We start from the raw sequence: 56,382 nt of genomic DNA, 5'->3' as shown, positions 1-56,382 counted from the left end.
TAACGTCCGGCCATGGCCTTCACCGTCATACGGTTCAACCTCGTCGCCCCTTCGGCGACCCCCGAGTCACTCTCCGACCGCTACCGCGCGGCGCTGGAGATGGCGACGTACGCCGACGACCGGGGCGTGGACACCATCCAGACCGAGGAGCACCATGGGGCGGCCGACAACTGGCTGCCCTCCCCCCTCACCTTCGCCGGCGCAGTGCTCGGCGCCACACGGCGGATCGCGGTCACCGTGTCGGCCGTCATCGGCCCGCTGCACGACCCGCTGCGCCTCGCCGAGGACATCGCCGTGCTCGACCTGCTCAGCCGGGGGCGGCTGGTCACGGTCGCCGGTATCGGCTACCGACCCGAGGAGTACGCGGCCCACGGCGTCGACTGGCAGCGCCGGGGCGCCCTCCAGGACGAGCTCCTGGACACCCTGCTGGCGGCGTGGTCAGGGGAGGAGTTCGACCACCGGGGGCGTACCGTGCGGGTCACCCCACGGCCGTACACACAGCCGCATCCGATGCTGCTGGTGGGCGGCTCGTCCCGGCCCGCGGCCCGGCGCGCCGCGCGACTCGGGCTGCCGTTCTTCCCGAGCGCGCACCTGCCCGAACTGGAGGCGTACTACCACCGGATGCGCGAGGAGTACGGCACGGACGGGTTCTGCATGATGCCCGCGACGCGGACGCCGCTGCTGCATGTCTCCGACGACCCGGACCGGACCTGGGCATGCCACGGCGAGCACTTTCTGCACGAGGCGAGGATCTATGCCTCCTGGCAGTCCCGGGACATCCACTCCGCGGTGCGTTCGGCGGCGGCGACGGTCGACGAACTGAGAGCGGAGGGTGTGTACCGGGTGATGACGCCCGACGAGTGCCTGGCCATGGGCGGCGACAGCCTGGTACTTCACCCGCTGTGCGGCGGGATGCCGGTGGACGAGGGCTGGCGCAGCGTCCATCTGTTCTGTGAACAGGTGCTGCCCCGGCTCAAGGGCTGAGCCGGGACAGCACCGCGGTCCGAGGAGAGGGGCAGCGGGGATTAGCCCATCTCCTCCAACGCCTTGCCCTTCGTCTCCGGCACCCATTTGAGGATGAACGGGATCGAGAGCAGAGCGAAGAACGTGTAGATCACGTAGGCGCCGGCGAGGTCCCAGTCCGAGAGCGTCGGGAACGTCACGGTGATCAGCCAGTTGGCGATCCACTGGGCCGAAGCGGCGACACCCAGCGCCGCGGCGCGGATCCGGCCGGGGAACATCTCCCCCAGCAGCACCCACACCACCACGCCCCAGGACAGGGCGAAGAAGAGCACGAAGAAGTTGGCGGCGATCAGCGCGACCGTGCCGTGGAAGCTCGGAAGCGAGACATCGACACCGGTCCCGGTCTTGTACGAGAAGGCCCAGGCGGCGCAGCCGAGCGAGATCGCCATTCCGGCGGACCCGATCAGAGCGAGCGGCTTGCGGCCGATCCGGTCGACGAAGATCATCGCGATCACGGTGCCGATGATGTTCACGATGGAGGTCTCGAAGGAGTAGAGGAACGAGCTCTCCGGGTTGATGCCCACCGACTGCCACAGCGACGAGCTGTAGTAGAAGATCACGTTGATGCCGACGAGCTGCGAGAAGACGGACAGGCCGATACCGATCCAGACGATCGGCAGGAAGCCGAAGCGCCCGCCGAGCAGGTCCTTGAACGTCGGCTTGCGCTCGTGCCGCATGTTCCGCTCGATCTCGGCGACCCGGATGTCCAGGTCCACTTCCTTGCCCTCGACGTCGCGGAGCACTTGGCGGGCCTTCTCCTTGCGGCCGACCGAGATCAGGAAGCGCGGCGACTCGGGGATGACCAGCGACAGCATCCCGTAGAGCACCGACGGGACCACCATCACGCCGAGCATCCACTGCCAGGCTTCCAGTCCGGCGATCTCGCCTCGCTGCTCGCCGCCGGCGTAGCTCAGGATGGCCCAGTTGACGAGCTGTGAGATGGCGATACCGATGACGATGGCGGCCTGCTGGAACGAGGTGAGCCGGCCTCGGTAGGCGGGCGGGGAGACTTCGGCGATGTACGCGGGACCGATGACCGACGCCATGCCGATGGCGACACCGCCGAGCACCCGCCACATCGCGAGGTCCCAGAGAGCGAACGGGAGGGCGGAGCCGATCGCGCTGATGGTGAACAGGGCCGCGGCGATCTGCATCACCCGGATACGGCCGACCCGGTCGGCGATCCGGCCTGCGGTCGCGGCGCCGATGGCACAGCCGATCAGCGCGGCGGCGATGACCTGGGCGAGAACCTCGGAGCCGACATCGAAGCGACCCCGGATGGCGACGACCGCGCCGTTGATCACCGAGCTGTCGTAGCCGAAGAGGAAGCCGCCCATCGCGGCCGCTGCCGCGATGAAGATGACATGGCCGAGATGCTCAGGCCGGGCCTTACGGCCTTCGGGCGACTGCGCCTGCGATGTGCTGGTCACATGAACTCCTGGGGCCGCCCGGCGGCGTCGCCGGACGTGGGGGGACGAGCACTTCAAGTGGCGCACAAGTTCACACCGCCCACCACTTGAAGGTAAAAACAACTCCATAGAGACTATGTCTTCAAGTTTCGAAGTCAAGGCTAGCAAACTGAACCATTGCGCCAGAAGACGAGGTGCCTTGAGTTCAAGTTTTGAAAATTGAGTGAAGCGTGGGAGACCGCGAACGGATCCGAAAATGACAAAAGCAGCAAAAGCCACATAAAAGGACGCGCGAGGTGTGCGGGTGGTGTCCCGCGCCCCCCACGCACCACTCAGCGAAGGCGCTGGCTGATGACCTTGGAGACTCCGTCACCCTGCATGGAGACGCCGTAGAGCGCGTCGGCGACCTCCATCGTGCGCTTCTGGTGGGTGATCACGATCAGCTGGGAGCTCTCCTGGAGCTCCTGCATGATGCGGATGAGCCGCTGGAGATTGGTATCGTCCAGCGCCGCCTCGACCTCGTCCATCACGTAGAACGGGCTCGGTCTGGCCTTGAAGATGGACACCAGCATCGCCACCGCGGTCAGCGAACGCTCTCCGCCGGAGAGCAGCGAGAGGCGCTTGACCTTCTTGCCCGGCGGGCGTGCCTCCACATCGACGCCGGTGGTCAGCATGTCGTCCGGGTCGGTCAGCACAAGGCGCCCCTCACCGCCCGGGAAGAGCCGCGAGAACACACCTTCGAATTCACGCGCGGTGTCCCGGTACGCCTCCGTGAACACCTGCTCGACACGCTCATCGACCTCCTTGACGACCTGGAGCAGATCGGCCCGGGTCTTCTTCAGGTCTTCGAGCTGCTCGGACAGGAACTTGTGCCGCTCCTCCAGCGCCGCGAACTCCTCAAGGGCGAGCGGATTCACCTTTCCGAGCTGCTGATACGCCCGTTCGGCTGACTTGAGCCGCTTCTCCTGTTCCGCGCGTACGAACGGCCTCGGCTGATTGCGCGGATGCTCCGGGTCATCAGGCAGTTCCTCGCCCTCGGCGGGCGGCGACGCGGGCACGAACTGGTCAGGTCCGTACTCCGCGACAAGCCCGCCGGGCTCGACCCCGAGCTCTTCCAGGGCCTTCGCCTCCAGTTGCTCGATACGCAGCCGCTTCTCGGCGCCGAGCACCTCACCCCGGTGCACGGAGTCGGTGAGCTTGTCGAGCTCGCCCTTCAGCTCCCTGCCTTCGCCACGAGCGGCCGTCAGCTCCTGCTCGCGGGCGGACTTGGCGGCCTCGGCCGCCGCCCGCTCCCGCTCGGCCCGCACGACGGAGACCTCGACATGCGCGAGCAGCTGACGAGCACCACGCGAGACGGCCTCGGCGACGGCCGCCTCATGGCGGAGCCGCGCGCGCCGCTGCTCGGCGCGAGCCCGCGCCTCGCGTTCGGCGCGGGCGCCGCGGTCGAGGGCTTCGGCGCGGCCCGCGAGCCCCTTCACCCGCTCCTCGTGCGTACGGACCTGGAGGCGGGCTTCCATCTCGGTCTGCCTGGCGTTGGCGCCGTCGGCCGCCAGCCGGTCCCGTACGGAGGTGTCGGGCTCCTCGTCGACCGGAGCCTCCTCGGCCACCGCCAGTCGTTCGGCCAGCTCCTCCGCCTCGTAGAGCGCCTTCTCCAACGCCTCCTCGGCGCGGGACGCCGCGGCGGCCGTGCGCTCGGCCTCGCCGGCAGCACCCCGGGCCTGACCGGCGAGCCGCCCGAGCTGCTGGGCGACCCCCGACTTCTCCTTGTCGGCCGCGCGCCGCCGCTCCCCCAGTTCCTCGACCCGCCGGACGCATTCCCCGCGCCGACCGGACGCGTCCCGTTGCCGCCCGCCCAGCTCCTCGCACAGCACGGCGAGTTCCTCGAGCTCGGCCGCGGCTTCGTCCACGGCTGCCTGGACTTCGAGCAGACTCGGAGCCCCCGCCGAGCCGCCGTACGCGAAGTGCGCCCCCAGCACATCGCCTTCGACTGTCACCGCGATCAGTCCTGGGCGGTCCGTGAGCAGGTCCTCCGCCTCGTCCAGCGTCCCTACGACGACCATGTCCCGTACGAGGCGCTCGACCGCGGGCAGCAGCTCGGCAGGCCCGCGAACCAGATCGGCCACCCGAGGGGCGGAGCCTGCCGACTGAGCGGGAATCAGCCTTTCGGTATCGGGTTCTCCGCCCACCGAGGTACGGGGCGCCACCAAGCGCTGCGCGTCGGCCTGCGTCCCGGTGGCCCGTGCCTCCCACCGCTGCCCCATGACCGCCGTCGGCAACGACCCGCTTCCGGGCGAGCCACCCGACTCCGCCGCCCCGCGCGCCGCGGCGATCTCCACCACCGCGGACCCCTGCGCCGGAACCGAGAGCAGCAGGGCCGCCCGACCCGCGTCCTGTTTGCGCAGCAGCCGAATAGCCTCGGCGGCGGTGGCGGGGTCCCGTACCGCGATCGCGTCGGCTGCCACGCCGAGCGCAGCCGCGACGGCTACCTCGTAGCCCGGTGTGACCGTGAGAAGTTCCGCGGCGGGGCCGAGCAGCCCGGTGAGACTGTCACCGGCCGAAAGCAGGGCGCCCGTGCCGTCCTTGCGGCGCAGACCCTGAGCGAGTGCCTCATGGCGAGCGGCCAGGGCAGCCCGCCGGCGCTCGGCCGCCGTGGCGGCCTCGCGGGCCGCCGACAAGGCGGCCTCCGCCGCCGCCAGTTCCTGCTTGGCCTCGTCGTGGGCGCCGGCCAAGGCCGAATCGTCCGCCTCCAGGCCGTCGACCTCGGCCCGGAGCTGCTCGTACTCCTCCTGGGCGGCGGTCGCCCGCTCCCGCGCCTCGTCGCGGGCCGCGGCCAGCCGGTCGATCTCCGCCTGCGCCGACGCCGCGCGCGAACGGGCCGCGTTGACCTGTCCGTTCGATCGTGCGAGGCCTTCGCGCCGGTCGGCGATCGCCCGCGCGACATCCTTCAGCCTGCGGTCCTCGACCGCGAGTTCACGCTCCAGTTCGGCGCGGTGTGCCACGGTGTCCTCAAGCGCGCGCTCGGCCGCCTCCAGTGCGGCCTCCAGCTCCTCCTCCTGGGCTCGGATCCGGGCGGCCTCGCGCTCCATGTCCTCGGGGTCGCGTCCACGCCGCTCGTCCGCGGGCACGGAGGTCGCGCTCTTCACCCGGGCGTCGGACAGTGACACGGTGCCCCGCACCCGCTCCGCCAGCTGCGAGAGCTCGTACCAGGTCTGCTGGGCGCGCTGGAGACGCGGCGCCAGCCGCCGCACCTCGTCCTCAAGAGCAGCCTCACGGGTCTGGGCGGCTCTCAGCTCCCGCTCCGCGGTCTCTTTGCGCTGCTTGAGCGCGGCCTCGTCCGCGACCTCCGATTTCAGCGCCTCACGCATCCGTACGAGATCGTCGGCGAGCAGCCGCAGCCGAGCGTCACGCAGATCGGCCTGGATGACCGCGGCCCGCCGTGCCACCGCCGCCTGCCGTCCGAGCGGCTTGAGTTGGCGCCGCAGTTCATCCGTCAGATCCTGGACGCGTGCGAGGTTGGCCCGCATCGCGTCGAGCTTCCGCAGTGCCTTCTCTTTGCGCTTGCGGTGCTTGAGTACACCGGCGGCTTCCTCGATGAACGCACGCCGCCCCATCGGGTCGGCGTGCAGCACGGAGTCGAGCCGGCCCTGCCCGACGATGACATGCATCTCGCGTCCGATACCGGAGTCCGAGAGCAGTTCCTGGATATCGAGCAGCCGACACGTGTCCCCGTTGATCTGGTACTCGCTGCCGCCATTGCGGAACATGATCCGAGTAATGGTGACCTCGGCGTATTCGATCGGCAGCGCTCCGTCGGAGTTGTCGATCGTCAGGGAGACCTCGGCGCGGCCGAGCGGCGGGCGCCCGGTCGTCCCGGCGAAGATGACATCTTCCATCTTGCCGCCGCGCAGCGATTTGGCACCCTGCTCACCCATGACCCAGGAGAGTGCGTCCACCACGTTCGACTTGCCTGAGCCGTTCGGGCCCACGACGCAGGTGATGCCCGGCTCAAAACGCAGTGTCGTGGCGGACGCAAAGGATTTGAACCCGCGCAGGGTCAGGGCCTTGAGGTGCACGCCCGGGGACTCTACCTTTCGGTCGCGGTTTCACCTATGAAGGTGCAGGGCAGATCAGACGGTAAAGCGGGGTGAACGCGGACCGGCAAGGATCTGACGACGGGGAGACGCAGGGCGCCGCGGGAAGCGGCGCGTGCGGCGAGTGCCTACGGGCATGCAGGAGTCCGGCAGCGATGTAGGGCCACGGGAATACACGGCTACGGGGAGGCAAAAAGAAGGGACGCCGAAGCGTCCCTTGCAATACCTACCAGCGAGAGTTTCTCACCTGATCTCGATCTCGACGGGGGCTGTCATCAGGTGAGCGCCGGCTCGCCCTTGGGTACGTTGACGTCGATGCCTTCAAGCAGCGTCTCGCCACGTGCGGCGGCAGCACTCAGCACGTCGTTCTCGGACTGGATCCGTACGAGCTCGGACTCCAGATCCTGGACGCGCTGCTGAAGCCGTCGCATCTCGGCGAGAAGTCGCGGGTCGGAACCGCCGACGTAACCGAGAAGCGCCTTTGCCATGATGGATGGTCCTCCACACTGAGTGACCGACCGATGCGGTGTGGGTCGTGAGGGATTTTCGCACCCGCGATGCTTGGCAGCGCTTGTCATGACTGCGGTTCGTACCGCCAAACAACTAAGGTGCGCGGGGCTTCCAGCGTCTCACCAAAAAGTTTGACGGTCAACACGATCACACCCCGTATCGATGGACATCCCGGGGGCAGGTGGGCGCGGGCTTCGCGACCAAGGCTCTCCAGCGGGGCCTGGGGTGAGGAGATCATCCTTAGGGCGGCAGCCTGGCACGTGAAGGCCATCCTTGGCAACCACCAGGTCGTCTTCATCGAACACATGCACTGTCAGCGCCGATATGAACGCACGGTGCAGCCGTACGCCCGCCACGCTTCACCCCCTCCTCAGCGAATCGCGAACCCGTCGTATCCACCTCGGGGAGCACCCCAGATCTCGGTGACGCCGTCGACGTTCCCGGGCGTGTCGGACGAGCGGAGCCACTCCAGGAGGCGGTGGCAATTCTCACGCGGCCCTTCCGCCACGACCTGCACACGCCCGTCGTCGAGGTTGAGCGCGAAGCCCTTGAGGCAGCCGATCTCCAGCGCGTTTTCCCTGGTGAACCACCGAAAGCCGACACGTTGCACGCGGCCGCGCACCCAGACCGTGATGCGCGCATGTTCATTCATGCCCCGCAAGCTAGCCGGTCGATGGTGCGTGCATCACATCGCCGACGTCCGTATTGGCGTACATTGCCACGCATTGACCTCACTCGTACGGGTGAAATCACTCGCCAACAGAAAGGGCGACCGGATGGGACGCCACCGCCGGAAGAACCGGGCCGCGGTGCCCGTGCGCACCGGGCTGCTCGCAGCCGTCGCCGCTGTGGCGGTGGCCACCGTGGCTGCGGCCACCGGCGTAGTGCCGGGAGGCAAGGAGTTCCTGCTGGGCGAGAACAGCTCCAGCAGCCGGGAACTCCAGGTCCGGGAATCCGGGACCGCCAAGACCGGTGACACGGCCGGGGAGACCGGCATGTCTTCGACCCGCGGCAAGTCGTCGGCGACACCAGCCCCGACCAGGTCGCAGCAGCCGCACCCGAAGGCGTCCGCGCCGGAGGCGAAGCCCACGGCTCCGGCGAAGAGCGCCGCCGCACCATCGGGTTCCCGGACCGTCCCGCCGGAGAAGCCGAAGGCAACAGCGGAGGCGGAGCAGGAGCAGCGGCGCGAGGGGAGGGCCCCGCAGCAGCAGACCCCGCGGGCTGCCGGACCGCACAAGACCGTCACAAAGCCGACCGGCCCCGAGCGCACCCTCGCCCCCGAGCCCTCGCGCTCGCCCGAATCCCCTTCACCGACCGCCACGGCATCGGCATCGGCATCGACCGATGCCTCTTCGGCGGCGACGAGCGAAGCCGCGACCGAGGCCGAGGTGCTCACGCTCGTCAACCAGGAACGCGCCCGAGTGGGATGCAGCCCGCTGCGCGCCGACGGATCACTCGCCGCGCTCGCCGACCGGTTCAGCGAGGACATGGCGGCACGCGGCTTCTTCGGCCATGTCGACCCGGACGGTGACGACCCGTGGAAGCGGGCCGCCGAGATGGGCGTCGGCAACCTGGGGGCGGAGAACATAGCCCGCGGCCCCGGCGACGCCGAAACGGTGGTGCGCCACTGGATGAACGACGGCGTCCAGCGTGCGAACCTGCTGAACTGCGCCTACCAGACCATGGGAGTCGGCGTGTCCTTCGCGGACGGCGGCCCCTTGTGGACGCAGGAACTCGGCCTCTGAGCCTGCCGGGTCCGACCGAGCTGCCGGTCCGACGCCGCTGTGCTCACCGTAGGCGCTGTCCTGCGGTGAGCACCTGCTGCGCGGGAAGCGCGGGCGTAGGGTGAGTGCTGTGGCTGACGACCTTGAAGACCTCCCCGAAGACCTCGCATTCGATGTGTTCAGCCGGGGGTGCCCCTCCCGTGGCGCGCTGGAGCATGTGACCGGCCGATGGGGCAGTCTGACGCTGGGCGCTCTCCACGAGTCGGGCTGCCGGTTCAACGAGCTGCGTCGCAGGGTCGACGGCGTCAGCGAGAAGATGCTCTCCCAGACCCTTCAGGCGCTGGAGCGGGACGGCCTGGTGCACCGCGAGGCGCAGCCGACCAATCCGCCGCGGGTCGACTACGAGCTCACCCCGCTCGGCCGACAGGTCGCCGAGCAGCTCGTCGGCCTGATCGAACTGGTGGAGAGCCGGATGCCCGAGGTGCTCACCGCGCGCGAGTACTACGACGAGACGCGCGGCGGGCGCTGACAGCGCGGGCAGAAGTAGCTGGAGCGATTCATCCAAGGACGCCGACGCATGGGAGTCCCGCAACGCCGGCAGGGTTCGCCCGCGCGGCCGTAGGCGTCGAGGGATCGGTCGAAGTAGCCGGACTCGCCGTTCACATTGACGTAGAGGCTGTCGAAGCTGGTACCGCCGACGGCGAGGGCAGCGTTCATGACGTCCCGAATGTGCCCGAGGAGTTCGAGTGAGCGGGCACGGTTCAGGCTCATCGTCGGACGGTCGTAGTGGAGTCTGGCGCGCCACAGGGCTTCGTCGGCGTAGATGTTGCCGACCCCGCTGATCAGTGACTGGTCGAGCAGCGCCCGCTTGATGGTGGTACGTCTGCGGCGCAGGGCGGTGACGAAGGCAAAGTCGTCGAACTCCCGATCGAGCGGGTCCCGGGCGATGTGAGCGATGACATCCGGGAGCCCTTCAGGGCTGGTGTCATGCAGCGAAAGACCGCCGAAGGTTCGCTGGTCGACGAAGCGGAGCTCGGTGCCGAGGGCGTCGTCGAAGCGGATGCGGATCCGCAGATGCTTCTCGTCGGCCACCGCCTCGGGCTGAACCAGCAGCTGCCCGCTCATCCCGAGATGCCCGAGCATCGCCGCGCCGCTGCCCTCAAGCGGCAGCCAGAGGTACTTCCCGCGCCGTCGTACGACACCGATCCGATGTCCCTTGAGTCGGGCCGCGAAGTCCCCGGCCCCGCCGAAGTGGCGTCGAACGGCCCGGGGGTGGAGCACCTCGGTCTCGGACACGACCCGCCCTGAGACCCAGGCCTCCAGCCCACGCCTGACCACTTCGACCTCGGGCAATTCGGGCACGGGGCGCTCCTCCTTGGGAGGTCTGGGGGCTATGACGCCCGCAGCGTACCTCCGGCGGGGTACGGCGGGTCTCCCGGGCTCCCGCCATGGGAGCCTGGAGCGGCTGCGGGGGTACGAGATCCGGATGGAAATCCGAAGGCCTCTGCTGCACCGGGGTGCAGCAGAGGCCTTCGGGCCGCAGATCAGGCCGTGGCCTGCCGGGAAGGAGTGCCGACCCCTTCGGAGGCGGGTTCATCGGATTCAGCGGTGGCGGACTGCTCGGCAGCCGCCTTCTCCGCGGCGGCCCGCTCGTCAGCCGCGGCGCGGATCGCCCGCCAGGCGGACTCGGCCGCCTGCTGCTCCGCTTCCTTCTTGCTACGGCCGGTGCCGGTGCCGTACGAGACACCACCGACGCGGGCAGCAGCAGTGAACGTCTTCTCGTGGTCCGGACCGGTCTCGGTGACCAGGTACTCGGGCACGCCGAGGCCCTCGGCCGCGGTGAGCTCCTGGAGACTGGTCTTCCAGTCCAGACCGGCACCGAGGTTGGAGGACTTCTCGATCAGCGGGTCGAAGAGCCGATGCACCAGCTCGGACGCCGCGTCGAGCCCCTGATCGAGGTAGACCGCGCCGATCACGGCTTCAAGCGTGTCGGCAAGGATGGACGCCTTGTCCCGGCCGCCCGTGCCCTCTTCGCCCCGGCCTAGCCGGATGAAGGAACCCAGGTCCAGGCCACGCCCGACCTCCGCCAACGCGCGCGAGTTGACCACCGCGGCCCGCAGCTTGGCCAGCTGGCCTTCGGGCAGATCCGGGTGGGTGCGGTAGAGCGTGTCCGTGACCACCAGTCCGAGCACCGAGTCCCCGAGGAACTCAAGCCGCTCGTTGGTGGGCAGACCGCCGTTCTCGTACGCGTACGAACGGTGGGTCAGCGCACGCACCAGAAGGGCGGACTCGAGTGGATACCCGAGCCGCCCTTCCAGAAGCGTGTGGGGCGAGGCTGCGCTTGCGTTGTCTGCCTGCTTACCGGCGTCAGACATGGAGCCTCTCACCAGCCGCTCAGACCTCGAGGACCTGGCGCTTGTTGTAGGTGCCGCAGCTCGGGCACGCGATGTGCTGCTGCTTCGGCTCCTGGCAACGCTCGCACGAAACCAGGGTGGGGACCGCAGCCTTCCACTGCGACCGGCGGTGGCGCGTGTTGCTGCGCGACATCTTCCGCTTCGGAACAGCCACGGCTACTTCTCCTGCTTCTCGGCGGCGCGAGGTGATCGAGGCGCGTCGCCGCTCATCTTGTCCTTCTCACCGGTTCCCAGTGAATCGGCGAGTCCCTGCAAAGCCGCCCAACGGATGTCGACGGCGTCGTGTTGGTGCTCCGGTTCGTCATTGAGGCTGACCCCGCACTGGGGGCACAGTCCCGCACAGTCCTCCCGGCACACCGGCTGCATCGGCAGTGCGAGCACCACCGCATCACGCAGCACGGGCTCGAGGTCGAACAGGCCGTCCTCGAGGAAGAGAGTGCCCTCGTCCTCGGCGTCGTCGCCCGGTTCCGCAGCGCGGCTGCGACCCCGGTCGTCGGCGTCAGGGTACGAGAACATCTCCTGGAAGTCCGCCGCCACCTCTTGGCGCAGCGACTCCAGACACCTTACGCACTCCCCCTCGGCCGTGGCACGGGCGGTGCCCGTGACGAGCACACCCTCCATGACGGATTCGAGGCGGAGCTCAAGCTCCACCGGAGCGCCCGCAGGCACCCCGATCACCTCTTCGATACCGAAGACCGGCGTACCGGGCGCGTCGACCGTGCGGGTCAGCCGCTGGAGCGCACCAGGACGGCGTCCCAGCTCGTGTGTGTCGAACACGAGAGGGTTGCGATGGTCGAGGCGGGCGTTCAGGGCGCTTCCTGCTTTCGAGTCGTGCGACGGGATCGAGAGGAGTCACGGTTTCCGCGCAGCACCGAGCTGCACGCACGCGCGACCGAAGAGCCAGGATACTGGACCGTTCGCCGTTGGCCCAATCGGGTCCCGCGGTCACGCCGGTCCCCGGCGGATCAGCGGCCCTGCTCGTAGCGGCGCAGCTGCTCCATGTCGATCATGCTCGTGTCGAAGAAGCTCGTCTCGTCCAGCTGCTGCGTCGCGGGCGGCTGCTGCGGCTGCTGGTACTGCTGCGGCTGCTGCTGGTACTGCTCGTAGCCGTACTGCTGCTGGGCATAGCCCTGGTCGTACTGCTGCGTGTAGCCCTGCTGGGCGCCGTAGGCGCCGGTGGCGTACGGATCCTGCTGGTAGGCGTACGGCTCCTGGGGCTGACCGCCGTAACCGGCGTCCGCGGGATACGGTCCGGCCTGTGCCTGTGCCGGGATGTGGACGGGCTGTTCCGGCTGCACCTGCGGATACGGCTGCTGGCGCTGCGACTGCTGCGGCTCGGGGTCGGCCAGTTCCGCGAGCCCCGCGAGGTAGTCGGCGTCACTGGTCGTCGTCTGCTGCGTGCCCGCCGCGTCCTGGGCGGCCACATGGGCTCCGAGCTCGTCGGTGGCGATGCGGCCGTGCAGCTTCTGCCGACCGCGTCCGACCGCCTCCAGGGTCTTGCTGAGCACCGCCTCGAAGGCGCCGAGCTTGGCATCGACGTACTCGTCGGCCCGCCCGATCAGGGTCTGCGGATCCGCGCTGTACTCGGGCGCGTCGTCGTCGCCCGGGTCGCCGTAACCCTGGTCACCGAGCGCCGGGGCGCGGCCCAGCAGTTTCTCGCGCCCGCGGTCGACGGATCCGATGGTCTTGTTGAGCACGACCTCGAAGTTGGCGAGCTTGGAGTCGACGTACTCGTCGGCCTCCGCGCGGATCTCCGCGGCTTCACGGCGGGCATCGGCGAGGATGCGGTCGGCCTCCTCCTGCGACTGCAGGGCGATCTGGGTGCCGGAGACCATGGAGCCGCGCTCGGAATGCGCGGCCTCGATGATCCGCGCGGCCTCCTGGCGGGCATCGGCGACCATCTGCTCGCGGTCGCCGATCAGCTCCTGGGCCCGGGCGAGCGAGCCGGGCAGAGCCTCACGCACCTCTTCGAGCATGGCGAGCAGCTCGGCGCGGTTGACCACGCACGAGGCCGACATGGGCATGGACCGGGCGTTCCCGACCGCCTCGACGATCTCATCGAGCTTCTTCTGCACGTCCACCGTGTGCTCGCCACTCTCTACACAGTCGCAACAGCCGATTGCCGGTTCGGAGAGCCGGACGGGACGACTGTACGGGCAGTCGGCCCGGGTCCGACACCTGGTGACGTTCAGTCAGGACCCGGGGCCCTGCGTCACTTCCGCGGAAGGCGCTCGGTCAGCGAGGCCAGCACCACCGGGGGCACCAGGTGGGACACATCGCCGCCCCAAGCCGCGACCTCCTTGACCAGGGAGGACGACAGGAAGCTGTAGGTCGGGCTGGTGGGGACGAACAGCGTCTCGACGCCTGAGAGTCCGTTGTTCATCTGGGCCATCTGGAGCTCGTAGTCGAAGTCGCTGACAGCGCGCAGGCCCTTGACGATGGCGGGGATGTCCCGCTCCTTGCAGTAGTCGACGAGCAGGCCGTGGTACGCCTCCACCTCGACGTTCCCGTACTCGGCTGTGACCTCGCGGATCAGCTCGATCCGCTCGTCCACGGTGAACAGGCCCTTCTTGGCCTGGTTGATCATCACCACGACGTGTACGACGTCGTACAGCTTGGAGGCGCGGGCGATGATGTCGAGATGTCCATTGGTGATGGGGTCGAACGACCCCGGACAGACGGCGCGGCGCAACTGAAGTCCCTCGCTCTCCGGTCCGGTCATGGTGCGTCTTCGCACGTAGCGGCGGCGCGACCGTACCAAAGCGTTCCTTCGCCGTAGCGACGGGCCCTCAACGGTTCGATGCCGTCCGGCCAGTCGAACTCGCCGCCCCTGGTGCTGCGCTCCACGGTGACGACGGCGTCGTCCGCGAGCCAGCCCCCGGCGCGGAGTGTGAGGAGGATCTCTCGAAGATCGTCATCGGTCACGGCGTACGGGGGGTCGAGGAACACGATGTCGTACGCGTCACCCGGCACCGGTCCCTGGACGATCTGCTCCGCCCGGCCGCTGCGCACCTCGGCGCCCGGCAGGGCGAGCGCGCGCACGTTCTCCCTGACCGTGCGGACGGCGCGGTTGTCGGCCTCCACGAGCAGGGCGTGGGACGCGCCCCGGGACAGGGCTTCGAGCCCGACGGCACCCGAGCCGGCGTAGAGATCGGCGACCCGCAGACCGCGCAGGGTGCCGAACAGCGACTCCCAGGTGGAGAAAAGGCCCTCGCGCGCCCGGTCGGAAGTCGGGCGGGTGCCGTTGCCCGGCGGCACGGCCAGGCGGCGTCCACCGGCCGCACCGGCGATCACGCGGGTCATCTGGGTCCTTCTCAGCGCTTGTCTCGGTCCGGTCAGCCCCCACGATATGGGCTCCGCCGCGTGCCCGGGTCCGTGGCCCGCCGCCTAGTGCCGCGTCAGCCCTTGTCCAGGTACTGCTCGCGGTCCGCGTCGAGCAGTGCGTCGAGCGCGGTACGCAACTCCGGGAACCGCTCCAGGTCAGGATCGGCCGCGACCACCGCCACGGCCTCCTCCCGGGCGGCGGCGATCACCTCCTCGTCCTCGATGACGGCGAGCACCCGCAGCGACGATCGGGCGCCGGACTGCGCCTGACCCAGCACATCGCCTTCGCGGCGCTGCTCGAGATCGATACGGGACAGTTCGAAGCCGTCCAGCGTGGCCGCCACCGCGCCGAGCCTGGCACGTGCCGGGCTCGCTTCCGGCATCTCGGTGACCAGCAGGCAGAGGCCTGGAGCCGAGCCGCGACCGACCCGGCCGCGCAACTGGTGCAGTTGCGAGACACCGAAGCGGTCCGCGTCCATGATCACCATGGCGGTCGCGTTGGGTACGTTCACCCCGACCTCGATGACGGTCGTGGCCACCAGCACGTCCAGCTCGCCGGCGGCGAAGCGGCGCATGACGCCGTCCTTGTCGTCGGGCGCCATGCGACCGTGCAGCACCTCCACGCGCAGTCCGCTCAGCGGGCCGCCGGCCAGCTGCTCCGCCATGTCCAGCACGGCGAGCGGGGGACGCTTCTCGGCCTCGTCATCCGCGGGCTTCCGCCGGGCCTCCGCGGACTGGGGCTGGGACTCGTCGACGGCATCCCCGATCCGCGGGCAGACCACATAGGCCTGGTGGCCGCCCTCGACCTCCTCGCGCACCCGCTCCCAGGCCCGCGCCAGGAAGTGGGGTTTGTCGGCGGCCGGGACCACATGCGACGCGATGGGCGAGCGCCCGGCGGGCAACTGGTCGAGCACGGAGGTCTCCAGATCCCCGAAGACCGTCATGGCGACCGTGCGGGGAATCGGGGTGGCGGTCATGACCAGCAAATGGGGCGGCTGCTTCCCCTTGCCGCGCAGTGCGTCCCGCTGCTCCACGCCGAAGCGGTGCTGCTCGTCCACGACGACCAGTCCAAGATCGTGGAACTGGACCTTGTCCTCGATCAGCGCGTGCGTGCCGATGACGATCCCGGCCTCTCCGGTCGCCAGGTCGAGCAGGGCGTGCCTGCGGGCGGCTGCGCCCATGGAACCGGTGAGCAGCACCACCTTGGTGGCGTGCTCGGCACCGCCGAGCATGCCACCTTCGGCGAGGTCGCCCATCATCTCCGCGATCGAACGGTGGTGCTGCTGCGCGAGGACTTCGGTGGGGGCGAGCATCGCCGCCTGACCGCCCGCGTCCACGACGGCGAGCATCGCGCGCAGCGCGACCATCGTCTTGCCGGAGCCCACTTCTCCCTGGAGCAGCCGGTGCATGGGGTGTTCGGTGGCCAGATCGCCGAAGATCTCGGCGGAGACCTTCCGCTGGCCGTCGGTGAGAGTGAACGGCAGCCGGGCGTCGAAGGCGCTCAGCAGCCCGTCGGGGGTGGGCCTGCGGGCCACGGCGGGAAGCTGGGCGTCCGCGTGGCGCCGCCGAGCGAGGGCGACCTGGAGCACGAAGGCCTCGTCCCACTTCAGCCGCGCCCTGGCCTCCTCCACATCCGCCTTGCCAGCGGGCCGGTGGATCTTGAGCAGGGCCTCGGGAAGTGACACGAAGCCGCGCCCCTCACGCAGCGCGGGCGGTAGCGGATCGAGCGCCTCGTGTACCCGGGGCAGCACCGCGTCCACGGCCTTGGCGATCTTCCAGGACTCCAGGCCCTTGCACGCGGGATAGATCGGGATGAGCTTCCCGGCGAACGCGCTGACCGCCCCTTCACCGCTGTCCGTGCCGTCGGATGGCAGCCGCTCGTAGCTGGGGTGGGCGAGCTGGAGCTTGCGGTTGAACATGGACACCTTGCCGGCGAACATCGCGCGGCTGCCCGGTGGGAGGTCCTTGTGGGGCTTGTGGACGCCCCGTCCGAAGAACACCAGCTGCAGCCGCCCGCTGCCGTCGGTGATGGTGATCTCCAGGCGCTGCCCCCGGCCGCCGTTGAACGTGTGCACGCGTGCGTCCGCGACCTGGGCGACGACCGTGACGTGCTCGTCCAGCGGAAGCTCTGCGAGGCGGGTGAGCTGCCCGCGTTCCTCGTAGCGCCGGGGATAGTGGTGCAGAAGATCGCCCACGGTGCGCAGGCCGAGGCTCTCCGCCATGACCTTGGCCGTCGCGGGGCCGAGGCTGGTCTTCAGGGGTTCATCCAGTGCGAGCAGTGCGGACACGCGGTCCATTGCACACCACGGCACCGACAGCCGTCGCCCGACGGCGCCTCACGGCCCTGGATGAGCCCCCGCGCGTGCCCGTGCCGGTGGGCCCCGCGAACGGCATGGCGGACTGCTCGGTCCGGGCGTTCAGCGGAGCCCGAAGCCTTCGGCCCAGGTGCCCACGTCGGCTGTGGTCGCGTTGCCTCCGCAGACGACCAGACCGAGCCTGGCGTTCCCCCCGACGCGCTCCAGGACGCGGCGTGCGGCCGGCAGCAGGCATCCGGCGGCCGGTTCGGCCCAGACCTTCGCGTGATCGGCCAGATCCAGGGTGCCCCGCACGGCCTCGGCGTCGCTGACCGTGAGCACGTCGGTGACCAGGGCCGCCACATGCTCGTAGGTGAGCTGTGAGGCGCTGGGGGCGCTCAGTGTGGACACGACCGAGGACAACGCGACCGGCACCGGTCCGCCGGCGGCCAGGGCCGCCGACATGGCGTCGGCGCCCTCGGTCTCCACGCCCCAGATCCGCACTCCGGGGCGGTACGCGCGCAGCGCGGTGGCGACACCCGAGACGAGCCCCCCGCCACCGATGCTGACGAGTACATCGGTCAGCTCCCCGGCATCCTGCGCGAACTCCAGACCGACCGTGCCCTGGGCGGCGAGCACGAGGGGGTCGTCGAAGGGATGGACCATGGTGAGTCCGGTGGCCCTGAGCTCGTCCACGAGGGCGAACGCCTCGGCCATGGAGTCGGCGACCTGCACGCTCGCGCCGGCGGCCTCGGCGGTGGCGACCGCGTGGGCGGGCGCTGAGCTCGGCATCACCACGGTCGCCTTGATGTCCAGTGCGCCGGCCATGACCGCCAGTGCGATGCCGTGGTTCCCACCGCTGACCGCCACGACTCCGGCGGCACGCTCCGCCTGGTCGAGCGTGAGCAGTTTGGCAGTCGCGCCTCGGGCCTTGAACGAGCCGGTGCGCTGGAGCAGTTCCAGTTTCGCGGTGGTCGGCGCGCCCAGCAGCGCGGACAGGCCGTGACTCGGCACCGTCGGTGTCCGTACGACATACCCGGCGATCCGCTCGGCCGCGGCTTCCACGTCCGCGACAGTGATCAGCACACCCGTCTCCCTCACACGACACGATTCGCACAGCACGGCCTTCGCGGCCGCCATCGCAGTACGGTGCCGTGCCCGCGCGGGGTTGTCGAGGGAGCGGCCCCAGGGCGAAGGGCCAAGGGCTGTCCCGTGATCCGCGGTGGATCAGAGCGCGGCGTCAGGTGTATGGGGTCTCCCCCGGCCCCTGGGGCCGAGGCGTATGGGGTCTCCCCCGGCCCCTGGGGCCGAGGTGTATGGGGTCTCCCCCGGCCCCTGGGGCCGAGGGGTATGGGGTCTCCCCCGGCCCCTGGGGCCGAGGTGTATGGGGTCTCCCCCGGCCCCTGGGGCCGAGGTGTATGGGGTCTCCCCCGGCCCCTGGGGCCGAGGTGTATGGGGTCTCCCCCGGCCCCTGGGGCCGAGGGGACGCAACGCAAGGCGGAGGGTCGCCCTCATACCGGGTATATTCGGGCGATTCGACGGCGCAGCGTGGGGGCACCTCCCGGCGAAGACAGGGGGAGTGCCGTAGCTGTCGTCGCGCGCCCGCCGGGGACTAACGGGACAGCCCTTACTCCACTCCGATCATCAGGGGCGCGCCCGCCCCGTCGTGGACCACCGTGTCGACTGCCAGGTGCCCTCTGCGGACATGGCTCTCCAGGCGGTCCGCCAAGCCGGGTGGCGCCTCGTCCGGGACGACGAGGGTGACGAGTTCACCGCCGGCGGAGAGCATGCGGTCGAGCACCGTCTCCGCCGTCGACGCGAGATCCTTGCCGATGACCGCCACATCGCCGTCGATCAGGCCCAGTACGTCCCCGGCCTGGCAGACACCCGCGGAGGTGAAGGACTGCCGCTCGGCCACGGCCAGTTCGCCGTAGCGGGTGGCACCGGCCGCCGATGTCATCGCGACGACGTCCTCGTCGAAGCGGCGGTCGGGCTCGTGGACCGCGAGGGCCGCGATGCCCTGGACCGGCGAGCGGGTGGGGATGAGGGCGACCCGGACGCCTTCGGTACGGGCCTGTTCCGCGGCCGCCGCCGCGGTGTGGCGCAGCTCGGGGGCGTTCGGCAGCAGTACGACCTCGCGCGCGTGCGCCCTGCGGATGGCGGCGACGAGCTCGCCACTGGCCGGGAGCTCACCGGGCCGTGCCAGCACCGTGGTCGCACCGGCCGTCTCGCAGAGCACCGCGAGCCCTTCGCCGGGTACCACGGCCACGACGGCGCGCTGGACCGGTTCGCGTGACTCGGCGGGTGGGGCGGTGTCGAAGTGGGTGATCCGGATCCGGTAGGGGCGGCCGGCCTCGACACCCGCCTCCACGGCCGCGCCGGCGTCGTCCACATGCACATGGACGTTCCACAGTCCGTCACCGCCCACGACGACGAGTGAGTCCCCGAGGCCGTCGAGGCGCTCCTTGAGGCGGACCACCGCCGGGTCGTCCGCCTCCAGGAGGTAGATCACCTCGAAGGCGGGTCCGCCCTGGGCGCACGGTTCCCGCGGCTCCCTCTGTGACTCCTCCTGCGACTGCGCGGCCGGCTCCGCCGGGTGGGCCCGTGGCACCGGCCGCCGCCGTACCGGGGCCTCCCCCGTCACGGCTTCCAGCAGTGCTCCCAGCACCGCGAGCAGTCCTTGGCCGCCGGCGTCAACGACACCGGCCCGCCCCAGTACGTCGAGTTGCCCGGGGGTCTCGTCCAGCGCCGTGCGCGCGCCCGCGTAGGCGGCCAGCAGCGCGGCAGCGTCGTCGTCGTCGGGCACCGCGGCGCTCCCCGCCGCTGTCGCCACGCTCAGGATCGTGCCCTCCACGGGGTGCGCGACGGCCTCGCGCGCGGAGCTCGCGGCCCGGCGCAGCGCTGCGGCCACCCCGCCGTCCTGCTCCACCAGCACCTCTGCCATGCCCCGCAGCAGCTGGGCCAGGATGGTCCCGGAGTTCCCGCGCGCCCCGATCAGCGCCCCGTGGGCCATGGCCCGTACGGCGTCCTCGAGATCGGGCTCCACGGCGACCGACGGCTCGTACGCGGCGAAGACCGCTTCCACCGACCGGGCCGCGGACTCGACGGTGAGATACAGGTTGGTGCCGGTGTCGCCGTCCGCGACCGGGTAGACGTTGATCGCGTCGAGCTCCTCGCGCTCGCGTCCCAGCGCTTCCAGTGCCAGCGCGCACCATGCGCGCACCACCCGGGCGTCGATCGTCCGCCCGTCTCCCGCCACCGTCCTTGTGCGCGGCCCCGCGGGCTCCTCGCGAAGCCCGTCCTGTTTCGGCAACTGTCGTCCTCCTTGAGCGGCCGGCTGCACCGCAGGGTAGACCCGGGCCGGACCGGGGCCGGGCTGGGGGCGAGGGATGCCATGGTAGTTTCGTTGTACGGGAGCAGGCGTTGTATGCTGCTCCGGTTGCCCGATGAAAGTCGGGCTATTCCCCCGGCAAGCCACTTCAGACACCTGATTCCGGCACGCCGGATTTCACTGTAAGTGCATCTGAAGTCTTTGGAGTGACCCGTGGCTGCCAACTGCGACGTCTGCGGCAAGGGGCCGGGCTTCGGCAACAACATTTCGCACTCGCACCGCCGTACGTCCCGTCGCTGGAACCCGAACATCCAGCGCGTGCGTGCCGTGGTCGGTCGGACGCCGAAGCGGCTCAACGTCTGCACCTCGTGCATCAAGGCCGGCAAGGTCTCGCGCTAACCGCGACGTTTGTCGTAGCGCAGCCCGCCGGTTGCCTTGGAAAGCCGGTCCACTGATGTGGACCGGCTTTTTGCCGTGCCCGCGCGGGCTTCCAGCCGGCGGTTGCCGGGCCGGCCCTCAGCGGAAGCGCCAGCCGTGGTCGACCGGCCCGATCCCGCCGCCCAGCGGGTAGCCCGCGACGATGGCGCCGGTGACGTACTCCTTCGCCGCGTACACGGCCTCCGGCACGGCGAGCCCCTTGGCGAGCCCCGACGCCACGGCCGAGGCCAGTGTGCAGCCGGTGCCATGGGTGTGCCGGTTGTCGTGACGCGGCGAGCGCAGCCAGTGCTCGTCGGTGCCGTCGGTGAGCAGGTCCACGGCGTCCCCCGCGAGATGCCCGCCCTTGATCAGTGCCCAGCGCGGGCCGAAGCGCAACACCGCGTCCGCCGCGCGCCGCAGTTCGGACTCGTCCGCCACTCGCACACCGGTGAGCTGCTCGACCTCGTCCACGTTCGGGGTGGCCACGGTGGCGATCGGCAGCAGCTTCCCGCGCACGGATTCCAGCGCGGACTCGGCGATCAGCGGATCGCCGTGCTTGGAGACGCCGACCGGATCGACCACCACCGGCGCCTCCGCGGCGGCCAGCAGCTCCGCGACGGTCTCCACGAGTTCGGCCGACGCCAGCATGCCGGTCTTGACCGCGTCGACGCCGATGTCGTCGACGGCGCTGCGGTACTGGGCGCGCACCGCTTCGGCCGGTAGCTCCCAGGCACCCTGCACACCGAGCGAGTTCTGGGCCGTCACGGCAGTGATCACGCTCATTCCATGGACGCCGAGCGCCAGCATGGTCTTCAAGTCCGCCTGGATGCCGGCACCGCCACCGGAGTCGGATCCGGCGACGGTGAGCACCCGAGGCGGCGCCTGGGCCGGGGGCTCCGGGCTCATGCCCCCTCCCCGAAGTGGTCCCAGCCGCCCTTGTTGGTCCAGGGGGCGCCGTCCACCGTCACCTGAGGCAGCGCCGAGGGGTTGAGCACCTCGCCGATCACCTTCCAGCGGGCGGGCAGTTTCGCGTCAGGGGGGAAGGTCGCGACGATCGCGTGGTCCTCACCGCCGCTGAGCACCCATTGCAGAGGGTCGACGCCGACGGCCTGGCCGATGTCGTTCATCTGCGTGGGAATGTCGATGAGTCCGGAGCGCAGGTCGATCCGGACCTTGCTGGCCTCCGCGATATGCCCGAGGTCCGCGACCAGACCGTCGCTGACGTCGGTCATCGCGGTGGCGCCGAGTCCGGCCGCCGCGGGCCCGGCGTGGTATGGCGGCTCCGGTCGGCGGTGGGCCTCCACGAAGGCGCGGGGCGAGCGGAAGCCGCGCGAGAGGACCGCGTGCCCGGCGGCGGACCAGCCCAACCAGCCCGTGTACGCGACGACATCGCCGGGCTGGGCACCCGCCCGGGTCACCGGGTCGTGGTTGCGCAGATCGCCGAGTGCGGTGATCGCGACGGTGATGGTGTCGCCGCGTACGACGTCTCCGCCGACCACCGCCGCCCCGGCGACCTGGCACTCGTCGCGGATGCCGTCCATCAGCTCGGTGGCCCAGGTGACAGGAAGGTCGGCAGGCACGACCAGACCGAGCAGCAGTGCGGTGGGCACCGCGCCCATGGCCGCGATATCGGCCAGGTTCTGGGCTGCGGCCTTGCGGCCCACGTCGTAAGCGGTCGACCAGTCGCGCCGGAAGTGCCGTCCCTCGAGCAGGAGATCGGTGCTGGCCACCACCCTGCGATCGGGAGCGGCCACCACTGCGGCGTCATCGCCGGGCCCGAGCCGTACGGCGGGGGTGGTGGTGAGCCGGGAGGTGAGCTCCCTGATGAGCCCGAACTCCCCGAGCTCGCCCACAGTGCCCTTCATTCCTGTGCTCCTTCTGCCCCAGTGCGCTTGCGGTCGCGAGCTGTCACTGCTGTCGGTACGGTCGAGTAGGCCGAGCTGGCGGTCGACTTCTGCGCTGTCCGCGCCACGCTGCGCGCGCCTTTGGAGCGCGCGGGTCTCCCCGCGGCCCGCGGCGACGCGATACCGTGGCGTCCCTTCTCCCCACATGATCCTCGTGGCCGCCCTGGAGGTTCCGTGGTACAGGCGTACATCCTTATTCAGACCGAGGTGGGCAAGGCGTCGACCGTCGCCGAGACCATCGCCAAGATCCCGGGGGTGACCCAGGCAGAGGACGTGACGGGTCCGTATGACGTGATCGTGCGCGCCCAGGCCGATACGGTGGACGAGCTCGGTCGCATGGTGGTCGCCAAGGTCCAGCAGGTGGACGGCATCACGCGAACGCTGACCTGCCCGGTCGTGCACCTGTAGCCCCCGTCTACGCTGGGCCGGTGTTGTCCTTCCACCGACATGCCTCCCTGCCCGCCACGGCCGCGGTGCTACTGGCCGTCTCGGGCTGCGCCACGGATGCTCCCGTGGTCGCGGTGCCCTCGCCCCCTCAGCAGGAGTCGGCGCTGTGCCGCGCCCTGCACGAGGCGCTACCGGATTCCGTGGCCGGAATGGAGCGCCAGGACCCCGAGCCGCGTTCCGAGCTGACCGCCGGGTGGGGGGACGCCGCGATCGTACTGCGCTGCGGTGTCCCCCGGCCCCCGGGGATGAGTGATCCGCAGGGGCAGGCGGTCGAGGTCGACGGCGTCGGCTGGCTGGTGGAGGAGCGCGACGGCGACGGCCCCCGCCTCACCACCGCGTCCCGCAAGACCTATGTGGAGGTCACGCTGGGGAAGCAGTACGCCCATGACCTCGGGCCGCTGACGGATCTGGCGGAGCCCGTCTCCAAGACCGTCCCGGCACTCTTCGCCGACGAACACGGCGAACACTGAACGGCTGCCGTGCGAAACGGTTTTGCAGAACCGTTTCGCACGGTACGCGTCAGCGCAGTCCGGTGGAGCGCCGCAGCGCCGCCTGGATCAGTCGGTCGACGAGCTCCGGGTATCCGACCCCGCTCTCCTGCCACATCCGCGGGTACATCGAGATCGGCGTGAACCCGGGCATGGTGTTGATCTCGTTGATCACGAAATCGCCGTCCTCGGTGAGGAAGAAGTCCGCCCGGACCAGCCCCTCGCAGGACGCCGCCTCGAACGCAGCGACCGCGAGCCGCCGCACCTCGGCGGTCTGCTCATCGGTGAGCGGCGCGGGCACCAGACCGTCGGCCGAGTCGATGTATTTCGCCTCGAAGTCATAGAAGTCGTGCGCGGAGACCGGCGGGATCTCGGCGGGCACGCTGGCGCGCGGGCCGTCCTCGAACTCCAGCACCCCGCACTCGATCTCACGGCCCCGCAGCAACGCCTCGACGAGGATCTTGGGGTCGTGCCGCTGGGCCTCCTCGATCGCCTCGTCGAGTCCCGGGAGGTCGTCGACCTTGGTGATGCCGATCGAGGACCCCGCGCGGGCGGGCTTCACGAAGAGCGGCCAGCCGTGCTCGCCGGCGAAGTCGATGATCTTCTTGCGCGCGGCGGAAGGATCGTTCACCCACTCACGGGGCCTGATGACCACATAGGGGCCGACCGGCAGGCCGAAGGACATGAAGACCCGCTTCATGTACTCCTTGTCCTGGCCGACTGCCGAGGCCAGCACACCCGAACCGACATACGGGATACCGGAGAGCTCCAGCAGTCCCTGGAGAGTGCCGTCCTCACCGTAGGGACCGTGCAGCATCGGAAAGACGACGTCGACCTCACCGAGCACCTTGGGCACCGAGCCAGGCTCGCTGTAGACCACCTCGCGGTTGGCCGGGTCGACGGGCAGGACCACGCCGCCCTCGGTGGACTCGGCGAGCTCGGCGACGGACGGCAGCCTGCGGTCGGCGATGGCCATCCGCTCCGGATCGTCGGCGGTCAGCGCCCAGCGGCCGTCGCCGGTGATGCCGATGGGCAGTACGTCGTACTTGGCACGGTCGATGGCGCGCAGCACGGCGCCGGCCGTCACGACGGAGATCGCGTGCTCGGAGCTACGGCCACCGAAGACGACCGCTACACGCGGCTTGCGGGGCGCCTCGCCCTGCGCAGGGGCGAGGTCGGGGCTGTGGAACGGGTTCTCGCTCATATCGCGACGAGACTACCTTGCGCTTTCGCCGCCACGGCAGGCCCGCGCCGCACCCCCGCCTCGGGCCCCCCGCCCGGTGGCTCGGCGGCTTACGCGACGGCTTCCCGCGGGCCCGTGGCCGCTGCGTCCGGGTGCCCCGCCCGCGGCACCCCGGACGCCCCGGCCTGTCAAAAGCGCAGCCAGGCCTGCGGCTACCGCGCAAGGAGCGCGGCACACCGCGTGTTCCCGCAGTCTGGGTCACCGCACCACCGGGTGCGGGGGGCACTCGCCGGGTGCGGGGGGCACTCGCCGGGTGCGGGGGGCACTCGCCGGCCCACCCGGCGCAAGACGTCAATGGCGCTCGGGCTTCGCGCTGCGCGACATCAGTTCCTTCAGGGCGACCACCGGCGGCTTGCCCTCGTGCACGATCGACACCACCGTCTCCGTGATCGGCATGTCGACGCCGTGCCGCCTGGCCAGATCCAGCACGGACTCGCAGGACTTGACGCCCTCGGCCGTCTGTTTGGTGGCGGCGATGGTCTCCTGGAGCGTCATCCCCCGCCCGAGATTGGTGCCGAAGGTGTGGTTCCTGGACAGCGGGGACGAGCAGGTGGCGACGAGGTCGCCGAGCCCCGCGAGGCCCGAGAAGGTCATGGGGTCGGCGCCCATGACGAGGCCGAGACGGGTCGTCTCGGCGAGGCCGCGGGTGATGAGGGTGGCTTTGGAGTTGTCGCCGAGTCCCATGCCGTCCGCGATGCCGACGGCCAGGCCGATGACGTTCTTGACGGCGCCTCCCAGCTCGCAGCCGACGACGTCGGTGTTGGTGTAGGCGCGGAAGTACGGGGTCATGCAGGCGGACTGGAGCCGTTGGGCGACCGACTCGTCCTCGCAGGCCACCACGGCGGCGGCGGGCTGCCGGGCGGCGATCTCCTTCGCCAGGTTGGGCCCGGTGAGGACCGCGACCCTGCGCCGAACGGCGTCGGCGGCTCCCCCACCCGGTGCCCCGGCGACCACTTCGGTGATGACCTCGCTCATCCGCTTGGCGGTGCCGAGTTCGACGCCCTTCATCAGGGAGACGAGGACGGTGTCGGGGGCCAGCTTCGGCGCCCATTCGGTGAGGTTGGCCCGCAGGGTCTGGGAGGGAACGACGAGCACCGTGAAGTCGGCTCCGTCAGCGGCCTCGGCGGCGTCATTGGTGGCCCGTACCGCCTCGGGGAGCGGGGCTCCCGGGAGGTAGTCGGGGTTGCAGCGGGTGGCGTTGATGACATCGACCTGCTCGGCCCGGCGAGCCCAGAGGGTCACATCGCAGCCTGCGTCGGCGAGGATCACCGAGAAGGCGGTGCCCCAGGATCCGGCGCCGAAGACGGCGGCCTTGACGGGACGGGTCACTTCATCCCCTCCTCGGCGGCCCTGCGTCGCTGTTCCGTACGGGCCGACTGGTGGTCGTAGGTCCGGCCGGGCGCCGTCTCTCCGCGCACCTCCTCGAGGATCGCGGTGATCGCGGCCATGATGACCTCGGTCGCCTCACGCAGCACCTCGGGCGTGGGCTCCTGCCCGTAGAACCGGTCGAGGTCGACAGGCGGTCCCGCCTGCACGATCAGGGTCTTGCGCGGGAACAGCCGCAGCTTGTTCTCCTTGGCGTACGGCGGCATCGCCATGTTGGCGCCCCACTGCGCGACCGGGATGACCGGCGCCTTGGTGAGCAGAGCGACCCGGGCGGCACCGGTCTTGCCCGCCATGGGCCACATCTCCGGGTCGCGGGTGAGCGTTCCCTCGGGGTAGAACGCCACGCACTCGCCGCGCTGGATGGCGTCCACGGCCGCCCGGAAGGCGTCCATCGCGTTGGTCGTCTCGCGGTAGACGGGGATCTGGCCCGTGCCGCGCAGGATCGTGCCGACGAACCTGCCCTTGAAGAGGGCGGCCTTCGCCAGGAAGCGGGGCACTCGTCCGGTGTTGTACTGGTAGTGCGCGTAGGACAGCGGGTCCAGGTACGAGTTGTGGTTCACGGCGGTGATGAATCCGCCGTCGGCCGGGATGTGCTCCGTTCCCCGCCAGTCCCGCTTGAAGAGAACCACCAGCGGCGGTTTCGCGATGACCGCCGCCAGGCGGTACCAGAAGCCGATTCTGCGGCGGGACACTCGGACACCTTCCTCTATGACCTGGCGGCTGCTTGCTGCGGCCCGGCTGCCGGGGGCCAAGTGTCGCCTCGCGCCCCCGGTCTGTCGAGAACACCGTACGCCCCGCCCGGCGGCGCGGCCGTACGGGTCGCCGCACGGGAAGGTCACGATTGCCGCCGTTGACGAGGCACACGGCCGCCGCGGCACCGGCTGATCGCGGCGCCGTCGCCGGGCGGGTCACAATGAGGCCGTGCACTGGTCACTCGTCGTTCCGCTGAAGCCCCTCGCCCTGGCCAAGAGCAGGCTGGCGGAGGCCGTCGGGGCGATGCTCAGGCCCCGCCTGGCGCTGGCCTTCGCCCAGGACACGGTGGCCGCGGCCCTGGCGTGCCCCGCGGTGGCGGATGTGGCGGTCGTCACGGACGATCCGTTGGCGGCTGCCGAGCTGTCCGCCATCGGCGCCAGGATCGTGCCCGACACCCCGGCGGCTGGGCTCAACGCCGCGTTGGCGCACGGCGCCGATGTGGTGCGCGCCGGCCGGCCGGGCGCTCCGGTTGCCGCGCTCAACGCCGATCTGCCGGCGCTGCGAGCAGCGGAATTGGCACTGGTGCTCGCGGCGGGCGCACAATTTCCGCGGGCTTTCCTCCCGGACTCGGCGGGAATTGGCACGACTTTTCTCGCGGCCGGTGCGGGCTGGGAATTGCGTCCGGCATTCGGCGGTCCTTCCCGAAACCGGCATTTGCGGTCCGGGGCGGTGGAAATTGCGCCGGCCGGCACCGACTCGGTGCGCCGGGACGTCGACACAGCCGATGACCTGCTGGCCGCGCTGACCCTCGGGGTGGGCCCCCGCACCACGGCGCACTGCGCCGGGCTGCCGCTGCTGCGGGGGCATCTCGCGGGCGACGGCCGGGCGGTCGGTCAGGGCGGGTCCGGATAGGCTCTGGGCATGCAGGCGACCGCGTACACGTATGACTCAGAGACCCGGAGCGGCAGTGTGCTGCTCGATGACGGGACTCCGGTGGACTTCGACACCGCGGCGTTCGACGCCGGCGGGCTGCGGTTGCTGCGGCCCGGGCAGCGGGTGCGTATCGAGACCGAGAGGCAGGGCGATGCCCTGCGGATCACCTTGGTGACACTTCAGACGCTGTGAGCGAGCCCCGCCTTCGGGCGGGTGGGCCTCTGCGGGACAGCCGGAACAGCACGTTCGACGCCTTCTACGCGTTCCACGAAGGCAGCGGGAGCAGTCAGCACGGTCGGGACGCGGTCGGGACACCGCTCCGGCATGCCGCGGGCCGGGCTCCCGCCGAGGGAGTCCGGCCCGTCGCGTGAGTGGCCCTCGTGTGCCGCGCCGCTTACTTCTTGCGGGCAGCGGTTTTCTTGGCGGTGGTCTTGCGCGCTGTGGCCTTCTTGGCCGGGGCGGTCTTCTTGGCCGTGGCCTTCTTCGCGGTGGTCTTCTTCGCCGCGGTCTTCTTCACCGCGGCGGTCTTCGCGGTGGTGGTCTTCTTCGCCGCGGTCTTCTTCGCCGCGGCGGTGGTCTTCTTCGCCGCGGTCTTCTTCACCGCGGCCTTCTTGGCGGTCGCCTTCTTCGCGGCGGCCTTCTTGGCGGCGGTGCCGACCTGGAGGCTGCCCTTGGGCGCCTTCTTGACGGCGACTTCGCCACCCCTGGGGAGCTTCTTCGTCCCGCTGACCAGGTCCTTGAAGCCCTGGCCCGCGCGGAATCGCGGCACCGAGGTCTTCTTGACCCGCACGCGCTCACCCGTCTGAGGGTTGCGGGCGTAGCGGGCGGGGCGGTCGACCTTCTCGAACGAACCGAAGCCGGTGACCGAGACCCGGTCCCCTCCGACAACCGCGCGGACGATCGCGTCGAGGACCGCGTCGACCGCGTCGGCGGCCTGCTGACGGCCGCCCATCTTGTCGGCAATCGCTTCTACGAGCTGCGCCTTGTTCACTTCTTCCCCTTCGGAGACATAGCCGGAACGAAAGTGTTCAAGCTTTTTCGCACGTTAGGCAGATATATACCGCAAATCAAACACGAAACGGGCTAATCACCCTAGTGCCGCAACGAAGTCGACGCCGCGGCCACCAGGCGGTGCCATATATCGACACCGCCGTCGGGGGGTCAGTCACCTTGAGGGAAACGGCCTTCATCGAGGTCGTTCATCAACCGGTCCAGGCGCCTTGCGGCGTCGGCGAGATCGTGCTTGGCCACGGCTGTGACAGCCAGCAGCTTCCGGGACAGCGCCATCCTTACGCCCTCCGGGACTTGCAGTTCGCGCACACGAGTATGCGCCTCTTTCAGCCGGTCGGCGACTGCCCGATAGAGCTCGAGTTGGCTGTCGCGTTCCATGCGCCGATTGTGCCATCTGGGGCGAGTTGTCGCCCCGGTGGGTCTCAACAAGCGACTGCGCCCCCTGCCGGACGGCAGGGGGCGCAGTTGGGGAAAAGCGCTGCTCAGACCTCAATTGTGCGGGGCTTGAAGGGCGGCCGAGAGGTCTCGTAAGCCGCGATGTCGGCTTCGTTCTGAAGGGTGAGGCTGATGTCGTCGAGTCCGTTCAGCAGCCTCCAGCGGGCGTTCTCATCCAGCTCGAAATCGACGGTGACACCGGCGGCACGCACCTGGCGCTGCTCCAAGTCAACGGTGATTTCAGCCAACGAGTCGGCCTCGGTCAGCTCCCAGAGCCGGTCCACCGCATCCTGCGGCAGAACGACGGTCAGCAGACCGTTCTTGAGCGAGTTGCCACGGAAGATGTCGGCGAAGCGGGCGGAGATGACGGCCTTGAACCCGTAGTTCTGCAGCGCCCAGACGGCGTGCTCGCGCGAGGAGCCGGTACCGAAGTCGGGGCCCGCGACCAACACCGTCGCACCCTCCCGCTCCGGCTGGTTGAGTACGAAGTCGTCGCTCCTGCGCCAGGCCTCGAAGAGCCCGTCCTCGAAGCCGTCGCGGGTGACCTTCTTGAGCCAGTGGGCCGGGATGATCTGGTCGGTGTCGACATTGCTGCGGCGCAGCGGGACGGCACGACCGGTGTGCGTGGTGAATGCTTCCATGACGGTCAGACTCCGGCGGGCGTACGAGGAACGGACAGGTCTGTCAGGTCGGCGGGCGACGCCAGGTGGCCGAGCACGGCAGTGGCGGCTGCGACCTGTGGTGACACCAGATGGGTACGGCCGCCCTTGCCCTGCCGCCCCTCGAAGTTGCGGTTGGAGGTGGACGCGGAACGCTCGCCGGGAGCGAGCTGGTCGGGGTTCATACCCAGGCACATGGAGCAGCCCGCGTGCCGCCATTCGGCGCCGGCCTCCTTGAAGACCTTGTCGAGCCCCTCCTCGACCGCCTGGAGCGCCACCCGAACCGAGCCGGGGACCACCAGCATCCTTACCCCGTCGGCGACTTTGCGGCCGTCCAGGATCGCCGCCGCGGAGCGCAGGTCCTCGATACGGCCGTTGGTGCAGGAGCCTACGAAGACGGTGTCGACCTTGACGTCCCGCAGCGCCTGCCCCGCGGTCAATCCCATGTACTCCAGAGCCTTCTCGGCGGCGAGCCGCTCCGAAGCGTCCTCGTACGAAGCCGGGTCGGGGACGCTGGCGGACAGCGGAGCGCCCTGGCCCGGGTTGGTGCCCCAGGTGACGAACGGGGACAGCTCGGCGGCATCGATGAAGACCTCGGCGTCGAAGACGGCGTCGTCGTCGGTGCGCAGGGTCCTCCAGTAGGCGACCGCGGCGTCCCAGTCCTCGCCCCTGGGGGCGTGTTCCCGGCCTTCCAGGTAGTCGAACGTCGTCTGGTCCGGGGCGATCATGCCGGCCCGGGCGCCCGCCTCGATCGACATGTTGCAGATGGTCATGCGGGCTTCCATCGAAAGCTTCTCGATGGCGGAGCCGCGGTACTCCAGGATGTAGCCTTGGCCGCCGCCGGTGCCGATCTTCGCGATGATCGCCAGGATCAGGTCCTTGGCGGTGACACCGTCGGGCAGCTCGCCCTCGACCGTGATCGCCATGGTCTTGGGGCGGGCCAGCGGCAGGGTCTGGGTGGCCAGCACATGCTCGACCTGCGAGGTGCCGATACCGAAAGCCAACGCGCCGAAGGCGCCGTGGGTGGAGGTGTGGGAGTCACCGCAGACCACGGTGGTGCCCGGCTGGGTGAGGCCCAGCTGCGGTCCCACCACATGGACGACTCCCTGCTCCACGTCTCCGAGCGGGTGCAGCCGCACGCCGAACTCGGCACAGTTCTTGCGCAGGGTCTCCAACTGGGCGCGCGAGACCGGATCGGCGATCGGCTTGTCGATGTCGAGGGTCGGGGTGTTGTGGTCCTCGGTGGCGATGGTGAGGTCCAGCCGGCGCACCCGGCGCCCGCTCAGACGAAGGCCGTCGAACGCCTGCGGGCTGGTCACCTCGTGCAGGAGGTGAAGGTCGATGAAGAGCAGGTCGGGCTCGCCTTCGGCGCGCCGGACGACATGGTCGTCCCATACCTTCTCCGCGAGTGTCCTACCCATCGCTTTCCCTCCGGCCCGGCAACGCTGCCGGACGCCTGCTAGAGATCGATTGCGCGGCACGGCACCGGTGGTTGCCGGCGGAGGCACGCTGGCCTCGTACGGCCGTACAACACAGGTTCGCAACTTCTCGGAGAATTGGAACTTGCGTTTCACAGAGTGAGACGTGAGTATCGTTGCATGGACAACTCTAGTGGCGTCGGAGTTCTCGACAAGGCAGCGCTGGTACTGAGCGCGCTGGAGTCCGGCCCGGCCACCCTCGCCGGGCTGGTCGCGGCGACCGGGCTCGCGCGACCCACGGCGCACCGCCTCGCCGTGGCGCTGGAGCACCACCGGATGGTGGCACGTGACATGCAGGGCAGGTTCATCCTGGGTCCCCGGCTGGCGGAGCTCGCCGCCGCCGCGGGTGAGGACCGGCTGCTGGCCACCGCCGGACCGGTGCTGACGCACCTGCGGGATGTGACCGGCGAGAGCGCCCAGCTCTACCGCAGGCAGGGCGACATGCGGATCTGCGTGGCCGCCGCGGAGCGGCTGTCCGGATTGCGGGACACCGTGCCCGTGGGCTCGACCCTCACCATGAAGGCCGGTTCATCGGCCCAGATCCTGATGGCCTGGGAGGAGCCGGAGCGCCTGCACCGCGGCCTCCAGGGCGCCCGCTTCACGGCGACGGCACTGTCCGGCGTGCGGCGCAGGGGCTGGGCGCAGTCGATCGGCGAACGTGAACCGGGCGTCGCCTCGGTCTCCGCCCCGGTGCGCGGCCCGTCCAACCGGGTGGTGGCCGCCGTCTCGGTGTCCGGACCGATCGAGCGACTGACCCGCCACCCGGGCCGCATGCACGCCCAGGCGGTGATCGACGCCGCGGCCCGCCTGTCCGACGCACTGCGCCGGGCGAGCTGAGGGCTGTCCCGTAGTCCGCCGCGACCGGGAGTCCGGGGACCGGAGGCGGCACGGGGGGCGCGGTCCGGCGGGGGTGCGTCCGCCTGGCCGCGGCTAGGGCGTGTTGCGAAAGTCCCTCCTGACCCGCGACGCCTGGCACGCACGCTCGCTGCGTTGTCGGAGTCATCCACGTACGTCCAGTACGAGGATGATCCTCCGCCTTGCGATCGCACGCACCAGACGCCGCAGGCCCCGCCCTGCGGGCGGACGGAGCTACTTTCGCAACACGCCCTAGGGCGCCCCAGGCCGCCACCGCGACAGGACGGCGACCCCGGACGCCCGGAGGTTCCGGGAAGGACCGCCGCCTCAGGCGACCCTGAGACGGTCGGCCGCCGACTCGCCCCGGCGAGCGACCGGGACGACTCCGGTCGCCGCGCCGAGACCGAACTCCGGCATGTTGATGTACACGGACTCGTAGGCGCCCGCCGGAACGACATACGTCTCGTGCCAGAAGCCGACCTTGCCCTTGCCCTCCCGCAGACGCCGGTTGAAGGCGGCCCAGGCAGGCCGGTGCTCCCCGTCCCGGTCGGAGGCATAGGCGAGCAGCTTCTCGTGCGACTCCCAGTACTGGACCACGTACAGCAGCCGGGGCGAGCCCAGCAGGAATTGGAATCCGAGCAGCCCACGCTCCTTCTCCTTGGAGAGCTCCGTGATCATCCGCGGCATCGCCCCGGCCACCGGAAGCCAACTGCGCAGCGCCCGGAAGTTGTTGATACGCATCCCGATGAGGAAGACCGTCACCCCATCCTGCGACTGCGCGGTCATACGGCCCGTGATCGGCTTCTCACCCATGACTGCCTCCTGGCGAGGAATGCTGGATAGTGGCACTATCTATAGTTAGATAGTGCCACTCCCCAAGGAACGGTGCAAGCAGAGGTGGCAGGCGAATGAGGATGGCGGAGCTCAGCGAGCGCAGCGGTGTTCCCACCGCGACGATCAAGTACTACCTGCGCGAGCAGTTGCTGCCGGTCGGGCGACGGATCAGTGCCACCCAGGCCGAGTACGACGAGGGCCACCTGCGCCGGCTCCGACTGGTGCGCGCGCTGATCCAGGTGGGCCGGCTGCCGGTGGCCGCCGCCCGAGACGTGCTCGCGGCCGTCGGGAACGAGTCCCTCGACCTCCACTCACGGATAGGCGCCGCGGTCTGGTCCCTGCCGCACGCCCCGGAACCGAGCGAGGACGACGCGGCAACCGAGACGGCACGCCGTACCGCCGAGAGCCTCCTGGAGCGCATGGGCTGGGACTTCGGCCGCCAGGCGGGTGCCGATTCCCCGGCCTATCGGATGCTGGTCGGCGCGATCGCCACCATGGTGCGACTGGGCTACCCCTGCGGTACGGAGCAGCTCCTCCCTTACGCCCGCAGTGCGGGTGAACTGGGCGTCGCCGACCTGGACTTGGTGGAACGGTACGAGGACGAGGAGGCGCAGGTGGAGGCGGCGGTGGCCTGCACCGTGCTGTACGAGCCGGTGCTGCTGAGCCTGCGCAGACTGGCCGAGGCGGAGGAGTCGTTCCGGCGCTTCGGCTGATCGAGCCACCCACGCAGACCAGGAGGCCCTCCCCGTTAGGGGAGGGCCTCCTGGTCTTGTACCCCCGACCGGATTCGAACCGGCGCTACCGCCTTGAGAGGGCGGCGTGCTAGGCCGCTACACAACGGGGGCTTTGCAGATGAGCTCTGCGAGCTGGCCTACCTGGACTCGAACCAAGACTAACTGAACCAGAATCAGTCGTGCTGCCAATTACACCATAGGCCATGGTGATGTAGACCAGTACCCCCGACCGGATTCGAACCGGCGCTACTGCCTTGAGAGGGCAGCGTGCTAGGCCGCTACACAACGGGGGCCCTAGCGATCCCATCCGACGAAAGCCGAATGATGTCACCGCTGGATCATCGGGAGCGACCCGGATGATCCAGCAGGATGGATCTGTACCCCCGACCGGATTCGAACCGGCGCTACTGCCTTGAGAGGGCAGCGTGCTAGGCCGCTACACAACGGGGGCTTTGCAGATGAGCTCTGCGAGCTGGCCTACCTGGACTCGAACCAAGACTAACTGAACCAGAATCAGTCGTGCTGCCAATTACACCATAGGCCATCAAAATTCAACCCCCCTGCGGGGGTTTCATTCGGTTGGGTGCGCTTCCGGTCCTTGGCTTTCGGCCCGCTTCCCTCGGCGCAGGAAGAACATTACCCGAAGGTGGACGGCGCTCCAAAACGGGTATCCGCGCACAGCAGCCCGGGGAGCTCGTCCAGCGCCGCGATCCGAGTCAGCTCGGGCCGGCCGCCCCGTCCCGACCGGTCCAGCCAGATGCCGGTCAGCCCCGCTTCGACGGCTCCGCGGGCGTCGATGTCCGGGTGGTCCCCGATGTACGCGACCTCCCCAGGCGGCAGCCCGAGCGCGCCGCAGACGGCGAGGAAGGCTGCGGCATCGGGCTTGGACACGCCCAGCTCCACGGCGCACAGGACCGCCTCGAAACGATGCCGCACCCCGAGTGCGCGCAGTTTGCGGTCCTGGTTGTGGATCGACGAATTCGACAGGACGGCATGCCGGTGCGTACCGCTCAACCGGTCGAGCGCGGGCAGGAAGTCCGGGAAGAGCGCCCAGGCCGCCTCGTAGTGCACGACATGCCGCCCGAACCAGTCGTCGGCCTCGGCATCGCTCAGCGGCCTGCCGAGGAAGTCGCGGACACGATCACGCCGCTGTCCCTGGAAGTCGACCGCGCCGGCGGCGAAGCGCGCCCAGTGCCGATCGGCGAGTTCCCGCCAGCGCCGCAGGGCCTCGTCCGCCGACAGGTAGCCGTGCGGCAGCCCCTCCGCGTCGAGCATCCGCCGCAGCCCCGCGGTGTCGGCGCCCGTGTAATCGAAGATCGTGTCGTCGATGTCCCACACCACGGCTTTCACAGTCACGATTCCGACCCTAGCGCGGCTCCCCGCCGGCAGGCAGCCGCGCGGCACAGGTCCTGGCAAGGAGAGGCGCTGCGCACCGGAGCCCGGGAGCACCCGCTCCGCCCCCGCACGGACCCGCCGCGACCGGGCGTCCGCCGCCGCTCGGCCGGGCCACGCCCGGGGGCCATGCGCCGGGGCCGAGCCGGTTCCTCCGGCTCCGCCGACAGCACGGGAGCGGGGCGGCAGCCGTCATGGCTGCCGCCCCGCTCCGTGAAACGCCCTGGGGGTCTCACGCGTGCTGCGCCTGCTACGAGGAGAGCTTCGCCAGCGCCGCGTCGATCCGGGCCAGGGTGCGCTCCTTGCCCAGGATCTCCAGGGACTCGAACAGCGGGAGCCCCACCGTGCGGCCGGTGACCGCGACACGGACCGGCGCCTGTGCCTTGCCCAGCTTGAGACCGTGCTCCTCACCCGCGGTGAGGACGGCGTTCTTGAGCGACTCGGGGCTGGACCAGTCGGCGGCCTCCAGCTGCTGGCGGGCTGTGCTCAGCAGCGCGTCCGAACCCTCCTTCATCGCCTTCTGCCAGGACGCCTCGTCCTCGACCGGTTCCCGGCGGAACAGGAAGTCGACGTTGGCGGTGATGTCCGACAGGACCGTGAGCCGGGTCTGCGCGTGCGGGGCGATGGCCTCCCACGCGGCCTGGTCGAATTCCTCGGGCGCCCAGTTGGCGTACGGGGCCTTCAGCCAGGGTTCGCAGGCCCCGGTGAAGGCCTTCACGTCGAGCAGGCGGATGTGGTCGGCGTTGATCGCCTCGGCCTTCTTGAGGTCGAAGCGGGCCGGGTTGGCGTTGACGTCCGCGATCTCGAACCGCTCGATCATCTCGGAGATCGAGAAGACGTCCTGGTCGGCGGAGAACGACCAGCCGAGCAGGGACAGGTAGTTGAGCAGGCCCTCGGGCAGGAAGCCGCGCTCGCGGTACAGGTTCAGCGAGGACTGCGGGTCGCGCTTGGAGAGCTTCTTGTTTCCCTCGCCCATGACGTACGGCAGGTGCCCGAAGGCCGGGATCGCCTTGGCGACGCCGAGCTCGATGAGCGCCTTGTACAGGGCGATCTGGCGCGGGGTGGAGGACAGCAGGTCCTCACCCCGCAACACGTGGGTGATCTCCATCAAGGCGTCGTCCACCGGGTTGACCAGGGTGTAGAGCGGGGCGCCGCCGGCCCGGACGATGCCGTAGTCCGGCACGTTCTCCGGAGTGAAGGTCAGCTCGCCGCGCACCAGGTCGGTGAAGGTGATCGGCTCGTCGGGCATCCGGAAGCGGACGATGGCCTCGCGGCCCTCGCGCTCGTACACGGCCTTCTGCTCGTCGGTCAGCTCGCGGCAGTGGCCGTCGTAGCCGGAGGGCCTGCCCGCGGCACGGGCTGCCTCGCGGCGCTCGTCCAGCTCGGTGACCGTGCAGTAGCAGCGGTAGGCGTAGCCGCCGTCGAGAAGCTTCTCCGCCACATCCCGGTAGATGTCCATGCGCTGCGACTGGCGGTAGGGGGCGTGCGGACCGCCCTTCTCGGGGCCCTCGTCCCAGTCCAGGCCGAGCCAGCGCAGGGAGTCCAGCAGCTGCTCGTAGGACTCCTCGGAGTCGCGCGCCGCGTCGGTGTCCTCGATGCGGAAGACCATGGCGCCCTGGTGGTGCCGGGCGAAAGCCCAGTTGAACAGGGCGGTGCGGACCAGGCCCACGTGGGGGTTGCCGGTCGGCGAGGGACAGAAACGTACGCGGACTGCTGCGTTAGCCACGCTTGATCACCTTGTTGGTGAGAGTGCCGATGCCTTCGATGGTGACGGCGACCTCGTCGCCGACGGTGAGGGGGCCGACCCCGGCGGGGGTGCCGGTGAGGATGACGTCTCCGGGGAGCAGCGTCATGGCCTCGGTGATGTGGACGACCAGGTCCTCGATGGAGCGGATCATGCCGCTCGTACGACCCAGCTGGCGCTGTTCGCCGTTGACCGTGCACTGGATGGTGAGGTCGCCCGCGGCGGCCAGGTCGATGCCGGTCTCCACCCAGGGACCGAGCGGGCACGCGGTGTCGAAGCCCTTGGCGCGGGCCCACTGCTTCTCCCGCTGCTGGACGTCACGGGCGGTGACGTCGTTGGCGCAGGTGTAGCCGAAAACCACGTCCTTGACGCGCTCGCGCGGGACGTCGCGGCACATCCGGCCGATGACGACGGCCAACTCGGCCTCATGGTGCAGTTCCCGGGAGAACGAGGGGTACTCGATGGCGTCGCCGGAGCCGATCACCGAAGTGGTGGGCTTGAAGAACGCGATGGGTACGTCCGGGGTCTCATTGCCGAGCTCCGCCGCGTGCTCCGCGTAGTTGCGGCCGATGGCCACGACCTTGTTGGGGAGTACGGGCGGCAGCAGCCGGACCTTGCTCAGCGGGACTTTCGTACCGGAGAGCTCGAAGTCGGCGTAGGGAATGCCTTTGATGATGTCCAGGACGAGGCCGGCTGGGTCACCGGTCCCGTCGCCCTCGACCGCGCCGAAGGCGACATTGCCGTCGATGGAGAATCTGGCGATGCGCACGGGTGCCTTGCGCCCCTCACGTTTCCGCTGGCTGGAGTCTGACGCTCCAGGCTAACGCGGCGCAGGCACCCGGCCTGCCGCATTCACCGCCCGCCACTCGGCCTGCCCGGCGGGGCTTCCGCCCACCGGCTCGGACTCACATCGCCGCGGGGGCGTCGATCAGGGTGGTGCGACGAGGGTTGGCCGTCCGGATCGGGAGGTCGACCGAATGCTCCGGCTGGTTCTCGGGGCTCAGCTCGCCGGCGTCCTGGAGGTGCACCAGGGTGGTACGCCGGGGGTTGGCTATGGTGCGGAACATCATGGTCTTCATCGTGTCTGTCGGCCCTTGTCGGTCGGGGTGTCCGTGTAAAGCCAAAGGCTAGACAGCCGGTTCTCGGGGAAAGTGCGGATTCGACTGCGGGTTACGTGTGAGTTTGCTCACGAACTCCCGGACAATTCAGCCATTTCGGACCAGGGAATCACCCCTTGACCACCCCCATGAAACGGACATTGCGTCACTGAATCTGCCATTCCGCTCCTGATCATCGCGACTGGGACACCCGTCGCCTGTAAGCGACTCGTAAGCAAACGCCCTTTTCCTCCGCGATCGGTTTCTACGGCTTGTGACGTGGTCACTACATCAGGTCACTCAGGTCACAGCCCGATACAGGGCCTTGTTGGAGATCCGGGCACTGTGTTGGAATTCCACGCACCGCCGCATGTTCAATCCGGCGCATAAGGGCGCGACAGAGCGCCGGGTCGCGGCGGAGGAGGGGGAAAAGCGCCGGTCACCACCGACCCATCATCGGGGGCGCGCTGCAGCGCCCCGCCACGCCGACACCGCCCCGCCGTCCGCGGAGGGGCGCCTGGTCCAGAGGTTGCGACGCTAGTGCAGGGACGTTTCAAGAGGGATGGCATGGGGCGTCCCCAGGCCCGCCAGGGCCACGGGGAAGCTGCATCTGAGCAGGAGCCGCGCGGCGGAAACGACCGCGGTTCCGCGCCCCGGCACACCCACAACCAGGCCCAGCCCCCGGCGGGCGAAGACGGCGACCGCGGTGCGCGCCCCGGCACCGCACAGGGCGGTGCCCGACCCGGCGCGGCTCACGGCGGCGACGAGCAGGCCGTGCCGAAGCCCAAGGGCAAAGGCCCCACCGACACCGGCTCGCGCATCGCCCTGCGCAACTGGCGCATCAGCACGCGGCTGGTCTCCCTGCTGACGCTGCCCGTCGTCGCGGCGACCACGCTCGGTGGACTCCGTATCAACGAGTCCATGAACGAGATCGAGCAGCTGGAGCACATGCAGCTGCTGACCGACCTGACCCGCGACGCCACCGCTCTCGCCGAGGCACTCCAGAACGAGCGCGACCACGCGGCGGGCCCCATCAGGAACGGCTCGTCCCCCGACTCCGACTACGACATCATCCGTCCGCGTCAGGTCACGGACCAGAAGAAACTGGCCTTCCTCGGCTCCGTCAACGACGTCCCCGACGACAGCGGCGACGAGGCGCTGGAGAGCATCAACTCCAACGTCTCGCAGATCGCCCAGCAGGTGCACACCATCAGCAACCTGCGCAACCAGGCCTACGAGAAGGACAATGTCTCGGGCACGGTCGCGGGCTACAGCCGTCTGATCAACCTGCTGCTCAGCCTGTCCCAGGACATGGCCCAGGCCACCAGCAACCCGGACATGATCAAGCGGACCCGTGCCCTGGCCGCGTTCTCGTCCGCGAAGGAATACGCGTCGATCCAGCGCGCCGTGATCGCCGCGGCGCTCCCCAAGAGCGCGTCCGGCACCCCGGACATGAACGAGAACGACCGCCTCCTCGGCTTCGACGCCAGGAGCAGCGAGCAGGCCGAGATCCGCACGTTCTCCAACATCTACTCCTCGTACGGCGAGAACGCCGAGGACCTGCTCCGCACGCTGAAGACCGGTAACTCCGAGATCGCGAAGGCCGACGAGTACGCGGCTCAGGTGCTGCGCGCCAACGGCGCCATCAAGGGCCGGCCCCGCGGCTATCTGGACTGGACCGACCAGGCCGACACCAAGCTCCAGGCGATGAACCAGATCGAGGAGACCCTCCTCGGCCAGATGGAGACCAGGGCCCGCGAGCTGAAGCAGGAGTCGCAGCAGGTCGCCCTCATCAACGGTGCGCTGATCCTGCTCGTCCTCGGTGTGTCGCTCGTCGGCGCCTTCGTCGTGGCCCGGTCCATGATCCGCTCGCTGCGCCGACTCCAGGACACCGCCACGAAGGTCGCCCAGGACCGTCTGCCCCAGCTCGTCAAGCAGCTCTCCGAGTCCGACCCGCAGGACGTCGACACCAAGGTCGAGTCCGTCGGTGTGCACTCCCGGGACGAGATCGGCAAGGTGGCCGCGGCCTTCGACGACGTGCACCGCGAGGCGGTCCGCCTCGCCGCCGAGCAGGCCCTGCTGCGGGGCAACGTCAACGCCATGTTCACCAACCTGTCGCGCCGCTCGCAGGGTCTCATCCAGCGTCAGCTGTCGCTGATATCCGAGCTGGAGTCCCGCGAGGCCGACCCTGACCAGCTGTCCTCGCTCTTCAAGCTGGACCACCTCGCGACCCGTATGCGCCGCAACGGCGAGAACCTGCTCGTCCTCGCCGGTGAAGAGCCGGGCCGCCGCTGGACCAGGCCCGTTCCGCTGGTCGACGTGCTCCGTGCCGCGGCCTCCGAGGTGGAGCAGTACGAGCGCATCGAACTGGCCGCAGTGCCCGCGACCGAGGTCGCCGGCCGCGTCGTCAACGACCTCGTGCACCTGCTCGCCGAGCTGCTGGAGAACGCCACGTCGTTCTCCTCCCCGCAGACCAAGGTCCGGGTCACCGGTCACGCGCTGCCCGACGGCCGCGTCCTGGTCGAGATCCACGACACCGGCATCGGCCTCTCCCCCGAGGACCTCGCCGCGATCAACGAGCGGCTGGCATCGCCACCGACCGTGGACGTCTCCGTGTCCCGCCGCATGGGCCTGTTCGTGGTCGGCCGCCTCTCCCTGCGGCACGGCATCCGGATCCAGTTGCGTCCGTCCGACTCCGGTGGTACGACCGCGCTGGTCATGCTTCCCGTCGATGTCGCACAGGGCGGCAAGAAGGCTCCGGCCAAGCCGGGTGCCGGCGGGCCGGGTGCCCCCGCGCCGCAGGGGCCGGGCCAGGGTGGCGGCAACCGCCGTCCGGGCGGGGGCAGCGCGCCCGGTGGACGGCTCGGCGCCATCGCCCCCCGTGGGCAGGTCTCCGGCGGCGGTGCCGCCGCTCGCCCCGCTCTGCCCGGCCGTGGCGGCGCGCCGCTTCCGGGCGGGGCCCCGCAGGGCGGACCACAGGTCCCCCCGCAGGGTGGCCCGCAGGACTCCTCGCGCCAGGGCGGCGCACCGGTCAGCGCATTCGCCGGGGACAGCGGCCGCGGCCGTCCGGCCGGTCCCGGTCAGGACCGCGGCGAGCCGCGCCAGGGCGGGAGGCCCGACCAGGGCGGATTCGCCAAGCAGGACTCCGGTCCCGCCGACCGCGGACGTGGCGGCTTCCCGCAGGGCGCCCAGGCCGGTGATGACCGCGGTCGTCGGCTGCCGCAGAGCGGTGCACCGCGCGCCGAACTGCCGGGGGGCGGCGGCCAGCCGACCCCTCCCCAGCCCGTGAGCTGGGGCGGCGAGCAGTCGTCCGGCCCGCAGCGCCCTCCGCTGGACGCCCCTCGCGGGCATGAGGAGCACGACACCACCGGGCAGTACGCGCGGCCCGGCTACGGACAGCAGCGCCCCGGCGCCCAGGACCCGTCAGCCACCGGCCAGTTCGCCCGGCCCGACTACGCGCAGCGTCCGCCGGCCCAGGGACAGCAGGGCCCTGCCGCTCCGCAGCAGCGGGGCCAGGGCACCAGCGGCTTCGCGCCGCCGCGCCAGCCCGCGGCGAGCCTGCCGGCCCAGCCTCAGCCCGAGGCCCTGCCGCCGGCGACCAACCCCGGCGACGGCCGTACACCGCTCTACGACACGCTGGAGACCAACTGGTTCCACGGCGGCGGTGCACAGGCAGCCCGGAACGGCCAGGACGGCAACGGCCAGGAGAGCGGCGGACCGATCGGCAGTGCCCAGAGCGGCGCCATGCAGAGCGGCACCGGCCGGCAGCCTGCCGTACCCCAGCAGTCCACCGGGCGCCCGGTGCCGCCGCGTCGCCCCGCGGCAGAGCCTGCCTCCCCGGTCGGCCTGCCCGGCCAGGCCGACCGGCACCAGGCGAGCGGTTCCGGTGCGGGTTCCGAATGGCGGCCATCGCCCAACGACGATCTGGTCCGTCAGGCCGAGCGGGTGCGCAGGCCCGCGGCCGGCGGGATCACCACGTCGGGCCTTCCCCGCCGCGTGCCGCGCGCCAACCTGGTTCCCGGCACCGCGCAGGAGGCCCCTCAGCAGGCCGCCGGTCCGCAGGTGTCCCGCGCCCCCGACGACGTACGGGGCCGACTCACCAACCTCCGCCGCGGTATCCAGCAAGGCCGTCAGGCGGGTGGCTCCGGCAACACCGGAAGCCACGATCTCGGCCCCAGTCACCAGCAGGAGCGTTAGTGTGAGCCCGATGAGCCAGGCGGCGCAGAATCTGAACTGGTTGATCACCAACTTCGTGGACAACACCCCTGGGGTGTCCCACACCGTGGTGGTCTCCGCCGACGGACTCCTGCTGGCGATGTCCGAGGGATTCCCCCGCGACCGTGCCGACCAGCTGGCGGCCGTCGCGTCCGGACTCACCTCGCTGACCGCGGGCGCCTCCCGCATCTTCGAAGGCGGCCCGGTCAACCAGACGGTGGTGGAGATGGAGCGCGGCTTCCTCTTCATCATGTCGATCTCGGACGGCTCTTCGCTGGCCGTGCTCGCCCACCCGGACGCCGACATCGGCCTCGTGGGCTACGAGATGGCTCTCCTGGTCGACCGCGCGGGCACGGTCCTCACCCCGGACCTGCGCGCCGAACTCCAGGGGAGCCTGCTGCACTAGAAGCCCGCCAGGCCGCGAGGGGCGCGCGCCCCCCAGGTACGCTCCCGGCCTACCGTCCGTCACCTATACCGTCCGGCCGCCCCAACCGGCCCCCCACCGGCCCAGTCAGACGGCACAGCCGATCACTTGCTGTCATGTCACGCCCGGAGGATTCATGACCCCGCCCCCCGCCTCTCACGATCCGTACGGTGTCCCTGTGGACACCGATTACGGACATGAAGGCGACCAGCCGCTGGTGCGTCCTTACGCGATGACCGGCGGCCGGACCCGGCCGCGCTACCAGCTCGCCATCGAGGCGCTGGTCAGCACCACGGCCGATCCCGCGCGGCTGTCGTCCCTGCTGCCCGAGCACCAGCGGATCTGCCACCTGTGCCGCGAGGTCAAGTCGGTGGCCGAGGTCTCGGCGCTGCTGTCGATGCCCTTGGGTGTGGCGCGGATCCTCGTCGCCGACCTGGCGGAGGCCGGCATGGTGGCGATCCACCAGCCGGGCAACGGAGAGGCCGGCGGAACGCCGGACGTGACACTGCTCGAAAGGGTGCTCAGTGGACTTCGCAAGCTCTAGCGGCGGTGCAGCCCGCTCAACCACCAGCGCGAAGATCGTGGTGGCGGGCGGCTTCGGCGTGGGCAAGACCACGTTCGTCGGCGCCGTCTCGGAGATCAACCCGCTGCGTACCGAGGCCGTCATGACGTCCGCATCGGCCGGAATCGACGACCTCACCCACACCGGAGACAAGACCACCACCACGGTGGCCATGGACTTCGGCCGCATCACCCTCGACCAGGACCTGATCCTCTACCTCTTCGGCACCCCCGGACAGGACCGCTTCTGGTTCATGTGGGACGACCTCGTACGCGGCGCCATCGGCGCCGTCGTCCTCGTCGACACCCGCAGACTCGCCGACTGCTTCCCCGCCGTCGACTACTTCGAGAACAGCGGACTCCCCTTCGTCATCGCCCTCAACGGCTTCGACGGACACCAGCCCTACACACCCGACGAAGTCCGCGAAGCCCTCCAGATCGGCCCCGACACCCCCATCATCACCACCGACGCCCGCCACCGCGCCGACGCCAAAAGCGCACTCATCACCCTCGTCGAGCACGCACTCATGGCCCGACTCAAGTAGTTTTGCGTATACGACAGTTGTCGTAGCGTGACAAGGGCGGACTGTGTCTTTTGACACGGTCCGCCTGCGTGTTCATAACATTTCGACAGAGAATTACCAGGACGCAGACACCCGACGCATCCGGGTAGTACCACTGTGCTCATCGATAGCCCACTTTTTGCCGCAGCTTCGCTCCTTATGTCCGCTTTAGTGGCTGTCCAGGAAGACCTGACATGGCTTTTCCTGATGTTTGGAACGGACCCGGTTGGCGTGCTGAAATCAACGAACTCGTGAGTAGTACGGCCCTGAACGATTTTCGGCACAACACAGGTGCCGACGCCGAGAGGTTGTTGGTCGAGTGAGGCGAAGCAAGACAAGCTCCGCAGAGCAGCAGGCGCGGGGCAACTTCACCCCGCCCCCGCGCGCAGCGGTGTCGCCTGCGGATGTGCAGCACGTCGCGCCCCCCGCCGGTGGCAGCTCCAGCAGGCTGTCCCCGCGCAACTGGCGTGTGCCCACCCGACTGAACGCGATCCTGTTGATCCCCGTGCTGGTCGGCCTCGTCATGGGTGGCTTCCAGGTGAAGGGGTCCGTGGACACCTGGGACGAGGCGCGGGACGCCGAGAAGACGGCGGAGATCGTGCGCGCCGCGTCGGACTACAGCCAGGCTCTGCTCAACGAGCGCGACCTCACGGCCGAGCCCCTCCTCAAGGGCAAGGGCGAGGACGACCCGGACGTCCTGAAGTACCGCGCCGCCACCGACGCCGCGAAGAAGAAGTTCGACGCGGTGGTCGAGGACAGGCCGGACTCGCAGGGTCTGGAGCGCCGCCTCAAGCTCTTCCGCGCGGAGGAGCCGAAGCTCGCGCAGCTCCGCAAGACCGCCTACTCGAAGGCTGTGGAGTCCGCCAGCAAGGAAGGCGGCAAGGGCGGCCCCGTGGCCACCGAAGAGGGCTACGTGCAGGTCCAGCACTCCCTCATGGAGTTCTCCAACGAGCTCGGCTTCGGCACCGGGAACGTCACCAGCTACGGCCGCATGGTCTACGCGATCCAGCTCGCGAAGGCCGCCGGGTCGCTCCAGCGCTCCATAGGCATGCACCTGCTGGTCCGCCCGAGCAAGACCCCTGAGATCAGATCCGGGCAGACCATCGCCTTCTCGTCCTACGCGTACCTGGAGAACATCGCACTCCTCGAGTACGTCTCCGGCGGTTCGACCGAGGACACCGCGAAGCTGAAGACCGTCATGGGCGAGAAGACCCGTGAAGGGACCAAGCAGCTCGAAGAGGCGGCCAAGGCAGCCGCGGCACAGGGCATCGAGTTCACGATGCCGCAGGCCTCGCAGGACGGCTCCATCTACAACGGCCTGGTCGCCGCCATCGGCAGCGGCGCCGACCCGGACGAGCTCGCCAAGAGGGGTGTGACGCCGAGGATCTGGCAGTCCGCGGCCACCGCGAAGTTCGACGGCTACACCGAGATCGAGGACGGTCTCGTGCAGAAGTCGGTGACCGAGGCCTCCCGGATCGCCGACGAGGCCAAGACCGACGCCATCGTCAACGGTCTGATCGTCGTCATCGCGCTGCTCACCGCGTTCATCCTGGCCGGCCTTGTGGCTCGCCAGATGAGCCGCTCGATGCGCGAGCTGCGCACCGCCGCTTTCGGTATCGCCGAACAGCGCCTGCCGATGCTGGTCGACCAGCTGTCGCGGACCGAGCCCGGCCGGGTCGACACCCGCGTCCAGCCGATCCCGATCGACACCAAGGATGAAATCGGCGAGGTCGCACGGGCCTTCGACCAGGTCCACCGCGAAGCCGTCCGGCTCGCCGCCGAGCAGGCCATGCTCCGCGGCAACGTCAACGCGATCTTCACCAACCTCTCGCGCCGCAACCAGTCGCTGATCGAGGGCCAGCTGACCCTGATCACCGACCTGGAGAACAACGAGGCGGACCCGGACCAGCTGGAGAACCTCTTCAAGCTGGACCACCTCGCGACCCGTATGCGCCGCAACGGCGAGAACCTCCTGGTCCTCGCCGGCGAGGAACCGGGCCGCCGCTGGAACCAGCCGGTACCGCTGGTGGATGTGCTGCGTGCCGCATCGTCCGAGGTGGAGTCGTACGAGCGCATCGAGCTGACCGGCGTGCCCGACTCGGAGATCCACGGCCAGGCCGTGACCGACCTCGTACACCTGCTCGCCGAGCTGCTGGAGAACGCCACGTCGTTCTCCTCGCCGCAGACGAAGGTCCGGGTCACCGCGACCAGGCTGCCCGACGGCCGCGTGATGATCGAGATCCATGACAAGGGCATCGGCCTGACCGCCGAGGACTTCGCCGACATCAACCACAAGCTGGCCAACCCGCCGACGGTGGACGCCGCCGTCTCGCAGCGCATGGGCCTCTTCGTGGTCGGCCGCCTCTCCCTGCGGCACGGTATCCGTGTGCAGCTCCGCCCCTCGGGCGAACAGGCCGGTACGACCTCGCTGGTGATGCTCCCGGACGCGATCACCCACGGTGGCGGTGGCGAACCGGTGCACGAGGAGGACTTCACGGTCTCCCAGATGATCCCCACGCAGCAGACCAGCTTCACACCAACCACCTCGCGCACAGCGGCCGAACTGGGCTTCGACGACTCCCGCTACGAGGAGGGCTCGCAGGACGAGTCCGGCCGACTCGACCCGGTGGGACGCTCCCTGATGCGCGGCGAGCGCCGTGCGGCTCTCGAGGCTCAGGTGCACGGCGGCGACGCACCGCTGTACCGCGACGAGGTCCAGCAGGACCAGTACGCCGAGCAGGACCCGTACAGCGAGCAGGAGCAGTACGGCGGCGGTCAGTACCAGAACGGCCGGTACGAGGCCGCTGACGGCCGCTACGGGGCCGAGGAAGGCTCCTACGGGGCCGGGGACGACCAGTACGCCGGAGACTCCTCGTACGAGCAGGGCTTCGCGCCCCAGCAGCCTGCCCAGGACTACGAGCGGAACGGCTATGCCTACGGCGGCGCCGACAACACCGACGGGGCCGACGACTACCGGAACACGGGCGAGTACCAGGTTCCGGCGGGTTACCCGGAGTCCGCGGCGCAGGGCTATGCGGAATCCGCGTACGTTCCGCCGCAGGATCACGGCCGGCAGTACGACGACTCCTTCGCGCAGGGCTCCCACCAGGAAGACTGGTCGACTCAGGGCAGCTACCAGGGCGCGTACGAGCAGGAGTACCGGGCAGATGCGGAATCTACTCCCGACGCTCCCGCGAACGGCTCCGAGCGCGTAGGCTTCGAACGTCCGGGTCCCACGCCGAGCAACGGTCACCAACTGACCGACGCCGGTCTGCCACGCCGTGGCGCCGGTGGCACCAGCCAGCGGGCCCAGTGGCAGTCCGACGAGGGCGGCAGCGGCCAGGCGGGGCAGAAGACGGCTCCGGCCGCGCGGTCCCCGCAGGAGGCTGCGGCACCGCGTGACGAGCGGGCGGAGGCGGACGGCTCCGACGACTGGCGTTCGAAGAACGACGAGCGCTGGCAGCGGGCCGAGAAGCTCCGCGAGCCCAAGGCGGGCGGAGTCACCTCGTCCGGTCTGCCCCGGCGGATTCCCAAGGCCAACCTGGTCGAGGGCACCGCGGAGCAGACACCGCAGGGCGGCCCCCAGGTCTCCCGCGCCCCCGAAGACGTCCGCGGCAGGCTGAGCAACCTGCGGCGCGGCATCCAGAAGGGTCGCAGCGCGGGGACGGACACGAACGGATCGGGCTTCGGCCCGGGTAGCACCTACAACCAGGAGCGTTAGTGTGAGCCCGATGAGCCAGGCGGCGCAGAATCTGAACTGGTTGATCACCAACTTCGTGGACAACACCCCTGGGGTGTCCCACACCGTGGTGGTCTCCGCCGACGGACTCCTGCTGGCGATGTCCGAGGGATTCCCCCGCGACCGTGCCGACCAGCTGGCGGCCGTCGCGTCCGGACTCACCTCGCTGACCGCGGGCGCCTCCCGCATCTTCGAAGGCGGCCCGGTCAACCAGACGGTGGTGGAGATGGAGCGCGGCTTCCTCTTCATCATGTCGATCTCGGACGGCTCTTCGCTGGCCGTGCTCGCCCACCCGGACGCCGACATCGGCCTCGTGGGCTACGAGATGGCTCTCCTGGTCGACCGCGCGGGCACGGTCCTCACCCCGGACCTGCGCGCCGAACTCCAGGGCAGTCTTCTCAACTAGCAGTTAGGCAGTGCGTTGAAGGGCCACCGCACCGTAAGGTGCGGTGGCGCGGCTCCACAGGGATTTGGACCGGGCGTACGGCGCGGCGGAGGAGGATGAGAAGTGGCAACACCCCCAGGCGGACACCCATATGACGGTGCTCACCAGGCTCCGGGTGAGCAGGGCCAGAACCGCTTCGGCTTCCCCTCCGCGCCCAGCAGAGGTGGCGGCCCCCAGCCCTACCAGCGACCTCAGGGCCCGTACGACCAGCCCCAGGGCCCGTACGACCAGCCGCAGTCGCCCCGCATCCAGCCGGTGGCACCCCGCAGGGCTCCGGAGTCCGCTCCCGCGTCGGGCAACAGCAACCCGCTGGTGCGTCCTTACGCGATGACCGGCGGCCGGACCCGGCCGCGCTACCAGCTCGCCATCGAGGCGCTGGTCAGCACCACGGCCGATCCCGCGCGGCTGCAAGGGCAGTTGCCCGAGCACCAGCGGATCTGCCGACTGTGCTTCGAGATCAAGTCGGTGGCTGAGATCTCGGCACTTCTCTCCATTCCCCTCGGCGTTGCCCGGATCCTCGTCGCCGACCTGGCGGAGGCCGGACTTGTCGCCATCCACCAGCCCGGCGGCGACCAGTCCGCCGGTGGTCAGCCAGACGTGACACTGCTCGAAAGGGTGCTCAGTGGACTTCGCAAGCTCTAGCGGCGGTGCAGCCCGCTCAACCACCAGCGCGAAGATCGTGGTGGCGGGCGGCTTCGGCGTGGGCAAGACCACGTTCGTCGGCGCCGTCTCGGAGATCAACCCGCTGCGTACCGAGGCCGTCATGACGTCCGCATCGGCCGGAATCGACGACCTCACCCACACCGGAGACAAGACCACCACCACGGTGGCCATGGACTTCGGCCGCATCACCCTCGACCAGGACCTGATCCTCTACCTCTTCGGCACCCCCGGACAGGACCGCTTCTGGTTCATGTGGGACGACCTCGTACGCGGCGCCATCGGCGCCGTCGTCCTCGTCGACACCCGCAGACTCGCCGACTGCTTCCCCGCCGTCGACTACTTCGAGAACAGCGGACTCCCCTTCGTCATCGCCCTCAACGGCTTCGACGGACACCAGCCCTACACACCCGACGAAGTCCGCGAAGCCCTCCAGATCGGCCCCGACACCCCCATCATCACCACCGACGCCCGCCACCGCGCCGACGCCAAAAGCGCACTCATCACCCTCGTCGAGCACGCACTCATGGCCCGGTTGCGGTAGCCGCGGCCGCCGCTGCCGGACCAGTCCCACGGGCGGGGTTCCCATTCCTCACGGAGTGCGGGACCCCGTTCTCCTTGCTCTGCGCGGGCCACCGCCCAGGGCCCGTTCACGCGCCGTCGTCATGCCGCTGGGCCACCGAGAAGAGCCTGGCAACACCTCGGTCGGCACCGACACCGCCTCAGCACCGACACCCGGCCGGTCGACCGTGCGCACATCGGCGGCCGCGTCGGTCCCTTGCGGTGACGGCGCGAGACGGCAGCGGGCGCTCCTGGACTTTCCTCACCGCGGCACGCCTGAACGCACCTCGCCCCCGTACCCGTTCGCGATGTTTCGAGGCGAACGTCTACGGGGGCGAGGTACGCGAAGTGGTGTCAGCCCTGCCAGCTGTGCGGGGCGCGGAAGCCGGACTGGCGCTCCAGTCGGCGCCAGCCGGCGGTGCTGCGACCCCGGCCCGCCGGGGCGTCCGGCTGCGAGGCGGCACGGGCCAGCAGGATCGCCGTGAGCGCGGCCAGCTCCTCGGGCTCGGCGTGGCCCTTCTCGACGCGGAGCAGGGAGTCGACGGTCGTGGTCATGTGCAGCGTTCTCCTCGTGGGTTACTGCGGGGGGTTGCCGTGCTTGCGGGACGGCAGGTCGGCGTGCTTCGTACGGAGCATGGCGAGGGAGCGGATGAGTACCTCGCGGGTCTCGGCCGGGTCGATGACGTCGTCGACCAGGCCGCGCTCGGCGGCGTAGTAGGGGTGCATGAGTTCGGACTTGTACTCCTTGACCATGTGCGCGCGCATGGCTTCGGGGTCTTCCGCGTCGGCGATCTGGCGCCGGAAGATGACGTTGGCGGCGCCTTCGGCGCCCATCACGGCGATCTCGTTGGTGGGCCAGGCGTAGGTGAGGTCGGCGCCGATGGACTGGGAGTCCATGACGATGTACGCGCCGCCGTAGGCCTTGCGCAGGATCAGGGAGATCCGGGGCACGGTGGCGTTGCAGTAGGCGTACAGCAGCTTGGCGCCGTGCCGGATGATGCCGCCGTGCTCCTGGTCGACACCGGGCAGGAAGCCCGGGACGTCCAGCAGGGTCACGATCGGGATGTTGAAGGCGTCGCACATCTGGACGAAGCGTGCGGACTTCTCGGAGGCCTCGATGTCCAGCACACCCGCCAGGGTCTGCGGCTGGTTGGCGATGATGCCGACGACCTGGCCGTCGAGCCTGGCCAGCGCGCAGATGATGTTGCGTGCCCAGCGCTCGTGGACTTCGAGGTACTCGCCGTCGTCGACGATCTCCTCGATGACCTTGTGCATGTCGTAGGGCCGGTTGCCGTCCGCCGGGACCAGATCGAGCAGCGCGTCGGAGCGGCGCTCGGCCGCATCCTCGGTGCTGGCGTGCGGCGGGTTCTCACGGTTGTTGGAGGGCAGCATCGACAGGAGGTAGCGGACCTCCGCGAGGCAGGTCTCCTCGTCGTCGTAGGCGAAGTGCGCCACACCGCTCGTCTCGGCGTGCACGTCCGCACCGCCGAGCCCGTTCTGGGTGATCTCCTCGCCGGTGACCGCCTTGACGACATCGGGGCCGGTGATGAACATCTGCGAGGTCTCACGGACCATGAAGACGAAGTCGGTCAGCGCCGGGCTGTAGGCGGCACCGCCCGCGCACGGGCCGAGCATCACGGAGATCTGCGGGATGACGCCCGAGGCCCGCGTGTTGCGCTGGAAGATGCCGCCGTAACCGGCGAGCGCGGAGACGCCCTCCTGGATACGCGCACCCGCGCCGTCGTTCAACGAGACCAGCGGGGCACCCGCCGCGATGGCCATGTCCATGATCTTGTGGATCTTGGTGGCATGGGCCTCGCCCAGCGCACCGCCGAAGATCCGGAAATCGTGCGCGTAGACGAAGACCGTACGCCCCTCGACCGTGCCCCAACCGGTGATGACACCATCCGTATACGGCCTCTTCGCCTCCAGGCCGAAACCGGACGCCCGGTGCCGCCGCAACTGCTCGACCTCCCGGAACGAGCCCGCGTCCAGCAGCAGCTCGATCCGCTCACGCGCGGTCAGCTTGCCCTTCGCATGCTGCGCCTCGGTGGCACGCTCACTCGGGCCACGCCGAGCCTCTTCACGAAGAGCATGCAACTCGGCCACACGCCCGCGTGCGTCGGTGGGCGCTTCGGCGGTCTCGTCCAAAACGGTCATGTACTGACCCTACGGACCCGGACAACGAAATCCTGCCGTTGACTCCGTACAGTCTCGGGACCGTTCTCCTGTCACCCTCGGACAGAACCATCCGGTAGTGCAGGCCAAGTGCCAGCGGAACGCCGTACCGGATTGTCGGAGCCCGACAAAGGCGTCACCCCCAGGCCGTCCGTTGGCCACTTCGGACCGATGGACCCCACACCCGGCTGGCGCCACCACGGTGTTGTCGAGGGTCTCCAGTCGGCGCGCACGAACGGCAGGACGGCGCGAGCGCCCGGGGCGGGGGCGGGAACAGCACCGGGAGCCGGCAACACACCCTCGGCGGCGTTCACCGGATCGGCCCATCCCCGATCCGACTCCGGCCACATCAGAGATGTTGAAAGTTGAACGGAATGGTTCTATGGTGATGCTTGTTGAAGCTTCAACGAGTGGCCGGGAAGGTCACTCCGCCACCCGGCCACCGCCACCCGAGGAGCACACCATGGGCCTGTTCAACCGCAAGAGCAACGAGACCGCCACCAGCACCGTCACCGCCGCGCCCCGCGAGGTCGACCCGGCGCTCGCCGCACTGAGCGGCGCGTACACCATCGACCCGGCCCACAGCAGCATCGGCTTCACCGTGCGCCACGCCATGGTCACCAACGTGCGCGGCAGCTTCGCCGAACACGAGGGGCGGCTGCGGCTGGACGGTTCCGACCCGGCGTCCTCGACTGCCACCATCGATGTCAAGATCGCGAGCATCGACACCGGCATCGCGGACCGCGACAACCATCTGCGCAGCGGCGACTTCTTCGACGCCGAGCAGTTCCCGCTGATGAGGTTCCGCTCCACCAAGGCCGAGCAGCTCGGCGGCGACAAATACCGCGTCACCGGAGACCTCACCATCAAGGACGTCACCCGCCCGCTCGCGATCGACCTGGAGTTCAACGGCGCGGCGACCGACGTCTACGGCTCCGAGCGGGTCGGTTTCGAGGGCAGCGCGGAGATCCTCCGGTCCGAATGGGGCCTGACGTGGAACGCGGCGCTGGAGACCGGCGGGGTCATGGTCAGCGACAAAGTGAAGCTGACCTTCGACATCTCCGCCGTCAAGGCCGCGGCCTGACGGCCGACCGCGCACGCCGTGAGCCCGGCCATGCCACCCACGAACGGCCCGCCGCTCCGATCCTGCGGAGCGGCGGGCGAGGAGCGGCGGGCCGGGTCAGGCCCAACCCCTGAGTCGGGGCACCCGCTCCCCCGTGCGCGTCTCGATCTCCGCTGCCACCTCGTGCAGCAACCCATGACTGACCCCGCCGAGCGCCCGCGCGACAGCGAGCTCATCACCGATGTGAGGGACGTCCTGATCGGCGCGATTGCGGTGGGCCGTGCCCTCGCCGACGAACACCTCGGCGTTCTGGCCCCGCAGCCGGGCCTCGGCCACCGTGGTGCGATCGCTTTCCGTGATGACGATCTCGACATTCCACTTCTTGGTCCGCATCAGAAACCTCCACCCACGTCGAAGCCACCGCCGCCGCCCCAGTCGCCCCCGCCGCCACCCCAGTCACCGCTACCGTCGGAGAAGCCGCCGTCGGATGAGCCGTGGTTCCCGCCCGGGAAGTCGCCGCCGAAGTCCCCGCCTCCGTATTCGGCGGCGTACGCCGGAGTGGACAGCGCACTGCCGAGGAGGGTGCCCGCGAGCAGCCCCGGCAGCAGCCCGCCGCCGAAGTAGCCACCCGCCCAGGGACCGTAAGCCGGGCCTGCCTCCCAATAGGGGCGACGCCCGGAGTCCGTCGCGACCTCGCGGGCCATCGGGTCCACCCCGTCCGCCAACCGGGCCGCGTCGGCGGCGCAGACCGGGACCCGGCGCGCGGAGCCCGCGGCCGGTGCCCACCGCACGTCCGCGGTGGACGGGCCGTGCCGAGGATCGAAGAAGCAGGGCGCCCTGCGCTCGGGGAGCGGGTGCCCCTCGCGCCGGGCCGCGAGGACGGCGAGCGAGAATCGGCCCTCCTCCAGCGCCTCCGTGACCGGGCGCACCTCATGCGGACGGGTGGCGGCCGCCATCGCGGACTTGGCCTTCTCGTAGGCGTCGAGGGCGCGTTCGTAGTCGGCGCGCATCGCGTCGTCGGCGCCCGGCTCGGCCGGATGAAAGTCCAGCCTGTCCAACTCCTCGCCGTACGCGGTGATGTCCTCGTCCACGACGACCCGCAGCTTCTCCAGCGCCGCCCGCTCCTCCTCGGCACGCCTGCGGCGTCCACGGAGGACGAAGGCGTACGCGCCGACGGCTCCGACGACGAGGACCGCACCGAGTGCGAGGAGCGCGCCCACGCCCGACGTTCGCGTGCCCGAGTCGGCTCCGTACCAGGTGGCGGGGGCGGTGCCGCGTACGGCGGGCAGCGCCTGGTCGACGAAGTTGCCGAGCTCGGTGGCGGCGTCGACACCCGGGGCCCTCACCCCTGCCACGATGCTCCGCACCTCGTCCCTGGGCATCACCGCCCGGTCCGCGCCCGCGTCGAAGCCGTCGCCGAGACGGACCCCGTACAGCCCGGCGATCCCGGTCGCGGCACGCAGCTGACCGAGTACACGGTCCGCGGGGAAGGCGGAGCTCTCCGGTAGTACGGCGATGAAGACGGGCCGGTCCGCGTCCTTGATCTTCCGGGCCAGCGCCTCCTGGTCAGCCTCGGACAGCTGGGAACGGGCACCGGGATCGACGTATACGGGCCCCTGCTTCAGCGCCTGGGCGGCGTCGGAGATCCCGGTGGAACCGACACCGGCACCGGAAGCCGGTGCCGGTGTCATAGCCACGGCGAGCAGCAGCACGAGCGCCAGCCCCGCGAGGGCCGCCAGCGCCGACAGAAGGGGGGACGGCCTGGTCCTCATAGTCCGACGCTACCCGAGCTGGGCAATTTATGACATAGATGAAATAACGATCGGCAGGCCCGCCGCGCCCGCCCGTCGGCCCACCGCGTCGGCCTACTCCGCCGGCTCCACCCCGGCTCTGAGCAGCCCGTAGGTGTACGCGTCCTCCAACGCCTGCCAGGAGGCCGCGATCACGTTGTCGGCGACCCCGACCGTCGACCACTCGCCCTTGCCGTCGCTGGTCGTGACGAGCACCCGGGTCGTGGAGTCCGTGCCGTGGCGGCCCTCCAGGATGCGCACCTTGTAGTCGACCAGCTCCAGCTTGGCGAGCTGGGGGTAGATACGTTCCAGCCCGACGCGCATCGCCCGGTCCAGGGCGTTGACCGGGCCGTTCCCCTCGGCGGTCGCGACGATCCGCTCGCCTTTGGCCCAGAGCTTCACGGTGGCCTCGTTGGCGTGGGTGCCGTCGGGGCGGTCCTCGACGATGGCGCGCCATGACTCCGTCCGGAAGTAGGTACGCGGCTTGCCCACCTCCTCGCCGCGCAGCTCCTGGCGCAGCAGCAGCTCGAAGGAGGCGTCAGCCGCCTCGTAGGTGTAGCCCCGCAGCTCACGCTCCTTGACCCGCTCGACCACCCGGCCCAGCAGCTCGCGGTCCCCGCCCAGGTCGACCCCGAGCTCCTTGCCCTTGAGCTCGATGGAGGCACGGCCCGCCATGTCGGAGACCAGCATCCGCATGGTGTTGCCGACCCGCTCGGGATCGATGTGCTGGTAGAGGTCCGGGTCGACCTTGATCGCCGAAGCGTGCAGACCCGCCTTGTGCGCGAAGGCCGAGACGCCCACGTACGGCTGATGCGTGGACGGGGTCAGATTGACGACCTCGGCGATGGCGTGCGAGATCCGGGTCATCTCCCGGAGCGCGCCGTCGGGCAGCACCCGCTTGCCGTACTTCAGCTCCAGTGCGGCGACGACCGGGAAGAGGTTGGCGTTGCCGACGCGCTCACCGTACCCGTTGGCGGTGCACTGGACGTGGGTGGCGCCCGCGTCCACGGCGGCCAGGGTGTTGGCCACGGCGCAGCCGGTGTCGTCCTGAGCATGGATTCCGAGGCGGGCGCCGGTGTCCGCGAGCACGGTGGCGACCACGGCCTGGACCTGCGCGGGCAACATGCCGCCGTTGGTGTCGCAGAGGATCACCACTTCGGCACCCGCCTCGGCCGCTGCACGGACAACGGCCTTGGCGTATCCCGGGTTGGCCTTGTATCCGTCGAAGAAGTGCTCGCAGTCCACGAACACCCTCCGGCCCTGTTCCGTCAGGTAGGAGACGGTGTCGCGGACCATCGCGACGTTCTCGTCCAAGGTCGTGCGCAGGGCCAGCTCGACATGCCGGTCGTGGGACTTCGCAACGAGGGTGATCACGGGGGCGCCGGAGTCGAGCAGAGCCTTGACCTGCGGGTCTTCCGCTGCGGATCCGCCGGGGCGGCGGGTGGCGCCAAAGGCAACCAGTTGGGCGTTGCGGAACTGGATGTCCTCGCGGGCCCGGGCGAAGAACTCGGTGTCGCGCGGATTGGCACCGGGCCAGCCACCCTCGATGAAGCCGACGCCGAACTCGTCCAGGTGGCGGGCGATGGTCAGCTTGTCTGCGACCGTCAGGTTGATGCCCTCACGCTGGGCGCCGTCGCGCAGGGTGGTGTCGAAGACGTGGAAGCCGTCATCGGGCCTGGTCCGGGCATCATCGAAGCTGGTGCCTGTCGTGGTCATGGCGGTGGTGACTCCTGTCGGAAGAGTGGATCCGTAAGCTCCGGAACTTCTGGCTCCACTTGCTCCATCGTCGCGCGCCTGCCGCCTTCGGCCGGGGTGTGGCCGGAAAACGAAAAAACCCCTCGCGGGTGCGAGAGGTCTGCGCGCGGGTCTGGAGCATGGTGCCACTGCCGCGGGGGTTGCTGCCCTGGTCAGTGATCACTGCGGACCGGCGCGCTGCTGCCGATAATCATGGCGAATGCGAGCACGGTGGAAGTGTGCCACAAAGCGGCACGGCCATGGACAGGGGTCTCACCATACGGGCGCCCGCGTGCCGCGCCCGACTCCCCCTGACGGCGAAGGCTCCGGCGGTCAGCACGCCGGAGCCTTTCACCACGAGGCCCTGGGGCCTTCACCCGTTCGTACGGGGCCCTCCCCTCGGTGACAGGGCCCAGAGGACAGGGCCTAGTCGAGCGTGTGCACCCAGCCGTGCCGGTCCTCCGCGGCCCCCGTCTGGATCGCGAGGAGTGCCTTGCGCAGTTCCAGTGTCACCGCGCCGGGCTGTCCGTCGCCCTGCGTCCACTCGCCCCCTGCGGTCTTGACCATCCCGACCGGAGT

At 69.9% G+C, this 56,382-nt stretch carries 53 protein-coding genes and 5 tRNA genes (1 of these 58 cut by a window edge); 19 read left to right on the top strand and 39 right to left on the bottom strand.

The window, feature by feature from the left end; translation table 11 throughout:
* Positions 1 to 12 precede the first annotated feature (12 nt).
* On the top strand, positions 13 to 984 hold the full coding sequence (locus V1460_RS08885; RefSeq protein WP_338673177.1) for an LLM class flavin-dependent oxidoreductase: 972 nt from the start codon (positions 13 to 15) through the stop codon (positions 982 to 984).
* Positions 985 to 1,025: 41 nt separating this feature from the next.
* On the opposite strand, the gene V1460_RS08880 is transcribed toward V1460_RS08885, so the two are convergent.
* From V1460_RS08880 to V1460_RS08865, 4 genes are all read right to left on the bottom strand, one after another.
* Entirely contained in the window at positions 1,026 to 2,453 is a 1,428-nt protein-coding gene (locus tag V1460_RS08880; protein ID WP_338673176.1) for a sugar porter family MFS transporter, read from the bottom strand.
* 311 nt (positions 2,454 to 2,764) lie between these two features.
* Positions 2,765 to 6,505 carry an AAA family ATPase gene (locus V1460_RS08875; protein WP_338673175.1) on the bottom strand — a complete coding sequence of 1,247 codons (3,741 nt, stop codon included), beginning with the start codon at positions 6,503 to 6,505 and terminating at the stop codon, positions 2,765 to 2,767.
* A gap of 293 nt (positions 6,506 to 6,798) precedes the next feature.
* Positions 6,799 to 7,011 carry a hypothetical protein gene (locus tag V1460_RS08870; protein WP_338673174.1) on the bottom strand — a complete coding sequence of 71 codons (213 nt, stop codon included), beginning with the start codon at positions 7,009 to 7,011 and terminating at the stop codon, positions 6,799 to 6,801.
* Positions 7,012 to 7,403: 392 nt separating this feature from the next.
* Entirely contained in the window at positions 7,404 to 7,685 is a 282-nt protein-coding gene (locus tag V1460_RS08865; RefSeq protein ID WP_338673173.1) for an acylphosphatase, read from the bottom strand.
* A 124-nt stretch (positions 7,686 to 7,809) separates the two neighbouring features.
* On the opposite strand from V1460_RS08865, the gene V1460_RS08860 reads away from it, so the two are divergent.
* Together V1460_RS08860 and V1460_RS08855 are read left to right on the top strand one after the other, a co-directional pair.
* Complete coding sequence (locus tag V1460_RS08860; RefSeq protein WP_338673172.1) at positions 7,810 to 8,778, top strand: CAP domain-containing protein; 969 nt, start codon at positions 7,810 to 7,812, stop codon at positions 8,776 to 8,778.
* Between the two features lie 109 nt (positions 8,779 to 8,887).
* The gene (locus V1460_RS08855) at positions 8,888 to 9,286 is read left to right on the top strand and encodes a helix-turn-helix domain-containing protein (RefSeq protein WP_338673171.1); all 399 of its coding nucleotides are present in this window, start codon (positions 8,888 to 8,890) and stop codon (positions 9,284 to 9,286) included.
* Here V1460_RS08855 and mutM read toward each other — a convergent pair.
* From mutM to V1460_RS08805, 10 genes are all read right to left on the bottom strand, one after another.
* The gene (gene mutM / locus V1460_RS08850; RefSeq protein ID WP_338673170.1) at positions 9,259 to 10,119 is read right to left on the bottom strand and encodes a bifunctional DNA-formamidopyrimidine glycosylase/DNA-(apurinic or apyrimidinic site) lyase; all 861 of its coding nucleotides are present in this window, start codon (positions 10,117 to 10,119) and stop codon (positions 9,259 to 9,261) included. The genes V1460_RS08855 and mutM overlap by 28 nt on opposite strands.
* 182 nt (positions 10,120 to 10,301) lie before the next feature.
* Positions 10,302 to 11,132 (bottom strand): ribonuclease III, encoded by an 831-nt coding sequence (gene rnc, locus V1460_RS08845; protein ID WP_338673169.1) that lies wholly within the window; start codon positions 11,130 to 11,132, stop codon positions 10,302 to 10,304.
* A 19-nt stretch (positions 11,133 to 11,151) separates the two neighbouring features.
* The gene (rpmF, locus tag V1460_RS08840) at positions 11,152 to 11,325 is read right to left on the bottom strand and encodes a 50S ribosomal protein L32 (RefSeq protein WP_026165248.1); all 174 of its coding nucleotides are present in this window, start codon (positions 11,323 to 11,325) and stop codon (positions 11,152 to 11,154) included.
* Between the two features lie 2 nt (positions 11,326 to 11,327).
* Positions 11,328 to 11,981, bottom strand: coding sequence for a DUF177 domain-containing protein (locus tag V1460_RS08835; protein WP_338677977.1), 654 nt, complete (start codon positions 11,979 to 11,981; stop codon positions 11,328 to 11,330).
* A gap of 155 nt (positions 11,982 to 12,136) precedes the next feature.
* Complete coding sequence (locus tag V1460_RS08830; protein ID WP_338673168.1) at positions 12,137 to 13,252, bottom strand: ATP synthase F0 subunit B; 1,116 nt, start codon at positions 13,250 to 13,252, stop codon at positions 12,137 to 12,139.
* Between the two features lie 131 nt (positions 13,253 to 13,383).
* Positions 13,384 to 13,893: a pantetheine-phosphate adenylyltransferase gene (gene coaD / locus V1460_RS08825; RefSeq protein ID WP_338673167.1), complete on the bottom strand. Its 510-nt coding sequence runs from the start codon at positions 13,891 to 13,893 to the stop codon at positions 13,384 to 13,386.
* Positions 13,890 to 14,474: a 16S rRNA (guanine(966)-N(2))-methyltransferase RsmD gene (gene rsmD / locus V1460_RS08820; protein ID WP_338673166.1), complete on the bottom strand. Its 585-nt coding sequence runs from the start codon at positions 14,472 to 14,474 to the stop codon at positions 13,890 to 13,892. The genes coaD and rsmD overlap by 4 nt, the downstream gene beginning before the upstream one ends.
* A gap of 95 nt (positions 14,475 to 14,569) precedes the next feature.
* A complete protein-coding gene (gene recG, locus V1460_RS08815) occupies positions 14,570 to 16,792 on the bottom strand; it encodes an ATP-dependent DNA helicase RecG (RefSeq protein ID WP_338673165.1) in 2,223 nt (740 codons plus the stop codon).
* A gap of 120 nt (positions 16,793 to 16,912) precedes the next feature.
* Positions 16,913 to 17,872: a threonine/serine dehydratase gene (locus V1460_RS08810; protein WP_338677976.1), complete on the bottom strand. Its 960-nt coding sequence runs from the start codon at positions 17,870 to 17,872 to the stop codon at positions 16,913 to 16,915.
* A gap of 544 nt (positions 17,873 to 18,416) precedes the next feature.
* Positions 18,417 to 20,048, bottom strand: a complete 1,632-nt coding sequence (locus V1460_RS08805) for a DAK2 domain-containing protein (RefSeq protein ID WP_338677975.1) — start codon at positions 20,046 to 20,048, stop codon at positions 18,417 to 18,419.
* 285 nt (positions 20,049 to 20,333) lie between these two features.
* On the opposite strand from V1460_RS08805, the gene rpmB reads away from it, so the two are divergent.
* The gene (gene rpmB / locus V1460_RS08800) at positions 20,334 to 20,519 is read left to right on the top strand and encodes a 50S ribosomal protein L28 (RefSeq protein WP_003957616.1); all 186 of its coding nucleotides are present in this window, start codon (positions 20,334 to 20,336) and stop codon (positions 20,517 to 20,519) included.
* A 117-nt stretch (positions 20,520 to 20,636) separates the two neighbouring features.
* Here the strand turns inward: rpmB and thiD are convergent, their stop codons facing one another.
* A complete protein-coding gene (gene thiD / locus V1460_RS08795) occupies positions 20,637 to 21,443 on the bottom strand; it encodes a bifunctional hydroxymethylpyrimidine kinase/phosphomethylpyrimidine kinase (protein WP_338673164.1) in 807 nt (268 codons plus the stop codon).
* Positions 21,440 to 22,402, bottom strand: coding sequence for a thiamine-phosphate kinase (locus V1460_RS08790; protein WP_338673163.1), 963 nt, complete (start codon positions 22,400 to 22,402; stop codon positions 21,440 to 21,442). Before V1460_RS08790 ends, thiD begins: the two co-directional genes overlap by 4 nt.
* A 213-nt stretch (positions 22,403 to 22,615) precedes the next feature.
* On the opposite strand from V1460_RS08790, the gene V1460_RS08785 reads away from it, so the two are divergent.
* Together V1460_RS08785 and V1460_RS08780 are read left to right on the top strand one after the other, a co-directional pair.
* Positions 22,616 to 22,849, top strand: coding sequence for an Lrp/AsnC ligand binding domain-containing protein (locus V1460_RS08785; protein WP_338673162.1), 234 nt, complete (start codon positions 22,616 to 22,618; stop codon positions 22,847 to 22,849).
* A gap of 23 nt (positions 22,850 to 22,872) precedes the next feature.
* Positions 22,873 to 23,358 (top strand): DUF3515 domain-containing protein, encoded by a 486-nt coding sequence (locus tag V1460_RS08780; RefSeq protein ID WP_407077598.1) that lies wholly within the window; start codon positions 22,873 to 22,875, stop codon positions 23,356 to 23,358.
* A gap of 49 nt (positions 23,359 to 23,407) precedes the next feature.
* Here the strand turns inward: V1460_RS08780 and V1460_RS08775 are convergent, their stop codons facing one another.
* The 3 genes from V1460_RS08775 to V1460_RS08765 all read right to left on the bottom strand — a co-directional run bounded on the left by V1460_RS08775 (position 23,408) and on the right by V1460_RS08765 (position 26,697).
* Positions 23,408 to 24,580: a D-alanine--D-alanine ligase family protein gene (locus V1460_RS08775; RefSeq protein ID WP_338673160.1), complete on the bottom strand. Its 1,173-nt coding sequence runs from the start codon at positions 24,578 to 24,580 to the stop codon at positions 23,408 to 23,410.
* Positions 24,581 to 24,910: 330 nt separating this feature from the next.
* Positions 24,911 to 25,948, bottom strand: a complete 1,038-nt coding sequence (locus V1460_RS08770; protein ID WP_338673159.1) for an NAD(P)H-dependent glycerol-3-phosphate dehydrogenase — start codon at positions 25,946 to 25,948, stop codon at positions 24,911 to 24,913.
* Positions 25,945 to 26,697 carry a lysophospholipid acyltransferase family protein gene (locus tag V1460_RS08765; RefSeq protein WP_338673158.1) on the bottom strand — a complete coding sequence of 251 codons (753 nt, stop codon included), beginning with the start codon at positions 26,695 to 26,697 and terminating at the stop codon, positions 25,945 to 25,947. Before V1460_RS08765 ends, V1460_RS08770 begins: the two co-directional genes overlap by 4 nt.
* Positions 26,698 to 26,926: 229 nt before the next feature.
* Here V1460_RS08765 and cofC point away from each other — a divergent pair, with 229 nt between their 5' ends.
* Together cofC and V1460_RS08755 are read left to right on the top strand one after the other, a co-directional pair.
* Entirely contained in the window at positions 26,927 to 27,610 is a 684-nt protein-coding gene (gene cofC / locus V1460_RS08760) for a 2-phospho-L-lactate guanylyltransferase (RefSeq protein WP_338673157.1), read from the top strand.
* A gap of 9 nt (positions 27,611 to 27,619) precedes the next feature.
* Positions 27,620 to 27,823, top strand: coding sequence for a hypothetical protein (locus V1460_RS08755; protein WP_338673156.1), 204 nt, complete (start codon positions 27,620 to 27,622; stop codon positions 27,821 to 27,823).
* A 202-nt stretch (positions 27,824 to 28,025) separates the two neighbouring features.
* On the opposite strand, the gene V1460_RS08750 is transcribed toward V1460_RS08755, so the two are convergent.
* From V1460_RS08750 to leuC, 4 genes are all read right to left on the bottom strand, one after another.
* Complete coding sequence (locus V1460_RS08750) at positions 28,026 to 28,622, bottom strand: HU family DNA-binding protein (protein ID WP_338673153.1); 597 nt, start codon at positions 28,620 to 28,622, stop codon at positions 28,026 to 28,028.
* A gap of 170 nt (positions 28,623 to 28,792) precedes the next feature.
* Positions 28,793 to 29,020: a hypothetical protein gene (locus V1460_RS08745; RefSeq protein ID WP_338673152.1), complete on the bottom strand. Its 228-nt coding sequence runs from the start codon at positions 29,018 to 29,020 to the stop codon at positions 28,793 to 28,795.
* Between the two features lie 104 nt (positions 29,021 to 29,124).
* Complete coding sequence (leuD, locus tag V1460_RS08740; protein WP_338673151.1) at positions 29,125 to 29,718, bottom strand: 3-isopropylmalate dehydratase small subunit; 594 nt, start codon at positions 29,716 to 29,718, stop codon at positions 29,125 to 29,127.
* A 5-nt stretch (positions 29,719 to 29,723) separates the two neighbouring features.
* Positions 29,724 to 31,157, bottom strand: coding sequence for a 3-isopropylmalate dehydratase large subunit (gene leuC, locus V1460_RS08735; protein ID WP_338673150.1), 1,434 nt, complete (start codon positions 31,155 to 31,157; stop codon positions 29,724 to 29,726).
* Between the two features lie 177 nt (positions 31,158 to 31,334).
* On the opposite strand from leuC, the gene ndgR reads away from it, so the two are divergent.
* On the top strand, positions 31,335 to 32,051 hold the full coding sequence (gene ndgR / locus V1460_RS08730) for an IclR family transcriptional regulator NdgR (RefSeq protein ID WP_338673149.1): 717 nt from the start codon (positions 31,335 to 31,337) through the stop codon (positions 32,049 to 32,051).
* 345 nt (positions 32,052 to 32,396) lie between these two features.
* Here ndgR and V1460_RS08725 read toward each other — a convergent pair whose 3' ends face one another.
* On the bottom strand, positions 32,397 to 32,882 hold the full coding sequence (locus V1460_RS08725) for a DUF4188 domain-containing protein (protein ID WP_338673147.1): 486 nt from the start codon (positions 32,880 to 32,882) through the stop codon (positions 32,397 to 32,399).
* A gap of 95 nt (positions 32,883 to 32,977) precedes the next feature.
* Between V1460_RS08725 and V1460_RS08720 the strand changes: the two genes are divergently transcribed.
* A complete protein-coding gene (locus V1460_RS08720) occupies positions 32,978 to 33,616 on the top strand; it encodes a MerR family transcriptional regulator (RefSeq protein ID WP_338673146.1) in 639 nt (212 codons plus the stop codon).
* A gap of 59 nt (positions 33,617 to 33,675) precedes the next feature.
* Here V1460_RS08720 and V1460_RS08715 read toward each other — a convergent pair.
* The 9 genes from V1460_RS08715 to V1460_RS08675 form a co-directional block, all read right to left on the bottom strand.
* Positions 33,676 to 33,748 (bottom strand) — tRNA-Glu (locus tag V1460_RS08715).
* Positions 33,749 to 33,769: 21 nt separating this feature from the next.
* Positions 33,770 to 33,841 (bottom strand) — tRNA-Gln (locus tag V1460_RS08710).
* Positions 33,842 to 33,857: 16 nt separating this feature from the next.
* A tRNA-Glu gene (locus V1460_RS08705) sits at positions 33,858 to 33,930 on the bottom strand.
* Between the two features lie 85 nt (positions 33,931 to 34,015).
* Positions 34,016 to 34,088 (bottom strand) — tRNA-Glu (locus V1460_RS08700).
* A gap of 21 nt (positions 34,089 to 34,109) precedes the next feature.
* A tRNA-Gln gene (locus tag V1460_RS08695) sits at positions 34,110 to 34,181 on the bottom strand.
* A gap of 92 nt (positions 34,182 to 34,273) precedes the next feature.
* A complete protein-coding gene (locus V1460_RS08690) occupies positions 34,274 to 34,993 on the bottom strand; it encodes an HAD family hydrolase (RefSeq protein ID WP_338673145.1) in 720 nt (239 codons plus the stop codon).
* Positions 34,994 to 35,279: 286 nt separating this feature from the next.
* Positions 35,280 to 36,755 carry a glutamate--tRNA ligase gene (gene gltX, locus V1460_RS08685; RefSeq protein ID WP_338673144.1) on the bottom strand — a complete coding sequence of 492 codons (1,476 nt, stop codon included), beginning with the start codon at positions 36,753 to 36,755 and terminating at the stop codon, positions 35,280 to 35,282.
* A complete protein-coding gene (locus V1460_RS08680) occupies positions 36,748 to 37,542 on the bottom strand; it encodes a fumarylacetoacetate hydrolase family protein (RefSeq protein WP_338673143.1) in 795 nt (264 codons plus the stop codon). The genes gltX and V1460_RS08680 overlap by 8 nt, the downstream gene beginning before the upstream one ends.
* Before the next feature lie 136 nt (positions 37,543 to 37,678).
* The gene (locus tag V1460_RS08675) at positions 37,679 to 37,843 is read right to left on the bottom strand and encodes a hypothetical protein (RefSeq protein WP_338678383.1); all 165 of its coding nucleotides are present in this window, start codon (positions 37,841 to 37,843) and stop codon (positions 37,679 to 37,681) included.
* 594 nt (positions 37,844 to 38,437) lie between these two features.
* Between V1460_RS08675 and V1460_RS08670 the strand changes: the two genes are divergently transcribed.
* From V1460_RS08670 to V1460_RS08635, 8 genes are all read left to right on the top strand, one after another.
* Positions 38,438 to 42,067: a nitrate- and nitrite sensing domain-containing protein gene (locus V1460_RS08670; protein WP_338673142.1), complete on the top strand. Its 3,630-nt coding sequence runs from the start codon at positions 38,438 to 38,440 to the stop codon at positions 42,065 to 42,067.
* A gap of 10 nt (positions 42,068 to 42,077) precedes the next feature.
* Positions 42,078 to 42,491, top strand: a complete 414-nt coding sequence (locus V1460_RS08665; protein ID WP_138057401.1) for a roadblock/LC7 domain-containing protein — start codon at positions 42,078 to 42,080, stop codon at positions 42,489 to 42,491.
* Positions 42,492 to 42,645: 154 nt separating this feature from the next.
* The gene (locus V1460_RS08660; protein WP_338673141.1) at positions 42,646 to 43,053 is read left to right on the top strand and encodes a DUF742 domain-containing protein; all 408 of its coding nucleotides are present in this window, start codon (positions 42,646 to 42,648) and stop codon (positions 43,051 to 43,053) included.
* Positions 43,034 to 43,615 (top strand): ATP/GTP-binding protein, encoded by a 582-nt coding sequence (locus V1460_RS08655; protein ID WP_250334580.1) that lies wholly within the window; start codon positions 43,034 to 43,036, stop codon positions 43,613 to 43,615. Before V1460_RS08660 ends, V1460_RS08655 begins: the two co-directional genes overlap by 20 nt.
* A 337-nt stretch (positions 43,616 to 43,952) precedes the next feature.
* Entirely contained in the window at positions 43,953 to 47,354 is a 3,402-nt protein-coding gene (locus V1460_RS08650) for a nitrate- and nitrite sensing domain-containing protein (protein WP_338673140.1), read from the top strand.
* A 10-nt stretch (positions 47,355 to 47,364) separates the two neighbouring features.
* Positions 47,365 to 47,778, top strand: a complete 414-nt coding sequence (locus V1460_RS08645; protein WP_338677974.1) for a roadblock/LC7 domain-containing protein — start codon at positions 47,365 to 47,367, stop codon at positions 47,776 to 47,778.
* A 102-nt stretch (positions 47,779 to 47,880) separates the two neighbouring features.
* Positions 47,881 to 48,459 carry a DUF742 domain-containing protein gene (locus V1460_RS08640; protein WP_338673139.1) on the top strand — a complete coding sequence of 193 codons (579 nt, stop codon included), beginning with the start codon at positions 47,881 to 47,883 and terminating at the stop codon, positions 48,457 to 48,459.
* Positions 48,440 to 49,021 carry an ATP/GTP-binding protein gene (locus V1460_RS08635; protein WP_069978110.1) on the top strand — a complete coding sequence of 194 codons (582 nt, stop codon included), beginning with the start codon at positions 48,440 to 48,442 and terminating at the stop codon, positions 49,019 to 49,021. The genes V1460_RS08640 and V1460_RS08635 overlap by 20 nt, the downstream gene beginning before the upstream one ends.
* A gap of 371 nt (positions 49,022 to 49,392) precedes the next feature.
* Here the strand turns inward: V1460_RS08635 and V1460_RS08630 are convergent, their stop codons facing one another.
* Positions 49,393 to 49,593 carry an acyl-CoA carboxylase epsilon subunit gene (locus tag V1460_RS08630; RefSeq protein WP_338673138.1) on the bottom strand — a complete coding sequence of 67 codons (201 nt, stop codon included), beginning with the start codon at positions 49,591 to 49,593 and terminating at the stop codon, positions 49,393 to 49,395.
* A gap of 21 nt (positions 49,594 to 49,614) precedes the next feature.
* A complete protein-coding gene (locus V1460_RS08625; RefSeq protein ID WP_338673137.1) occupies positions 49,615 to 51,198 on the bottom strand; it encodes an acyl-CoA carboxylase subunit beta in 1,584 nt (527 codons plus the stop codon).
* 481 nt (positions 51,199 to 51,679) lie between these two features.
* On the opposite strand from V1460_RS08625, the gene V1460_RS08620 reads away from it, so the two are divergent.
* Positions 51,680 to 52,300 carry a YceI family protein gene (locus V1460_RS08620; protein ID WP_338673136.1) on the top strand — a complete coding sequence of 207 codons (621 nt, stop codon included), beginning with the start codon at positions 51,680 to 51,682 and terminating at the stop codon, positions 52,298 to 52,300.
* 96 nt (positions 52,301 to 52,396) lie between these two features.
* Here V1460_RS08620 and V1460_RS08615 read toward each other — a convergent pair whose 3' ends face one another.
* From V1460_RS08615 to V1460_RS08600, 4 genes are all read right to left on the bottom strand, one after another.
* Positions 52,397 to 52,672, bottom strand: coding sequence for a dsRBD fold-containing protein (locus tag V1460_RS08615; RefSeq protein WP_338673135.1), 276 nt, complete (start codon positions 52,670 to 52,672; stop codon positions 52,397 to 52,399).
* Entirely contained in the window at positions 52,672 to 54,051 is a 1,380-nt protein-coding gene (locus tag V1460_RS08610) for a hypothetical protein (protein WP_338673134.1), read from the bottom strand. Before V1460_RS08610 ends, V1460_RS08615 begins: the two co-directional genes overlap by 1 nt.
* 93 nt (positions 54,052 to 54,144) lie before the next feature.
* The gene (cimA, locus tag V1460_RS08605; protein ID WP_338673133.1) at positions 54,145 to 55,785 is read right to left on the bottom strand and encodes a citramalate synthase; all 1,641 of its coding nucleotides are present in this window, start codon (positions 55,783 to 55,785) and stop codon (positions 54,145 to 54,147) included.
* Between the two features lie 444 nt (positions 55,786 to 56,229).
* Positions 56,230 to 56,382 carry the 3' portion of a branched-chain amino acid aminotransferase gene (locus V1460_RS08600; protein ID WP_338673132.1) on the bottom strand. The gene runs 936 nt beyond the window's last position, so the window shows 153 of its 1,089 coding nt (coding positions 937-1,089); the start codon falls outside the window, past its right edge; its stop codon occupies positions 56,230 to 56,232.

The organism is Streptomyces sp. SCSIO 30461 (assembly GCF_037023745.1).
Lineage (GTDB): Bacteria > Actinomycetota > Actinomycetes > Streptomycetales > Streptomycetaceae > Streptomyces.
This window is presented reverse-complemented; position numbering and strand designations above follow the sequence as displayed.

What these genes read in the sequence shown, in the direction of transcription:
- V1460_RS08885 (WP_338673177.1), top strand. Translation starts at nt 13, where the DNA reads ATGGCCTTCACCGTCATACGGTTCAACCTCGTCGCCCCTTCGGCGACC.
- V1460_RS08870 (WP_338673174.1), bottom strand. Translation starts at nt 7,011, where the DNA reads ATGGCAAAGGCGCTTCTCGGTTACGTCGGCGGTTCCGACCCGCGACTT.
- V1460_RS08865 (WP_338673173.1), bottom strand. Translation starts at nt 7,685, where the DNA reads ATGAATGAACATGCGCGCATCACGGTCTGGGTGCGCGGCCGCGTGCAA.
- V1460_RS08860 (WP_338673172.1), top strand. Translation starts at nt 7,810, where the DNA reads ATGGGACGCCACCGCCGGAAGAACCGGGCCGCGGTGCCCGTGCGCACC.
- rnc (WP_338673169.1), bottom strand. Translation starts at nt 11,132, where the DNA reads ATGTCTGACGCCGGTAAGCAGGCAGACAACGCAAGCGCAGCCTCGCCC.
- coaD (WP_338673167.1), bottom strand. Translation starts at nt 13,893, where the DNA reads ATGACCGGACCGGAGAGCGAGGGACTTCAGTTGCGCCGCGCCGTCTGT.
- rsmD (WP_338673166.1), bottom strand. Translation starts at nt 14,474, where the DNA reads ATGACCCGCGTGATCGCCGGTGCGGCCGGTGGACGCCGCCTGGCCGTG.
- recG (WP_338673165.1), bottom strand. Translation starts at nt 16,792, where the DNA reads ATGGACCGCGTGTCCGCACTGCTCGCACTGGATGAACCCCTGAAGACC.
- thiD (WP_338673164.1), bottom strand. Translation starts at nt 21,443, where the DNA reads ATGAGCCCGGAGCCCCCGGCCCAGGCGCCGCCTCGGGTGCTCACCGTC.
- V1460_RS08790 (WP_338673163.1), bottom strand. Translation starts at nt 22,402, where the DNA reads ATGAAGGGCACTGTGGGCGAGCTCGGGGAGTTCGGGCTCATCAGGGAG.
- V1460_RS08775 (WP_338673160.1), bottom strand. Translation starts at nt 24,580, where the DNA reads ATGAGCGAGAACCCGTTCCACAGCCCCGACCTCGCCCCTGCGCAGGGC.
- V1460_RS08755 (WP_338673156.1), top strand. Translation starts at nt 27,620, where the DNA reads ATGCAGGCGACCGCGTACACGTATGACTCAGAGACCCGGAGCGGCAGT.
- V1460_RS08745 (WP_338673152.1), bottom strand. Translation starts at nt 29,020, where the DNA reads ATGGAACGCGACAGCCAACTCGAGCTCTATCGGGCAGTCGCCGACCGG.
- leuD (WP_338673151.1), bottom strand. Translation starts at nt 29,718, where the DNA reads ATGGAAGCATTCACCACGCACACCGGTCGTGCCGTCCCGCTGCGCCGC.
- leuC (WP_338673150.1), bottom strand. Translation starts at nt 31,157, where the DNA reads ATGGGTAGGACACTCGCGGAGAAGGTATGGGACGACCATGTCGTCCGG.
- ndgR (WP_338673149.1), top strand. Translation starts at nt 31,335, where the DNA reads ATGGACAACTCTAGTGGCGTCGGAGTTCTCGACAAGGCAGCGCTGGTA.
- V1460_RS08725 (WP_338673147.1), bottom strand. Translation starts at nt 32,882, where the DNA reads ATGGGTGAGAAGCCGATCACGGGCCGTATGACCGCGCAGTCGCAGGAT.
- V1460_RS08720 (WP_338673146.1), top strand. Translation starts at nt 32,978, where the DNA reads ATGAGGATGGCGGAGCTCAGCGAGCGCAGCGGTGTTCCCACCGCGACG.
- V1460_RS08675 (WP_338678383.1), bottom strand. Translation starts at nt 37,843, where the DNA reads ATGATGTTCCGCACCATAGCCAACCCCCGGCGTACCACCCTGGTGCAC.
- V1460_RS08670 (WP_338673142.1), top strand. Translation starts at nt 38,438, where the DNA reads ATGGGGCGTCCCCAGGCCCGCCAGGGCCACGGGGAAGCTGCATCTGAG.
- V1460_RS08665 (WP_138057401.1), top strand. Translation starts at nt 42,078, where the DNA reads ATGAGCCAGGCGGCGCAGAATCTGAACTGGTTGATCACCAACTTCGTG.
- V1460_RS08660 (WP_338673141.1), top strand. Translation starts at nt 42,646, where the DNA reads ATGACCCCGCCCCCCGCCTCTCACGATCCGTACGGTGTCCCTGTGGAC.
- V1460_RS08645 (WP_338677974.1), top strand. Translation starts at nt 47,365, where the DNA reads ATGAGCCAGGCGGCGCAGAATCTGAACTGGTTGATCACCAACTTCGTG.
- V1460_RS08630 (WP_338673138.1), bottom strand. Translation starts at nt 49,593, where the DNA reads ATGACCACGACCGTCGACTCCCTGCTCCGCGTCGAGAAGGGCCACGCC.
- V1460_RS08625 (WP_338673137.1), bottom strand. Translation starts at nt 51,198, where the DNA reads ATGACCGTTTTGGACGAGACCGCCGAAGCGCCCACCGACGCACGCGGG.
- V1460_RS08620 (WP_338673136.1), top strand. Translation starts at nt 51,680, where the DNA reads ATGGGCCTGTTCAACCGCAAGAGCAACGAGACCGCCACCAGCACCGTC.
- V1460_RS08615 (WP_338673135.1), bottom strand. Translation starts at nt 52,672, where the DNA reads ATGCGGACCAAGAAGTGGAATGTCGAGATCGTCATCACGGAAAGCGAT.
- V1460_RS08610 (WP_338673134.1), bottom strand. Translation starts at nt 54,051, where the DNA reads ATGAGGACCAGGCCGTCCCCCCTTCTGTCGGCGCTGGCGGCCCTCGCG.
- cimA (WP_338673133.1), bottom strand. Translation starts at nt 55,785, where the DNA reads ATGACCACGACAGGCACCAGCTTCGATGATGCCCGGACCAGGCCCGAT.